Consider the following 56,158-nt stretch of genomic DNA (forward strand, 5'->3'; position numbering starts at 1 on the left):
CCCCCCCCCCCGCCGATGCGCTGGGCCAGGCCGAGGATGGCGAGCTCTATCTGCAATATCGCAAGTCCGAGGCGTTCGGCTTCGACGACGGCCGGCTGAAGACCGCCGCCTATGACACGCAGTCGGGCTTCGGCCTGCGCGCGGTCTCGGGCGAGACGACCGCCTTCGCGCATGCCAACGAGATCAGCGCCGCCGCGATCCGCCGCGCCGCCGAGACGATGGCGCTGATCGATCCGGCGAAGCAGGGCAAGGCGCCCCCGCCCCAGGGCAACAACCGCCACCTCTACACCGATGCCGATCCGCTCGACCTGGTGCCCTTCGCCGACAAGGTGAATCTGTGCCAGACAATCGACGCCGCCGCCCGCGCGCGCGATCCGCGCGTCAAGCAAGTGTCCGTCAGCCTCACCGGCCAGTGGAGCGTGGTCGAGGTGGTGCGCGCCGACGGCTTCGTCGCCACCGATGTGCGGCCGCTGGTGCGGCTCAACGTCTCGGTGGTGGTAGAGCAGAATGGCCGCCGCGAGACCGGCAGCTTCGGCACCGGCGGGCGCGTGGTCTATGACCGGCTCTTCCAGCCCGAGACCTGGAACCGCGCGATCGACGAGGCGCTGGCCCAGGCGCTGGTCAATCTCGACGCGGTCGCCGCGCCGGCGGGCGACATGACCGTGCTGTGCGGCCCCGGCTGGCCCGGCGTGCTGCTCCACGAGGCGGTGGGACATGGCCTGGAGGGCGACTTCAACCGCAAGGGCACCAGCGCCTTTTCCGGCCGCATCGGCGAGCGCGTCGCGGCGCCGGGCGTGACCGTGGTCGACGACGGCTCGCTCCACGATCGCCGCGGCTCGCTGTCGATCGACGACGAGGGCACGCCGACGCGCGAGACGGTGCTGATCGAGGACGGCATCCTCAAGGGCTATATGCAGGACCGCCTCAATGCCCGGCTGATGGGCGTGGAGCCGACCGGCAATGGCCGCCGCGAATCCTTCCAGCACGCGCCGATGCCGCGGATGACCAACACCTTCATGAAGGGCGGCAAGGACGATCCCGCCGAACTGCTCGCCCGCGTGAAGAAGGGCATCTACGCCAAGAGCTTCGGCGGCGGCCAGGTCGACATCGTCTCGGGCAAGTTCGTCTTCTCCTGCACCGAGGCGTATCTGATTGAGAACGGCAAGCTCGGCGCGCCGATCAAGGGCGCGACGCTGATCGGCGACGGGCCGACCGTGCTCCACCGCGTCACCGGCATCGGCAACGACTTCGCGCTCGACGAGGGTGTCGGCATGTGCGGCAAGGGCGGCCAGTCGGTCCCCGCAGGCGTGGGGCAGCCGACGCTGCTGGTGGAAGGGCTGACGGTGGGCGGGACGGCGGCGTGATCAGCCGCTGCCGGTAAGCACGTCGATCGCGCCGAGGATGCGGAACCGCTCCTCGGCGAGCGATCCGACCCGCTCGCGGAGTTCGGCGGTTCGGATCGCGGCGGCGAATTCCGTCATGAGGACCAAGGCCTCGCCGTTTACATCGAATTGCGGGTGCAGGCGCGGCGTCGTCGGGGCGCTTTCGCCAGACTTTGCAAGCGGGACGACGAAGCGCGTACCGATCGTCGCGAGATCATCGGCCTGGCAGTCGATCACCAGGCCGCCACCCGCGAGCCGATACACGTCGAACTGCGCCATCAGAACAGACGATAGCGCTCGAGCGGCAATCCGTTCTCTTCGACCCAGCGGTTATGGGCTTCCGCCCATTCGCGATTCTCTTCCTGCCAGCGCCGATCGCGCTCTGCCTTGGCGGCGGCGCGGATCGCGGCTTCGCAAACCTGGGAGAGATTCAGACCCACTTCACGCCCTGCGGCCACCACGCCCGTGTCGAGCGACAGGTTCACCGCCTTGCGCTTGCCGGACGCGATCGGATCGTGCTTCATGCGGACAAGCTATGCGCATGCCCCATGCGCGTCAATCATCGGAGGCCGGCATGGCGCTCGTCGAACTCGGCCGGTTCAACCGGCAGGAAGCCTTCATCGTCCAGGGTCGGCTGGAGGATGACGACATCCCCAGCTTCGTGTTCGACGCCGGCGCCAGCATCGCCGATGGCAGCTATCTGCTGATCCCGGTGCGGGTGATGGTGGACGACGAGGACCTCGCCGCCGCCCGCACCATCCTCGACGCAGCGGGTGCTCTCAAGCCGTAACGCCCTGGAGCAGCTTGGGTACGTCGCCGCTCTCGCCGCGCGCCTCGCCCATGAACCAGTTCTTGAGCGGCGGGAGCTTGTCCACGGCCGCAAGGCCGAAGCGCCGCACCGCGTTGGGCAGCGCGCCGGGGATGCCGAACAGCCGGGTCAGCCCGTCGGTCGCCAGCGCCACCATGAAGGTGTCGAGCCCGCGCCAGCGCTGGTAGCGGGCGAGCAGTTCGGGATCGCCCATGTCGAGCCCGAGGCGCTTCCCGTCGACCAGCACCTCGACCAGCGTCGCCACGTCGCGGAAGCCGACATTGACGCCCTGCCCAGCGATCGGATGGATGCCGTGCGCCGCATCGCCGACCAGCGCCAGCCGCTCGGCGGTGATCCAGGCGGCGTGGTGGAAGCCGAGCGGATAGGAAGAACGCGACGACAGCGGCCCCAGCTTGCCCAGGAACCCGCCCATCTTCTTCTCGGCCTCGGCCAGATAGGCGCGATCCGAAATCTTGTGCATCGCCGCCGCGTCGCGCGCATGCACCGTCCACACCACCGCCGAGCGATGACCGCGCTCGTCGTCGAGCAGCGGCAGGATCGCGAACGGGCCCTGCGGGTAGAAGATCTCGTAGGCGATGTTCTCGTGGCTCCGCTCATGGTTGAGCGTCGCGATCATCGCGGCATGGTCATAGGTCCAGCGCGCGACCTTGAAGCCGGCCGAATCGCGGGTGGGCGAATTGCGCCCCTCCGCCGCGATCAGCAGCTGCGCGCGCACCGTCGCGCCCGAATCGAGCGTCGCGACCACGCCGTGCGGCCCGCGCTCGACCGACACGGCGCGGGTCTGCATCCGCACGTCCGCCAGCGGGGCGGCCTGCGCCGCCTCGTACAGCGCGGTGCGCAGCACGCGGTTCTCGAACATATGGCCGAGCGCCCCGTCATCGGCCTCCGGCGCGAAGTCGAGCTTGCCCGGCGCCAGCCCGTCGGAAACGCGGATGCCCTCGATCGGGCATCCCTTCCCCGCCAGCCGCCCGGCGACGCCGATCGCCTCGAACATCCGCATCGGCGCGCTCGCGATCGCCGAGGCGCGGCCGTCGAAGGTCGCGGCGAGGATGGTTTCCGGGTCCGCCGGATCGATCACGATCGAGCTGATGCCATGCGCGTCGAGCGCAGCCGCCAGCGCGCTGCCGACCAGCCCGCCGCCGAGGATGAGAATGTCCGCCTGGTCCATGGCCCTGCCCTAGCAGGTTCGCACGCGCCTGCCAGCCGTCAACAGGTGCAGGGCGGCGAAGCGAACACCCGCGCCTTGACGGCGGAGTCCGCAGGGGCGATGATTCCGCTACCTTTTCCTTGCAGATCCGGAGGCTGGACGATGGCGTCCCGCGCAGAGGCGCCGCACTGGCGCGACACGATGAAGGCGGGCGTCCGCCGCGGCGGGGTCGTTCTCGCCGGCACGGCACTGTTCGTGCTGACCGTCGCGCTGGTGCTGGCGATGGTCAGCTACCACGCCTCCGATCCGGCGCTGAACACTGCGGCGGGCGGGCCGGTGCGCAACTGGCTGGGCCCGGTGGGCGCCTGGATCTCGGACATTCTCTACACGCTGGTGGGCCTGCCGGTGCTGCTGCTTGCCCCCGTCGGCCTGCTCGCGGCACACCGGATGATGATCGACCGGCCGATCGAGCGCCCGCGCCGGATGATCGGCAGCGCGACCATCGCCACCGCGCTCGCCGCGATCGGGCTGGGGCTGCTCCATTTCGACTGGTCGCTGCCGCTCGACTGGCGGCTGCCCGCCGGCATGGGCGGGCTGGTCGGGCTGTCGGTCGCCGGCGGCATCGACTGGCTGATCGGGCTCGCGGGCGATCCCGCGGTATCCTTCTGGGTCGGCCGGGGCATCGGGCTGCTGCTGCTGCTCGGCGGGCTGTGGCTGTGGTGGATGCGGCTGGAGTTCACCTCGCCGCTGCGCCTGTTCCGCATGCCGCGCTTCACCCGCAGCACCGGCGAGGAGCGAATCGTCCCCGCCGAGGGCCCGCGCTTCCGGCCCAAGCCGCAGGCCGCTGCCGCCTTCGACGAGGGGGTGGAGGACGACCTTCCCTTCGATCGCGACACCCCCGTCACCGCCGAGCCGCGCCGCGTCGTGGTGCCGGACAATCGCCCCGGCCCGGTGATCGCCGATCGCACCGTTTCGACCGCGCCCGCCCGCACCAAGCCGCCGGTGCAGGCCGCGCTCGACTTCAAGGACAGCTACCAGCTGCCCCCGCTCGACCTGCTGACCCCGCCGCCGGCCAACCGCACCTCGACGGTCGACAAGGCCGCGCTCGAGCGCAACGCCCGGCTGCTCGAAAGCGTGCTCGAGGACTTTCATGTAAAGGGCGAGATCGTCGAGGTCCGCCCCGGACCCGTCGTCACCATGTACGAGCTGGAGCCGGCGAGCGGCATCAAGGCGAGCCGCGTCATCCAGCTGGCCGACGACATCGCCCGCAACATGAGCGCGATCTCGGCCCGCGTCGCCACCATCCCCGGCCGAACGGTGATGGGCATCGAACTGCCCAATGCGACTCGCGAAGGGGTGAGCCTGCACGAGCTGATCGGCAGCCAGCAGTTCGAGGAACAGGGCGCGACGCTGCCCGTCGTGCTCGGCAAGAACATCGCCGGCGAACCGGTGATCGCCGACCTGGCGCCGATGCCGCACCTGCTCGTCGCGGGCACCACCGGCTCGGGCAAGTCGGTGGGGCTCAACTGCATGATCCTGTCGCTGCTCTACCGGCTCACGCCCGAGCAGTGCCGGCTGATCATGATCGATCCGAAGATGCTGGAACTCAGCATGTACAAGGATATCCCCCACCTTCTCGCCGATGTGGTGACCGAGCCGGCCAAGGCGGTGCGTGCGCTCAAATGGGCGGTGGAGCAGATGGAGGATCGCTACCGGATGATGGCCTCGGTCAACGTCCGCAGCCTGGCGAGCTACAACGACAAGGTGCGGACCGCGAAGGCCAAGGGACAGACGCTCGGCCGCAAGGTGCAGGTCGGCTACGATCCCGAAACCGGCAAGCCCATCTACGAGGAAGAGACGCTCGACCTGCAGGTGCTGCCGCTGATCGTCGTCATCGTCGACGAGCTGGCCGACCTGATGATGACCGCGGGCAAGGAAGTCGAATTCCTGATCCAGCGGCTCGCGCAGAAGGCGCGCGCGGCGGGCATCCACCTGATCATGGCGACGCAGCGCCCCTCGGTCGACGTCATCACCGGCGTGATCAAGGCGAACCTGCCGACCCGGATCAGCTTCCACGTCACCTCGAAGATCGATTCGCGCACCATCCTGGGCGAACAGGGCGCCGAACAGCTGCTGGGCAAGGGCGACATGCTCTACATGTCCGGCGGCAAGGGCATCACCCGCGTCCACGGCCCCTTCGTCAGCGACGAGGAGGTCCAGGCGATCACCGATTTCTGGCGGGCACAGGGCGCGCCGGACTATATCTCCGCGGTCACCGAGGAGCCCGAGGATGGCGGCTTCACCCTGGAAGGCGCGCCCGACGGAGAGGACAGTCCCGAGGAGCAGACCTATCGCCGCGCGGTGCAGCTAGTGGCGGAAAGCCAGAAGGCCTCCACCTCGTGGCTGCAGCGGCAGCTGCGCGTCGGCTACAACTCCGCCGCGCGGCTGATCGAGCGGATGGAGCGCGAGAATCTCGTCTCCAAGCCCGACCATGTCGGTCGCCGCGAAGTGCTGATGGATACCGAGGGGCGGCCATTGTAACGGGATCGAATCGGGCGGGATACGGGTTCACGACGCGTTCAAGCCCCGCCCGCTATCCGGGCGACCAGCAATTCGGAGACAGACTCCCGTGTTTTCCCGTTCCTTCGCCCTGTCGGCGCTCGCCGCACCGCTGCTCGTCGCTGCCGCACCCGCGCCGGCCCCGGAGCTCGCGCAGGTGCAGGCGCATCTGAAGGCGGTCACCACCATGGTCGCGGACTTCAGCCAGGAGGACCGCAACGGCCGCGTCCTCACCGGCACGATGACGCTGAAGCGCCCCGGCAAAATCCGCTTCCAATATGAGAAGGGCGTCCCCCAGTTGATCGTGGCGGACGGCAGCAGCCTCTATTTCATCGATTATCAGGTGCGGCAGGTGCAGCGCTGGCCGGTCGGAAACTCGCCGCTGCGCGTCCTGCTCGATCCCAATCGCGACATCAGCGGCTATGCGACGATCAAGCCCACCGCCGATACGCGGATCGTCTCGGTGGAAGTCCACGACCCGAAGCGGCCGGAGTTCGGCCGGATCACGCTCGTGTTCCAGAAGGATGCGGCTGCCCCCGGCGGGCTGAAGCTGCAGGGCTGGGTTGCGCTGGACGCGCAGAGCAACCGGACCACCATCCGCCTCAGCAATCAGCGCTTCAACGGCGCGGTTGCCGATTCCGCCTTCCGCTGGACCGATCCGCGCCCGCAAGGCCGCACGCATTAATTTCCTTTCAGTGCAATCGTTCATCCAAGCGACAGGTTCGTTCAGCTACCAAGATAGGGCGGATGGGGTGTTGCCCGGGATTTTTCCCCCTGTTGCCTGGGCTTGTTTCCCCTCCCCGCCTGCGTGACGAACGCTAGGTCGGCCCTCGCTCCATTGCCCCCGGAGCGGGGGCCTTTCCTTTTCCGTACCCCGTCGATGATACACTGGCACTTCGCCGCGGAGTTGCTACATCGGCGCGCGTGAAGATCGCCTCCTGGAATATCAACTCCGTCCGCTTCCGCCTGCCCATCGTCGAGCAGTTCCTGCGCGAGGAAGCCCCCGACATCCTGTGTCTCCAGGAGACCAAGGTGATCGACGGCGATTTCCCCGAGGCGCCGTTCCGCGAGATGGGCTACACCCACATCATCAAGCACGGCCAGCGGATGCACCACGGCGTGGCGATCCTGAGCCGTGTGCCGGTAACCGAAGATGACCGCCTCGACTGGCAGGCGAATCAGGAGGCGCGCCATGTCGGCGTGCGGCTGCCGAACGGCGTGCGGCTCGAGAATGTCTATGTTCCCGCCGGCGGCGACGTGCCTGATCGGGAGCTGAACCCCAAGTTCGGCCAGAAGCTCGATTTCATCCAGCGGATGACCGAATGGTCGACGACGCTCGACGTGCCGACGATCCTTACCGGCGACTTCAACATCGCCCCGCTCGAATCGGATGTGTGGAGCCACAAGCAGCTGCTCGACGTCGTCAGCCACACGCCGATCGAAGTGGAAGCGCTGGGCCGGCTGCAGGCCGCGCATGGCTGGGTCGATCTGGGCCGCACGTTCATCCCCGCGCCGGCGCGCTGCTACACCTGGTGGAGCTACCGCGCCAAGGACTGGGCCGCCTCCGATCGCGGGCGGCGACTCGACCATATGTGGGCCAGCCCCGAGGTTGCGGCAAAGGCGACGGCGCACAAGGTGTGCGAGCCGTGCCGTTCCTGGCTCAAGCCATCGGACCATGTACCAATCGTTACGGAGTTCGACTTTTGAGCGATGCGCGCGCCGCCGCCCGGGCCGTCGATGCACTGCGTCGCGGCTGGCCGATCGCCATTCGCGGGGCGACCGGCACCCTGCGGCTGCTCGCGATCGAAACGGGCGATGCCGCACGACTCGCCGCGTTCGATTCCGCCGGCACCGCGCCCGTGCTGCTCTCGGCCGGGCGCGCGGCGACGCTCAAGCTCGCCAACCAGCGCGATGCGGCGACGCCCGATGCGCCGGTGCTGGTCGAGCGCGTCGAATGGCTCGATTTCGATGCGGCAACGGCGCTGGCCGATCCGCAGTTCGATCTCGCGACGCCGCTGAAAGGTCCCTTCCGTGCGATCCCAGTGGTGCAGGCCGATGCCGCCGCCGCTGCGCTGCGGCTGGCGCGGATCGCGGGGCTGCTGCCGGCCTTTTTCGTGGCCGAAGGCGATGCCGAGGGCGCGATCACCCTTGCCGATATCGAGGCGCACGAGGATGCCGATCGCCTGCGCATCGTCGGCCGCGCTCGGCTGCCGGTGGAAGCGGCCGAAGATGCCGAGATCGTCGCCTTCCGCACCGACGAGATGCCCGGCGAGCATGTCGCGCTGCTGATAGGGCAGCCGAACGGCGAGGCGCCGCTGGTGCGGCTGCACAGCGAATGCCTGACCGGCGACATGCTGGGCAGCCTCAAATGCGATTGCGGGCCGCAATTGAAGGCGGCGATCGCGGAGATTTCCAAGAGCGGCTGGGGCATCCTGCTTTATCTGCGCCAGGAGGGCCGCGGCATCGGCCTGATCAACAAACTGCGCGCCTATGCGCTGCAGGATCAGGGCTTCGACACCGTCGATGCCAACACCCGGCTCGGCTTCGCGATCGACGCGCGCAACTTCCGGGTGGCGGCGCGGATGCTGACCCTGCTCGGCCAGCCGCGCATCCGGCTGCTCACCAACAACCCGCAAAAGGTGGAGACGCTGCGCGCCGCGGGCGTCGACGTGCTGGAACGCGTGCCGCACGTGCTGCCGGCGAACCCGCACAATGCGCGGTACCTGGCGACCAAGCGCGACCGGACCGGGCACGAGTTTTAGCCAGTAGGCGTTGTACAAGCGGCCGCGCGCGTGCGAGCATTCGACAATGGAACAACTGCCAATCGCCTGGCTTGGAGCGCTATTGATCGTCTTCAGCGCGCCTCCGCTTCTTTGGGCGTTGGCGACGAAAAAGTTGCTCGTCGGCATCTTTCCGTCGCCGGAAACCTTCGCGCCCGCACTGATACGCCGAGACGATAATCCGCGCGCATATCGGTGGCATCTGGTCGGCGAATGCACCTGCCTCGCAGCAGGCGTTGTGTTTCTCTTCTTGTAGGACCCCACCTGTGCTCCTGCGAAAGCAGGAACCCAGGATAGCGAAGTACTGAACAACCCTGGGCGCCTGCTTTCGCAGGAGTTCCGTCAGGCAATCAGCCGCGCGACCTCGTCGAAATCGTGGGCGATGTGTTGCACGCCCAGCGCCTTGAGCCGCTCGCCATGGTCCGCCGCGCAGTGCGCGCCGGCGCATAGCCCGATCACCGTTGCGCCCGAGGCAACTGCGCCCTTTACGCCCACCGGCGAGTCCTCGAGGATCACGCAAGCCTCGATCGGCACGCCCAGCGCCGCAGCGGCATGGAGGTAGAGATCCGGCGCCGGCTTGCCGTTGACGACATGTTCGCGGCCGCTGAACAGCTTGTCACCGAACAGATCGCGCACCCCGAGATGGCGGAGATGGGTGTCGAGCCAGCGCGTCGGGCTCGACGAGGCGATCGCCTTGGGCAGATCGGCGGGCAGGCTTTCGAGGAAGCGCAGCGCCCCCGCCACCGCGGGCAAGCCTTCTTCCAGCACCCGCGCATCCTCCTCGGCACGGGCGGCGTGGAAGTCCTCGGGCACCGGTCGGCCGATCCAGCGCTCGATTGCGGCGAGGAAGTCTTGCCCCGCCAGCCCCATGAAATGCGCCATCGAATGCTCGGGCGTGGTCGGGTGGCCGATGGCGGTCAGATAATCGGCGACATGCTTGTTGCCGGCATACTCGCTCTCCAGCAGCACGCCGTCGAAATCGAAGAGGATACCGTCGAACCGCACCGACAGCGTCTTCGGCGCCGAGGAAAAAGCGTTCACGCGCGTTCTCCGAACAGCGCCGTGCCGACGCGGATATGGGTGGCGCCGAGCGTCACCGCGGTCTCGTAGTCGCTCGACATCCCCATGCTGAGCCCATCCAGCCCGTGGTCCCGCGCCAGCTTGGCGAGCAGCGCGAAATAGGGCGCGGCTTCGAGACCCGCAGGCGGCACGCACATCAGGCCAGAGATCGGCAGCGCCGCAGACTGCGCCTCGGCGAGCAGCGCCGGCAGCTCGACCACCGGACAGCCGCCCTTTTGCGGCTCGTCGCTGATATTTACCTGGAGGAAGCAGGCCGGGCGGCGCCCTGCCTTGTCCATCGCCTTGGCGAGCGCGGTAACCAGCGACAGCCGGTCCACCCCGTGGATCGCATCAAACAGCGCCACGGCCTCGTCCGCCTTGTTCGACTGGAGCTGGCCGACCAGATGCAGTTCGATACCGGAAGTTGTCTCGCGCAACTGCGGCCACTTGCCCTGCGCTTCCTGCACACGGTTCTCGCCGAACACGCGCTGGCCGGCATCGATCAGCGGCTGGATCGTCGCGGCATCGTGCGTCTTGGAGACGGCGATCAGGGTGATGGCGTCGGGCTTGCGGCCGGCGATCTTGGCGGCGCGGGCGATCGCGGTCTGCACCGCGGCGAGCCGCTGGCTGGCATCGTCTTGAAGCATGCGCCGGGCTATAGGCACCCGGATGCCGACCCGCCACCCCCCAATCCCGCGCCTGTGGCTGATGACCGATCCTCGGCTGGGCGACCGGCTATGGCCGGCACTGGAGCGGCTGCCGCGCGGCAGCGGCGTGATCTTCCGCCACTACCTGCTGCCGCTGCCGGAGCGGCGCGCGCTGTTCGCACGGATCGTCAAGATCGCACGGCGGCGGGGGCTGGTGCTGCTGCGCGCGGGTGGCGCGCCGATGCCCGGCGAAATGGGAACCCATGGCCAACGCGGCCGCGGCCTCATCACCTGGCCGGTCCATTCCCGCCGCGAGGCGATGGAGGCGATCCGGGCAGGCGCCGACGCGCTGCTCGTCTCGCCGGTCTTCCCGACGCGGTCCCATCCGGGCGCGCCGGTGCTGGGACCCGTGCGTCTCGGGCTGCTGGTTGGTGGCTTGAGCATACCGATCATCGCGCTTGGGGGCATGAACCCGCACAGCGCGCGACGGCTACAGTCTTTGGGGATTCACGGATGGGCGGCGATCGACGCCTGGAACCGGTAGATCAGAAGCGGAAGGCGGTGCCGATATAGATCGACTGGCTGTCTCGCCGCATATCCTGATTGAACTGGACCAGGCGATCGCGCTCGCTCTTGTAGCGCACGCCGGCAGTGAGGTTCAGGTTACGCGACACCGCATAAGAGCCTCCCAGGTCGACCGAATAGCTGGGCTTGTCGCCGATCAGCACCGGCGTACCCGCCAACGGGCGATCCTCGCTCGCCGCGATCCGGCCGCTCAGGCGCTTGCCGGAATAGCTGAGCGCGACTTCCGACCGATCCCGACTGCCCGGCTGCGTACCCGCCATATCGACATGGGTCACGTCGCCAGAGACGGCGAAGCGACGCCAGCCCACCGCCACGCCCAGATTATAGGCGATCGGCGCAAGGCTGACCGAGGCGGGCTTTGCAGCCGGTACGCGGCTGGCCGTGTCGACAGCGCGATTCGAGGCGGCTCGGACCGCGACGGTCACGCCACGGGTCGAGCCGGTCCGCGCTTCGGCCGGGGTGAAGCGGAAGCCCGCGCCGTTCATCCCACTGCGCGCCAGTACGGCTGCGAGCTTGGGATCAGCTGCTGCGGGGGTGAACCCACCGGCGCTCTGCAGCGCCAGGGGTGCGGGGCGAACGGCCGCCTTGAGCGTGCGGTCTCGTTCCTGGGCCTGGAGCGCTGGCGAGACGATGAGCCCGGCGGCGCAGAGCGCCCCCAGCCCAAGTCCCGACATCCAACGAACCAAGCGCATTTGCATACCTCTCTAATGGGAGCCCCTACCACGGAATCAAAGCGACGTTCCATCGGCGAACACGATTTTCCCGGAGTGTTGCACCAGACCCACAGAATCGTACCATCGGCAACCAATTGGAGACCAGCGCGTCGGCCTTGCTCCCGCCACATCCCGGCCTATAGATGCAGGCACTCATCCCTTGCCCGCTAGGAAGTACGACGTCCATGAACCGCCTGTTGCGCTTTGCGATCCTGGGGTCGCTCGCTGTTTCCGTCGCCGCCTGCAGCCATTCGAAGAAGGGCGCGAACGCGGACCTGGCGGCATCGAAGGTGACGACGATCGGCGTCAACGCCTATCTGTGGCGCGCCACGCTGGACACGCTGAGCTTCATGCCGCTGCTCCAGACCGATTCGAACGGCGGCGTGATCGTGACCGACTGGTATGTGAACCCCAACGTCCCCACCGAGCGGATGAAGGTGACGGTGACCGTGCTCGACCAGGATCTGCGCGCCGATGCGCTGCGGGTCGCGGCGCTGCGCGAAGTGAACCGGAGCGGCGCCTGGGTCTCCGCCCCCGTGCAGGCCGCCACCGTCCAGAAGCTCGAGGACATCATCCTGACCCGTGCACGCGACCTGCGCCGCGCGGCCGTCGCGACCAACTAATCGGAATCCCAATATGGCGTCTCGCTTCAATCCCTTGAAGGCGGACGCGGCGTGGCAGAAGGCGTGGGAGGAAAACCGCACCTTCGCCGCCCGCGACGATTCGCCCAAGCCGAAGTCCTATGTGCTCGAGATGTTCCCCTATCCCTCGGGGCGCATCCATATGGGCCATGTGCGCAACTACACGATGGGCGACGTGCTGGCGCGCTTCCGCCGGATGAAGGGCATGGAAGTGCTCCATCCGATGGGCTGGGACGCCTTCGGCATGCCGGCCGAAAATGCCGCGATGGAAAAGAAGGTCCATCCGGGCGCCTGGACCCGTCAGAACATCGCGACGATGAAGGCGCAGCTCAAGCGCCTCGGCTTCGCGCTCGACTGGACGCGCGAGATCGCCACCTGCGAGCCGGACTATTACGGCCAGGAACAGGCGCTGTTCCTCGACCTGTACGAAGCCGGCCTGGTCTATCGCAAGGAAAGCGCGGTCAACTGGGACCCGGTCGACATGACCGTGCTCGCCAACGAGCAGGTAATCGACGGGCGCGGCTGGCGCTCGGGCGCGCTGGTCGAGCGGCGCAAGCTCAACCAGTGGTTCCTCAAGATCACCGATTTCGCCGACGACCTGCTCGAAGGGCTGAAGGGCCTCGAGCATTGGCCGGACAAGGTGAAGCTGATGCAGGAAAACTGGATCGGCAAGTCGCAAGGGCTGACGTTCCGCTTCGCGCCGCTGGTGCCGCTCATGGAGTCGATCGAAGTCTATTCGACTCGTCCCGACACCATTTTCGGCGCGAGCTTCCTTGCCATTTCCGCGGATCATCCGATTGCGCGTGAAGTCGCTTCGCGTGATGCTGAAGCCGCCGCATTCATCGAGCGCTGCAAGCAGGGCGGCACGACCGCCGCGGAATTGGATACGCAGGAAAAGCTCGGCTACGACACCGGCTACGAAGTCCTGCATCCCTTCGACAGCGGCTGGACCCTGCCCGTCTTCATCGCGAACTTCGTCCTGATGGATTACGGGACGGGCGCCGTCATGGGCGTGCCGGCGCATGACCAGCGCGACTTCGAGTTTGCGACCAAATACGGTCTCGAAATTCGTCGGGTTGTGTCGGATGGCGACAAGACCGACGCCAAGTTCCAAGAGAGTGAGGCCTATACCGGCCCCGGCACGCTGGTGAACTCGCACTTCCTCGACGGCCTCGACGTCGTCGATGCCAAGCGCGAAGTGATCCGCCGCGCCGAGGAAGGCGGCTGGGGCACCGGCAGCACCGTGTGGCGCCTGCGCGACTGGGGCGTCAGCCGCCAGCGTTATTGGGGCACCCCGATCCCGATCATCCATTGTGAGGATTGCGGGCCCGTCGGCGTGCCGAAGGAGCAGCTGCCGGTGGTGCTGCCCGAGGACGTCTCGTTCGATGTCCCCGGCAACCCGCTGGATCGCCACGCGACGTGGAAGCATGTCGACTGCCCCAAGTGCGGCAAGCCCGCGCGGCGCGAGACCGACACGCTCGATACCTTCGTCGATTCGAGCTGGTATTTCCTGCGCTTCGCCAGCCAGCCGAGCGACCAGCCTTTCGATAAGGCGGTGGCCGAGCAGTGGCTGCCGGTCGGCCAGTATATCGGCGGCGTCGAGCATGCGATCCTGCATCTTCTCTACGCCCGCTTCTTCACCCGCGCGCTGCGCCATATCGGCCGAATCGACGTGGCCGAGCCGTTCGCCGGCCTGTTCACCCAGGGCATGGTCACCCACGCCAGCTACTATCAGCTGGAAGAGCAGGACGGGCTGGAGCGGAAGGTCTATTTCGAGCCGACCCAGGTCTCGTTCCGCGCCGACGGATCGGCCTATCTGACCGACACCGGCGCCGAGGTGACCGTCGGCCGCGTCGAGAAGATGTCGAAGTCGAAGAAGAACACCGTCGACCCGACCGAGATCGTCGACCAGTATGGCGCCGACGCGACCCGCTGGTTCGTGCTGTCGGACAGCCCGCCCGAGCGCGATCTGGAGTGGAGCGAGAGCGGCATCGAAGGCGCGTGGCGCTTCGTCAACCGGCTGTGGCGCTTGTTCGACGGCCTGGAGGCAGCGGAAGGCGAGGACAAGGACCTCGACCGCAAGCTCCACCGCACCATCGCCGGCGTCGCCGAGGACATCGAGGCGCTGACCTTCAACAAGGCCGTCGCCAAGCTCTACGAGCTGACCGCGGCGATCGAGAAGGCCAAGCCCTCCGCCTCGCGCACCGCGGCGATCCGCGCGCTGGTCCGCGTGGTGGCGCCGATGGTGCCGCACATCGCCGAGGAAGCCTGGGCCGCGATGGGCGAGACCGGCATGATCGCCGATGCCACATGGCCGGCGGTCGATCCGGCACTGCTGGTCGACGACGAGGTCACCATCGCGGTGCAGGTCAACGGCAAGCTGCGCGATACGCTGGTGATGCCCAAGGGCGCCGCCAAGGATATCGTCGAGGCCGCGGCACTTGCTTCGGACAAGATCGTTCGGTCGCTCGAAGGCAAGGCGCCGCGCAAGATCATCGTGGTGCCCGATCGATTGGTGAACATCGTCGCATGAACAAGTCCGTCGCCCTGCTCGCCCCCCTCGCCCTCGCGCTTTCGGCGTGCGGGCTGCATCCGATGTACCAGGGGGGCAGCGGCGGCGCGGTCGCGACGACGCTGTCGGCGGTCGAGGTCGCGCCGATCCAGGGCCAGTCGGGCTGGCTCGTCTCGAACGCGCTCAAGGACCGGCTGGCGAACAATGGCGGCGCGGCGGCCTATCGGCTCGAAGTGAAGCTCGACGACCAGATCATCGGCCTGGGCGTGCGGCGCGACGATTCGGTCTCGCGCGAGCGGCGGACACTGCGCGCGCGCTACCAGCTGATCGACCTCCGCAACGGCCAGGTGGTGCTCGACGCCACCGCCGGATCGGACGCGGGCATCGACGTGGTCGGCTCCGAATATGCGACCATCGCGGCGGAAAAGTCAGCGCTGGAGCGGCTCTCGGGCATCGTCGCCGACCAGATCGTGGCAAGGCTGGCGCGCACGGTCCGCGAAGGCGGCGCGCGGCCCAAGTGAAGGCCAATGCGGGCCAGATCCGCGCGGCGGTAGAATCACCCCGGCCCGATACCCGGCTCTATCTGCTCCACGGCCCCGACGAGGCGGGCGCCGCCGATCTCGCCCAGCGGCTCGGCAAGGCGCTGGGACCGGAGGTCGAGCGCATTGATATCGACATGAAGATGCTGCGCGACCAGCCCGGGCTGCTGGCGGACGAGGCGGCATCGCTGTCGCTGTTTGGGGGCACACGGTACATCCGGGTTTCCAATATCGAGGAAGGTGCTGCCGAGGCGATCGCGCTGCTGCTCGGCGCCGAGCGCGCGGGCAATCCGGTGGTGGCGATCGGCCCCAACCTCAAGGCGAGCGGCAAGCTGGTCAAGGCGGCGATCGCCGCGCCGACCGCGATGGCCTTTGCCTGCTATGTGCCGGAGGGCGCAGGCGCGGCGCAGCTCGCCGGCACGATCGCGCGCGAGCATGGGCTTCGGCTCACCGGCGACGTGCCGCACCGGCTGGCGCTCGCCTCGGCCGGCGACCGCGCGGTGCTGACGCGCGAGATCGAGAAGCTCGCCCTGTTCCTCGACGCCGATCCCGAGCATCCCCGCGATGCCGACGGCGCCGCGCTCGACGCGATCGGCGCGGACCTGGGCGAAGGCGAGCTGTTCGGCGCGATCGAGGCGATTCTCGACGGCCGTGTGGCGGAAGTCGGCGAGGAGCTGGCCAAGCTCGGCGAAGGCGGCGGATCGGCGATTCCGCTGATGCGCCAACTGGTCCGCCGGCTGATGACCCTCGCCGAACTGCGCGCCGAGATGGACCAGGGCGCCAGCGTCGACGACGCGATGGAGCGCCACCGCGTATTCTTCAAAGAACGCCCCGCCACCGGCCGCGCGCTCCGCCGCTGGTCCGCGCCGCAGATCGCGCGGGCGATCGAGCGGGTGCGCCAGGCCGAGCGGGCGATGATGCGCTCGGGCAGCGCGGGGGAATTGCTGGCCGAGGTGGAATGCGTAGCGATCGCCCGGGCCGCGGCGCGCGCGAAAGGCTGACAAGATCCTCCCCGTTCCGGGGAGGATCTGGGGATTCCCTTCCGCCGCTGCCCATGCTTCAAGCGGCGCATGCGTTATTTCGCCCTGCCCGCCCTGCTCGCCCTTCCCGTCGCCGCGCATGCCCAGCAGGCGGTGCTATTCGACGGGCGCACCACCGCACCGATTCTGCACGACGACGCCACGTCGGCGAAGCTCGCCGGCGAACTGCTCGCCCGCGACATCGGAAAGCGCGCGGGCAAGGCACCGGTCGTGGCGAGCGACCTCGCCGCCTGCGGCAAGCTCTGCGTCGTTATCGGCCAGAAGGATTCGGCATTGGTCCGGCAGGTCGCTGCCGATGCGAAGGTCGATCTCGCCGCGCTGGACGGCCAGTGGGAACGCTATGTCCGCGTCCTCGCGCCCTCGAGGCAACATCCCGGCCGCTCGTACCTGCTGATCGCCGGCTCCGACCAACGCGGCGCGATCTGGGGCACGGTGGATCTCAGCCGCGCGATCGGTATCTCGGCCTGGGAATGGTGGGCGGACGTGACGCCGCGCCATGCCGACCGGCTGGTGGTCGACGGCCGCCGGCTGCTCTCGGACGCACCCTCGGTCCAGTATCGCGGCATCTTCCTCAACGACGAGGATTGGGGCCTCCAGCCCTGGGCCGCCAGGACCTACGAGCCCGAGACCGGCGACATCGGCCCCAAGACCTATGCGCGCGTCTTCGAGCTGATGTGGCGGCTCAAGGCCAACATGATCTGGCCGGCGATGCACGAAAGCACCAAGCCCTTCTACCAGATCCCCGGCAATGCCGAGATGGCGAAGGCGTACGGCATCGTCGTCGGCACCTCGCATGCCGAACCGATGATGCGCAACAACGTCCGCGAGTGGGACGAGAAGGCGGAGGGGCCGTTCAACTTCTTCACCAACCGCGACCACATGGTCGACTATTGGCGCCGCCGGGTGGACGAAGTGAAGGGCTTCGAAAACGTCTATACGATCGGCCTGCGCGGCAAGCATGATTCGGCGCTGGAAGGCGCGAAGAGCCCCGAACAGGCGCTCGCCGCCACCACCCAGGCGATCGACCTGCAGCGCGGCCTGCTCGCCACCGCGCAGGGCAAGCCGGCGGACCAGGTGCCCCAGGTGCTCACCCTCTACAAGGAAGTGCTCGACGTCTATCGCAGCGGGCTGAAGGTGCCCGAGGACGTGACGCTCGTCTGGCCCGAGGACAATTATGGCTATCTCGGCCAGCTGCCGACCGCCGCCGAGCGGGCGCGCAAGGGCGGCTCGGGCCTCTATTATCACATCAGCTATTGGGGCCGGCCGCACGACTATCTGTGGCTGGCGACGACCCACCCCGCGCTGATCCGCGAGCAGCTCGACCGCGCCTGGGCGACCGGTACCCGGAAGCTGTGGGTCGTGAACGTGGGCGACATCAAGCCGGGCGAAGTGCTGACGAGCTATTTCCTCGACGTCGCCTTCGACGCGAAACTGCTGAACAAGCCGGTGCGCGCGCAGCTGTACGACTGGGCGACCGCGCAATTCGGCGATCAGGGGCCCGCCGTCGCCGACGTGCTGATGGACTATTACGACCTCGCCTGGGAACGGAAGCCCGAATTCATGGGCTTCAGCACCGTCGAGCCCGAGACGCCGATCCGCCTCTCCGACTATGTCCGCTCGGGCGGCGACGAGGCCCAGGCGCGGATCGCCCGCTATCAGGGGCTGCTGGAAAAGGCCCAGGCGCTGGCCGCGACCATGCCCGCCGATCGCCGCGATGCCTTCTTCCAACTGGTGCTGTACCCGGTGCGCGGCGCCGCCAAGCTCAACGAACGCAACCTCAAGCTCGATCTCGCCGCGCTCTATGCGCGCCAGGGCCGCGCCAGCGCCAATGCGCTCGCGGAGCAAGCCCGCGCCGCGCACCAGACGATCGTCGCCGACACCGCCGCCTACAATGCCCAGAACGGCGGCAAATGGCGCGGCATCATGGACATGGCGCCGCGCCAGCTCGCGGTGTTTGCCGAGCCGACCTATCCGAAGATCGACCTCCCGCCGGTCGCCCCGTGCGGCACCGATGCGCGCGCGCTCGCCTTCGCCCCCGGCAAGCCCGAAACGCGGACCATGACCGTCTACGGAAAGGGTGCGGTGAGCGACTGGACCGTCGAGGGGCTGGAAGGCGTCGACCTCTCCGCACGTTCCGGCCGGCTCGATGCGAGCAACGGCTATGAGATGCGCGTCGCCGTGAAATATGATGGCAAGGGCGCGATCGCCGCGGGCAAGATCCGCTGCAACGGCGCGATGGTCTATCTCGAGCCGGTGCTCCAGCCCTTCCCTGCCGGCGACGCCACGCCCGAGGTGAACCACATCATTTCGCTGACCCCCGCCGAACTGAAGTTGGCCGAGGCGCCGTGGGAGCGCATTGCAGAATTAGGCTCGCGCGGCGCCGTGCTGCGCAGCAGGCTGGACCTTCCCTCCAGCGACCGAGCGGATGCCACCGCCCCGCTCGTCCTGCCCTTCCAACTCGGCAACAAGGGCGATGCCGAGCTCAGGATCGTCGCGCTGCCGGTCCATGCCCTTACCTCCGCCAACAAGCTTCGGATCGGCGTGCGGGTCGATGGCGGTGCGATCACCGTGCTCGATTACGAGACCCATGGCCGCAGCGACGAATGGAAGGCCAATGTCCTTTCCAACACCGCCGTGCGCACGCTCAAGCTAGGCCTGCTCGCGGCCGGTGCCCACAAGATCGAAGTCTTCGCGATGGACCCGGGCTTCCTGCTCGACCGGATCGACGTGCGCCTCGACGGCGCGCCCGACTATTACGGCGCGCCGCCGATCCGCTGAGCCGCCAGCTCGGCGGCGGCAACGTCGCGCAGCCGCCGGGCGACCTCGGGATTGATCCCCAGATCCTCGGCGGCGCGCTCGCGGGCCCCCAGGGTGCGCGGATCGCGGCCGGTGATCGCGCCGAATTCGACCAGCGCCTCCAGATAATAGCCCTCGGCGCTGGCGTGATACTGGTCCCAGGTCCACAGGCTCACCTGGCCGAATGCCACGCCGTCATAGGGATTGGGATCGGCATAGCCGTCACGGATCGCGCGATTCCAGGCGGTACCGACCGGCAACACGGCATGGATTCCGTAGCCCGGGGCGAGCCCCAACCGGTTCGCCGCCAGCAGGTCCTCGGCCATCCGCGCGATCGGTAGGCCGAACCAGTGGCCCGAGGGTCGATAGGTCTGGTCCGCGCGGGACCAGGTAGCGACAAGATTCACCTGTGCCGCCGGGTTGCGCGCATGAACCAGCGCCGCCAGCGCCCGCGCCGCGGCCAGATGGCGGGTCGGGTCGCCCGGCCGCTCGGCATCGAGCGTGCTGAATCCCTGCAGCACCACCACGTCCCAGCGCCGATCGATCAGGGCGCGGCGATTGGCGAGGTGCCAGGCGAGGTCCTTGCCGGGCGACGTCTCGAGGCTGACCTGCCAGTCGAGCCCGGCCTGGATCGCAAAGGTGCGGAACAGTGCCGGCACGCCGCCGATTCCCTCGCGGTTGAGGTCGGTCACGCGATCGGGCCGGTAGCGCATCACCGGCGAGTTGGCGCCGAAGGTGAAGCTGTTCCCGACGAACAGGATCGTCTTGGCAGCGGCGGGCACGGTCGAGAAGAGGCAGGCGATCAGCAGGGCGAGGCGGCGGAAGAGACTAGGCATGGTCCTTCCCTAGCCGCCTAAGGCGCTGCTCCACAATGATTTGCACGGGAATCGGTGTTCCCCATTCGTTCGATCGGCAGTATAGCCCGGCCATGGCAGCGCCGCCCGTCCGCAAGATCCTGCACATCGACATGGATGCGTTCTACGCGTCGGTCGAACAGCGCGACGATCCGAGCTTGCGCGGCAAGCCGGTGGCGGTTGGATCGGCAGCAGCGCGCGGCGTGGTGGCCGCCGCCAGCTATGAGGCGCGGGCCTTCGGGGTCCGCTCCGCCCTGCCCTCGGTCACCGCGCTCAGGCGCTGCCCGGACCTGATCTTCGTCCGCCCGCGCTTCGACGTGTACAAGGCCGTGTCGCAAGCGATCCACGCGATCTTCGCCGACTATACCGATCTCATCCAGCCGCTGTCGCTCGACGAGGCCTATCTGGACGTGACCGAGGATCGCCGCCGGCTGGGCACGGCCTGGGCGACGGCGAAGGAAATCCGCGCGCGCATCCTGGCGGAAACCGGCCTCACCGCCTCGGCGGGCATTTCGTACAACAAGTTCCTCGCCAAGCTCGCCTCGGACCATCGCAAGCCCAACGGTCAGTTCGCGGTGACGCCGGAGATGGGCGCGGCCTGGGTGGAGACGCTGCCGGTCTCGCGCTTCCACGGCGTCGGGCCGGTAACGGCGGCGAAGATGCGCCGGCTGGGAATCGAGACGGGGGCCGACCTGCGCGCCAAGTCGATGGATTTCCTCGCCCGGCATTTCGGCAGCAACGCCGAATGGTATCACCAGATCGTGCGCGGGGTGGACGAGCGGCCGGTGAACCCGAACCGCGAACGCAAGTCCTCGGGCTCGGAAACCACCTTCAGCCGCGACCTGACCGACGATGCCGAGATCGAAGCAGCCGTGCTAGGCCAGGCCGACGACGTGTGGGAATGGTGCGAGCGCACCCAAGGCTTCGGCCGCACCGCGACCGTGAAGATCAAATATGCCGACTTCCAGATCATCACCCGCAGCCGCAGCCAGCCCGCGCCGATGACCAGCCGCGAACAGCTCCACGCCGCCAGCCTCGCGCTGCTCCGATTGGTGCTGCCGACCCCCAAAGGGATACGGCTGGTGGGCGTGACCGTCTCCAATTTCGAGCGGCCCGATGCGACCCCGCTGCCGCTGTTCGGAGGCGCGGCGCCTTCCTAGATCCCGTCGCGGAAATGGCCTGCCGGGCGCGGTGGCCCCGGCAGCTTCTTGCTCGCGCAATGCCGTTCCGGGCCCCCGAGGCAGATCTGGCAACCGCGGCTCGTGGCGACACCGTTGGAAAGCTGCGCGAACATCTGCAGCGCCTGCGGGCTGGTCAGCGCCTCGTGCAGCGTGGCGAAGTCCGACAGGGAACCGAATGTCGCAGTACTGTTGAGATCGATGCAGCACACGCCCAGCCGGCCCGTGGCGAAGATCGCCAGCGACGGCGCTTTGGTGAACCCGCAGGTATAGGGGCTCACCAGCTTGCGCTCTACCGCCCAGCGCGGATCATATTCGAGCAGCAGGTTGGCATAGGTACCGACCGGCCGGGGCGACATGAAGGCATATTGGGTGGCGCCGTCCTGATCGACCCAGCTGAGGATCGGCAGATGGTGGGAATCGGCATGCCGCGCTTTCGCAAACGCATCGAAGACATGCGCTTCATCATTGGTATAGGCTCGCGCGCCGGTGGCCGGATCCAGCGCTTCCACGATCCGCGCGGCGATCGCCTCCCATTTGCGGAGATGGGCAAGCATGCGTTCGGGCGTATCGGGAAAGGCGTTTCGGGTCACCTCGTCGACGCGCAGGTCCACCGCCTGGTTCGATACCATCTGGTACAGCCGCAGGTGCGACGGCGCCCGCTCGCGGGCCATCTGGCGCAGCAGCGCGGTCACGCGGGCGACCAGTGTCTCGTAATCGCCGATCTTGTGGCTGCGCGTCGCCTCGTAGGATTCCTGGCTGTCGTTGTGCAGCGAGATGGCGATGCCGGACGGATAATTGCCGGAAAGCTGCTTCAGCTTCTTGTCGACCAGCGTCATGCCATGGGAGGTAAAGAAGGTGGGAAACGGCAGCCGGCGCTCGCGGATATAGGCGAGGATCTCGGCAATGTTCGGGTGCAGCAGCGGCTCGCCATAGGCGTTCAGCTGCATCGAGCCGACGCTGAGCGTGTCGGCAAGTTGGTCGATCAGGTTTTTGACCTGCTCCAGCGGCAGCCAGGCGCGAGCATCCTCGCGGAACATGTCCGGGCAGAAGGTGCACTTCTGATTGCAGTGGTTGGTGATTTCCAGCCAGACGATGTCGACATGCGGCTTGCCGTCTCGCATCGGATAGCCGGTGACCGCCGGCGTGGCCGCGGGTGCGACAAAGCCCCGCAACAGCGCCACCGCGGAGTCCGCTTCGGCCGGATCGAGGAACGGGATGGTGCCGTCCGCCGATTGCTGCGCAAGCAGATCGGCAGCGGCAGCGGTGATCGTCGGCGCAGTGGCGAAGGCCCAGCGCAGGCGATCCCTACTCAATGCCGAAAGCTCGCCGGTTGCGGCCAGTCGTGCCGCAAACAGCGCTAGTTCAGGCACCAGCGGACTCTTCTCGCCATCGCCCAGAGGGAGCGAAAGCGCGACGCCCACCGCTTCGCCAGCCGCCCCCAGATCGTCGGCAGCGAGTGCAAAGCGCAGGCGGGCACGGTGTGCTGCAATGTCCAGCCCGGCGGCGTCGATTCGCGCGCGTGCGGCCGACATGTCCGGGAAACCGAGCTCGGCAGGGGCAAGGTGGGCAGCGAGCTCGTGGGGACACCCGGCCCAGCGACAACGCGCGATCCAGGCTGCGCGCAGCAGCCCGGGGCTGCTGCCATGCTCCCGCGCCTGCGCGATCAGTGTTGCTGCCTGTTCATGCGCGCCCGCCGACGACAACAGGCCGACCAGGGTGAGCAGCCCCACCTCGTTCAGCGTGGTCACATCCCGGGGACCGTCACCGAAGATGCCGTCCAGGGCCAGGTCGAACATCAGCGCGGCCAGGCCGGGCGGGACCGCTTCAATCGCAGCGTAGGTGGCGGTCGAGCGGGTATCGGCGCGGAAACCCTCGATCAGCAGCGCAATCGCCCGCGCAAACAGGCCCGACAGCGCCGGCAGCTCTGCCGGGGTCAAGCCATCGAATGGCGCCAAGGCGGCGCCGAGACCGCCCAGACCTTCGCCCTCCAACCGTTGCCGCGCATGATCCACGGCATCTGCTGCCGAAGCAGACGAAAGAATCGAGGACTCGAACATGGCGGCATTCTCCCGTTTTTCCGTCGCGGATGACCGGCGACGCCCGCGCGCGGGCAGGCTCCCCCCCATTATAGACATGTCCCAAGGCTGGACGATCGAACCACGCGATTCAGCCGATCGGTCAATTGCTGGCAGACCGGAACCGCCCCCCGGGCCCGCGCGCTTGATTGCTGCGGCAGGCGAACGGGGGAGGATAGGATGGACCGGAAGGGGCGCGATGCGCAGAGCCCGTGGGCAATGCCCTGGGCGGGCTGGAAATCGGTGCTGTGGCGAAGCTGGACCGAGGCGGGCGACGACAATGTCGGGCTGATCGCCGCCGGCGTCGCCTTTTATGGCTTCCTCGCCCTGGTGCCGCTGCTCGGCGCAATCGTGCTGTGCTATGGCCTCATCGCCGATGCCGCGACCGTGCTGCACGACGTGCGGGCGCTTTCCGCCGTCCTCCCGCGCGACATTGCCGGCGTCATCGGCAACCAGCTGCTGGCCCTCGTCCACAGCCCCGACGACGAGAAGGGGCTCGGCATTCTGATCGCCCTCGCTGTCGCGCTGTTCGGCGCGCGCAACGGCGCCGGTGCGATCATTTCGGCACTCAACATCGCCTATGAGGAGAAGGAGAAACGCAGCTTCCTCTGGGTGAACCTGACCGCGCTGGGCATTACCGTCGGCGCGGTGATCGCCGCCATTCTGGCTGCGCTGGCGATGACGGCGCTTGGCGCGCTCGACCGGCTGCTGCCCTTCGCGCCCGATGCGCTGCTGGTGGTGGGCAAGATCGTCAGCCATGTGCTGCTGACGCTTGCAGGCGCGGCGGGGGCGGCGGCGCTCTACCGGTTTGGACCGTCGCGGGCACGTCCCCGCTGGACCTGGATCACGCCCGGGTCGCTGTTCGCCGCCCTCGCCTGGCTGGCGCTGACGCTCGGCTTCGGCGCCTATGTCCGGTATGTCGGACGCTTCGATGCGACCTATGGCGCGCTGGGCACCATCGTCGCGCTGCTTACCTGGCTGTATCTCTCCGCCTATATCCTGCTGCTTGGGGCCGAGCTGAACTCCGAACTGGAGCACCAGACCGAGCAGGATACCACCACCGGCACGCCCCAGCCGCTCGGCCAGCGGCGCGCCTGGGTGGCGGACAACGTCGCCGAGTGACGGCACAACGGCTCGTCGCTTGGCCGGTGGCCCTGCCCTGCCCGCTTCCCCTATAGCGGCGCCCATGCTTCGCATGCCCTTGATCCCGCTGTTGCTGGCGCTGCTCGCCATCGCCCTCCCCGCCCGTGCCCAGCAGAACGCCTTCGACCTGGTCGGCCCGGACCTGAAGCTAAGCGTCACCCGCGGCGACGCGACGCTGCCGATCGGGGCCGTTCCCTCGCTGCTGCCGGGCGACAAGCTGACGGCGGAGGCGGTGCTGCCACCGGACCAGTCTGCCCGCTATCTGTTGATCATCGCCTTCCTGCGCGGCGCGACCAACCCGCCACCCAAGGACTGGTTCTTCGTCGCAGAAACCTGGCACAAGAAGAAGAACCGACTCGAAATCGAGGTGCCGAAGGGCGCCGAGCAGGCGGTGCTGTTGCTCGCGCCGGACACGGGCGGCGGCTTCGATGCCGTGCGCGACACCGTCCGCGGACGGCCGGGCGTGTTCGTCCGCGCGGCGCAGGACATGTTCCAGGCTTCGCTTGATCGCGCCCGCCTGGATGCCTTTGTGGCGGCGATCGCACGGATCGGCGAGAGCGCGCCCGAGCGGCTGGCGACCGATGCGCCAGTGCTCGCCAATGCGCTGCGCATCAAGCTCAATGCCGAATGCCTCACCCGACCGCGCGGGCTGCAGGCCGCCTGCCTCACCCAGAATCGCGACTCGCTGGTGCTCCAGGCGCAGCGCGGCACGACGCTGGCAGAAACACTGACGGGGGCACCGGTGGACCTCGCCTACAGCCTTGCCGCGACGCCCCAGGGCGGCGGCGGCTTCTACAGCCCCTATATCGGTCTGGCGCGCGACGTGGCGAAACTGTTCGGCGCGTTCCGCAGCCCGCAATATCAGTACCTCCCGGCCATCGCGATCGGGCGCGGCGACACGCTGAAGCTGCTGCTCAACAGCGCGCCTTCGTTCCAGAACCCGCGTTCGGTGCTGGTCGCGCCGCTGCCGCCGCTCGGTGCCGCCTCTCCGCCCATCTGGCAGGCCGGCGGGCCGACGCCGGTGTGCCTCGCCAAACCCGGGCTGACGCTGCCGCTGGAGGACGCGCCATTGCTCTACGCCACCGATTTCGGCCGCAACATGTCCGTGCGGGTTACCGGCACGGACGGCAAGAGCCGCGACCTGGCCGTGACCCCCGATGTCGAAAAGGGCGGCGTACGGCTGGACGGCGGCCTGCCGGCGGATATCGGTACCGTCGCAAACGCCGTGCTGCAGGGTCGCTGGGGCTTCGACGGCTTTTCGGGCCCGCGCCTGCCGGTACAGCTCGACGCGATGGGCGCCTGGCGCGCGACGCCGGACAGCAATGTCGTCGTCGGCCGCGACCATCCGCTGCTGCTGCACGGCGGTGCCGCCTTTTGCGTCAGCCAGATCGCGCTGAGCGACGCCAGCGGCACCCGTACGCCTGTTCCATTCAAGGTAACCGGTCAGGACGAGCTGACCATGACCCTGCCGCTCAAGGACGTGAAGCCAGGGTCTCTGACGCTCAACGTCGTCCGCTTCGGCACCGCCCCGCCGGACACCATCCCCCTCACCGCCCGGCTGGAGGCGAGCCGCCTGGATCGCTTCGTCGTCCATGAAGGCGATCAGGGCGGCATGCTGGAAGGCGCCCGGCTGGATCAGGTGACGGGGCTCGACTGGAAAGGCCTACACTTCGCCGCGGGCGCGCTGTCCCGCGGCAGCAAGGGCGACCGGCTGGCGATGACGGCGGAGTCCGCCATTCCTGCCGGCGACGGCGAGGCCGTGGTGCGGCTGCGCGATGGACGGAGCGTCAAGCTTGCCGTGCGTTCGGCAGGCCCGCGTCCGCTGGCGACGGTCCTGAGCCGGGCCGCCGTGTCCCAACAGGCGAAGGAAGGCCTTGCGATCACCTTGCCGGATGGCGTCCTGCCGGCCGACACCGCAATCGACTTTTCCTTGCGCGTGACGCGGGGAACGCTCGGCGACAGCGGTGTGGTGGAGATCACCGGCAGCGACGGGCGCGTCGCGCAGCTGCACCTTGGCGATGGCGGCCTGCAGCGCATCGGCAAGGATGTCGTGGTGGCGCATTTTGCGCCGCGCGCGCTGTTCGGGCCGGGGGTTGCGGGGCCGCTGCGCTTCCGGCTGGTGCAGGATGGCGCGGTTGGCGACTGGCAGCCGCTGGTGGCCGTCGCACGACTACCGGTGCTGAGCGGGCTGACCTGCCCGGCCGAAGGCACCCATTGCACGCTCGCCGGACGCGACCTGTTCGTCGTGGCGGCTGTCAGCGGCAGCGCGGATTTCGCCCAAGCGACGCAGGTGCCGCTCGGCTTCGTGGGGTCCAGCCTCTCCCTGCCGAAGCCGGCGGGCAAATCCCTCTACCTGCGACTCCACGATGCACCGGACAGTATTGCAAGCGTGACGCTGCCCGGCTGATCGGCCTTTCGAACACAACAAGAGCATTGGCGAGGCAGCAATGACCGATACGCTGCACCACCCGAAGCTCGACGAGCATCCGGGTTCGAACACCGAGAAGGACCCGGACAACTGGGTTTCGGGCGACGATCCGATGACGGGCGCCCAGGCCTCCTACCTCACCACGCTGCTGGAGGAAGCGGGCGAGCCGCCGATCGAGGGCGATCTTTCCAAGGCAGAGGCGTCAAAGCGGATCGATACGCTGCAGGATCGGCTCAGCCGCTGAGCATAGGCAGGCTCAGACCTGTTTGGAGAGGGTGTCGAACGCCTTCAACCGGGTGAGCAGGGCCCGCATCTGATCGAGCGGCACCATGTTGGGGCCGTCGCTGGGGGCGGTGTCGGGGGCCTGGTGTGTCTCGATGAACACCGCCGCCACGCCCACGGCCACGGCCGCGCGGGCGAGGGTGGGAACGAATTCGCGCTGCCCACCCGAACTCGTGCCCTGCCCGCCCGGCTGCTGTACGGAGTGGGTGGCATCGAACATCACCGGATAGCCGGTCTCCGCCATGATCGGCAGCGACCGCATGTCGCTCACCAGCGTGTTGTAGCCGAAGCTGGCGCCGCGTTCGCACAGGATCACGTTTTCGTTGCCGGAGGACGCGATCTTCTTGGCGACGTTCTTCATGTCCCAGGGCGCGAGGAACTGGCCCTTCTTCACGTTGATCGCGCGTCCGGTATGGGCGGCTGCGACCAGCAGATCGGTCTGGCGGCAGAGAAAGGCCGGGATCTGCAGGACGTCGACCACCTCGGCCACCGGCGCGCACTGGCCGGCATCATGCACGTCCGTGAGCACCGGGCAGCCGAACTGCGCCTTCAGGTCCGCGAACACCTGCAGCGCCGCATCCATCCCGATGCCGCGCGGCGCGTCGATCGAGGTGCGGTTCCCCTTGTCGAACGAGCTCTTGTAGATGAACCCGATGCCGAGAGCGGCGCAGAGCGTGGTCAGCGCCTCGGCCATGAAGAAGGCATGGTCGCGGCTCTCCATCGCGCAGGGCCCCGCGATAAGCACGAACGGCTTGTCATTGGCGATTTCGAGGGCACCGACCTTGACCGTCTTCATCTTCAAATCCTTCAAAACGCACCGCATTCGGCGAGGATCGCGTCCACGTCGCGGCCGCGCGCCGCAGCCATGCGGATGCGTGCCTCGTTGGAGAGCACGTTCCAGGCGGCTTCCTCGATCTCGGGCCACAGCGCCCGCGGGATGGCCACTATCCCATCTGCATCGGCAAATACCACATCGCCGTTGGCGATCGTGACCTCGCCCATCGTGATCGGGCGGTTCATCGCTTTGAGTGTGCCTTCATACTTGATGTCGTCGCAGGTCTGGCCGCGGGCATAGACCGGCAGACCCAGCGCGCGCACATCGGCGGTGTCGCGCGTCGCGCCGTCGATCACCGCACCCACCGCGCCCGATCGGATCGCGAGATTGGCGTTGAGATCGCCGAAATAGGCATATTCGGGGACGTCGGTCGCCACCATGATCACGTCGCCCGGACGCACGAAGCGATAGGATTGCAGCGCGCCGTAGATGCCGTGCCACGGCCCGTCGGGCGAGCGATCGGGCCGCTGGGCGAGCGCCGCCAGTTCGATCGTCTTGGCACGGCCGAGAAACTTGCCGCCGCTCGTCGGGCGCAGCGCCTTGGGCAGCACCACGCGGTGGCCGCGCTCCTTGAGGATATCCGACAGCACCGGCGAGGAAAGGTGCGGCAGCATTGCCCGGAATCGCGTCACCTCGGCCTGGCGGAATCCGGCGGCTACGGTTTCGGCGATCACCAGATCGTGATGGTGGGTGATGTCGATCTGCTCGATCGGATCGAGGTCGAACAGGATCGGTCGCGTACCGAAGCGGCGGGTGGCAGGCCCCTCCCCGGTACGGCGGACGATGTACAGGCTCATCGCCTCGACGATCGTCTCCGGCAGCTCGACGCTGTTGGGAACGCGGCCGGTGCCATAGACGGGCCCCTGCCCCGTCCAGCAATATTGCTTGGCGCGGGTGACCGCGACGAGGCTGTCCGCTTCAGGATCAGCAAGCAGGCGATCGATCGCCCGGCCGATCGTCTCGGCGGTGACGAAGGGCGCGGTACAGAGCATCTGGATCCAGATATCGGCATCCGGCCGCTGCGAACATTCCCAGGCGAACATGCCGTGCCCGTCGGTGGCGTTGGTGGCGAGCCCGGCCGGGCGCTGCAGCCAGGTGACCGGCAGGTCGCTCGCCATGTCGGCCATCGCCTTGCTCTCGGTATCGAGGCAGACCTCGGTGATCGCCGGGCAGTCGAGCGCCTGAAGCAGCTTGCGCTTGAACAGATGCTCGCCGTCCAGGATCCGCGTATTCTTGTCCGAGACGCGCTCGCTATTGCCCTTGGCGGGGACGAAGGCGACGATCTTCAGGGGCTTAGCCATTCATCATATCCTTGGCATGCAACATGCCGTGCAGACGTCCCTCCCCGTCGACCACGGGCAGAACCAGAAATCCCCCTGCATGCTCGCGAAGCAGCAGCAGCGCGTCGCCCAGCGTCGCGGTGACGTCGATCACTTGCGGGTGGGGCTGCATCAACGTGGCCGCGGGGGTGTCGTAAACGTCGCGGCGCGACTGGAAGTGGCGGCGCACATCGCCGTCGACCACCAGCCCGAGCAGGTGCTGGTCGGCATCGACCACACAGGCCGCGCCCATCCGCCCGGCGGACATCGCGGCGAGCAGGTCCGCGACCGGCGCATCGGGACCGACCTTGGGCAGCTCATCGCCGGTGCGCATCAGCGTTCGCAGCGGAATCGACTGGCGGCCGAGCAGGCCTGCCGGGTGGTGACGCAGGAAGTCCGTCCGGGTGAAACCGCGCGACCGGCTGACCGCCACCGCCAGTGCATCGCCGATCGCGAGCTGGAGCGTGGTGCTGCAAGTCGGCGCCATGCCGATATGGTCGGCCTCGCCGGCGGTGATGGCGGGAATGAGGATGTCGACCGCGCGACCGAGCGGCGAATCCGGTCGGCCGACCACCCCGATCAGCAGGCAGGCACGCGCCTTGAGCAGCGGCAGGATGCGCGCGATCTCGTCGGTGGTGCCGCTGTTGGAGAAGAGCAGCACGACATTGCCGTCCTGCACCGCCCCCAGGTCGCCATGTGCCGCCTCGCCCGCGTTGAGCGCGAAGGCCGGCGTGCCGAGGCTGGAGAAGGTGGCGGCAACCTTGGCGGCGATCAGCCCGGACTTGCCCATGCCGAGGCAGGTGAGCGGGCTCGCCTGCCCGGCGATCGCGGCGACGGCATCGGCCAGCGAGGGCGGTAGCACCGCCTCGAACGCCTGCAATGCGCGGCGTTCGGCAGCGATCACCTCACCGGCCCAGGCGAGCGCGGCCGCCGGGGGCGCATCTGGCGCGCGGACGATGGCACCGAGCTTCATGCCGCCAGCTCCTCGCGCGCGGCATAGCGTTCCAGCAGGCCCAGCCCCGCTTCCCAGCGGGCGGGATCGAACGGCTTGCACGCACGCTGGACCACCATCGCGCCGGTCAGCGCCGGATCGGTCGGGTGGAAGGCCTCGTTGGCATAATGATAGCCGAACCAGCGGCGCGCGGCCGCGATGTCGGGCCTGGCGGCCGTGCCGTCGGCAATGGCGGTGAAGAAGCGGGGCAGATCGGTTTCCATGTGGAGCCAGGATGCGCTTTCGAACCGCGACGTCCGATGCATCGGTGTGCCGAAGGCCGCGGCGGTGGCAAATGTCTTGGAATCATGGAGCAGCACGCCGTCGACATGGGCAAGCAGCGCCGTGGTCGGCGCCAGGTCGAGCGCCGCCGGATCGACGAGGATCGGCGTGCCGAGTGCCACGATCGCGGCGTGGAGCGGCTCGCGATCGACATAGAGCGTGTTGAGCGGGTGATCGGTCACCACCAGCGTCGCGCCGACCGCCTCCGCGGCAGCAGCGGCACGGCCGACCAGCGCCGCGTCGGTCAGTCCGGCCGGGCGATGAGCGAGGTAGAAATTCTCTTCATGGGCATATTCGAGCGGCAGCAGGACCGCCGGACGGTCCATCGGCAAGCCCAGCGCACCGAATACCGTCGCGCGATCCGGGACGGTGGCGCGCCAATGCGCCAGCATGTCCTCCCAATGCGGAGCAATCAGCGCATCGATGCGTGCAGCCTCGACGTCCGACAGTGCGGGCATCACCCCATTGGCGAACAGCGTGTCGGTGAAATAGATGGTATTCGGCCGCGCGCCCAGATCGAACGGCGTGATCACCGCCTCCATCATGTGGCGGACGATGCCGGGGAAATGGCGCGGCGTCTCGATATCAGCACTGCGACAAAGCACCAAATCCGGCGCCAGGCCTCGGACATAGGCGATCAGTTCGTCGCGATCGACGGGTGCGGTGCGCAGGCTCGGATGCGCAGGATCGTCGATGATCGACCATTGCACGCCGTCCAGATCGGCGCAGCGCCGCAGCTGGTCGGGCCCGATGCCGGTATTCTGCCAGGGCGCGGGGGCAAGGACGTGGACCTCCGCGACGCTCGCCGTGCGGCGGATCAGCGGCTCGAACACCTGCTCGAACCACCAGGGCGTCGCCACCGGAAGATAGAAGAGGATCTTCACCGACGCATGCTCCCGGAACGCATCGGCCGGGCGCCGTTCGATCGAAGGATGCGGTCTGCCAAGGCCTGCTCCACTGCACGTCGGGAGACACCAACACGTTCCCGTCCGTCTCTTATAGGAACAGCGGCACCTGCATCGGGCGGAGACGCTAGGAAAAACTTGCCTAGTTGCCTGGACCCCACGTGCGGCCGAACGCGAAGCCGCACCTGTCGGCAGAGCGTCCCATCTCGTTACACCCTAGCTATTGATCCAGGATATAGGTTTGACAATCCTAGTGAAATACATGCCAACTCCCTAATTGGGCAGGATCAGCCCGTGTAGGGGGGACAGGTCTAGTGCGACGTTCGCTGATCCTCATGGGTCTGACCGGTCTGCTACCCATCGTCGTGCTGGGTGCGGCCTATGGTGCGGTGACCTTGCGCGAGCAGCGAGCAGCGCTGGATCGCCAGGCGGCGCTCGCCAGCCGTTCCACCGCGCGGCTCGTCGGCCGCGAGATCGCGGCGACACTGGATGCGGTGAAGATGATCAGCCGCTCGCCGTCGCTCGATTCCGGCATCAACCGCCCGATCTTCACCCGCCTCGGCCTGCGGCTGATGGAGGATCATCCCGACTGGGCGGCATTGAGCATCGCCGACCTGGACGGCAATCGCGTTCTCGACCTGCCCAAGCCGATCGGCGGCGCCCTGGGCAAGGTGGTCGAACCCGGCAGCCTGGCCGCGGCGATCCGCACGCGACAACCGCAGGTGGGCCTTGTCGTGCCCGGCCCCGACCGGATGACCGCCTTCGCCGTGCGCGCGCCGGTGATCCAGGACGGGGCGCCGCGCTATGTCGTCTCCGCGGTGGTGCCGGTCCGCGCGATGCAGCACCTGCTCTATACGGAGTCGGTCCCTGCGGACTGGCGCCTCCGGCTGATCGACGCGCGCGGCACCGTGGTCGCCCAATCCGGCACGGTCGGCGACGAGGAAATGGCGGCGATCGTCACCTCCGTGCCGGAGAGCGGCTGGCGCGTCGAAGTGGCGGTGCCGCGGGGGAGTTTCGCAGCGCTCACCCGACAGACGCGATGGGTGCTGGTCGGCGGCGGGGTGCTGGCCCTGGCGGTGTTCGCCGCGCTCGCCTTCGCCCTTGCGGTCGAACTGCGACGATACCGCCAGCGTCAGGCGGCAACGGTGCAGGCACAGCGACTGGAAGCCCTTGGCCGGCTGACCGGCGGCGTGGCGCACGACCTCAACAACCTGCTGACCCCGATCCTGGGCGGGCTGGACCTGCTGCGCGGACGGACCGGCGACGATCCCAAGGCACAACGCTATATCGACAGCGCGACGCACAGTGCCGAACGCGCCCGCAGCCTGGTCGCGCGGCTGCTCGCTTATGCCAAGCGCCAGGCGCTGACGCCCGAGGCAATCGATGTGCCGACGATGCTGGCCGACCTGCACGAACTGCTGCAGCGCTCGGTCGGGCCGACGATCGGCTGCACGATCCACAGCGCCCAAGACCTGCCGCCCGTCCGCGCCGATCGGAACCAGCTGGAACTGGCGGTGCTCAACCTCGTCATCAACGCGCGCGACGCGATCAAGACCGGCGGGCGGCTCAGCGGCACCATCGTGATCGCCGCCCGTCCGCCCCGCCGCGAGGATCTGCGCGGGCTGGCCCGGGGTGACTATCTCGCACTGGCGGTGCACGACGATGGCTGCGGCATGGATGCGGCGACGCTGCGCCGGGCGATGGAGCCGTTCTTCACCACCAAGGCGGGCGATCGCGGCACCGGCCTCGGCCTGTCGATGGTGCATGGCTTCGCCGAGCAATCCGCCGGCCGGCTGGTGCTGGAAAGCGCGCCCGGCCAGGGCACCAGTGCGACGCTGATCCTGCCGGTGACCGACGCGCCACCCGCCGTCGCCGATGATGCGCGCGACCGCCCAACCCGCACCGCCGAGATCCTGCTGGTCGACGACGATCCCGCGGTGCGCGAAGCGGCGGCCGAAGTGCTGCGCGCCCATGGCCATCAGGTGGCCGAGGCGGAATCGCTCAGCCAGGGCATGGCCGCCCTGGCCGACGCGCCGGGCACGGCCTTGATCATCACCGACTATATGATGCCCGGCGGCACCGGCGGCGAGTTCATCGCCCGCGCCCGCGACGCCGGCATGCCCCAGCCCTTCCTGCTGCTGACCGGCTATACCGACGCCGCCGAGGATCTGCCCGGCGACGTCCCCCAGCTCCGCAAGCCGTTCCGCGAGCGCGAATTGCTCGACGCGGTGGACGCGCTGCTCGGCTGAGCCCGGCTTACATCTCGCCGGGAACGGGCAGCCAGACCGGGTCGAAGCGGACCTTGCGGGGCGGCACCGGCGAAATCTTGTGCAGCCTCTCGATATCGACGAGCGCGATCCGCTGGCCGTGGCGTGCGATAAGCCCTTCGCGCTCGAGGAGCCGCATCGTGCGGTTGACATGCACCGCCGTCAATCCGAGCACATCGCCGAGCAGCTCCTGGGTCAGCGGCAGGTCGAAGCAGGCATTCTCCACCGCACCGATCTTGGCGAGGCGATCATGCAGGTCGAGCAGCAGCCGCACCATCCGCTCGCGTGCCGAGGACTTGCCCAGCGCCGCGACGATATCCATCAGCGCCAGCCGCTCGATCTGCACCATCATGAAGAACAGGGCAGCGATGCGGGGATGCCGGGCCAGGACCTCGCGCAGGCGGGTGAGCGGTACCGCGGCGACCCGGCACTCGGTAATCGCTGTCAGCGTATCGGCGGCGGTATCGAGCACCATGCTGGGCGTGCCCATCATGTCCCCCGTTATGTGGACCTTGACGATCTGGCGCTGCCCGCTCGGCAGGCGGATCGCGGAACTCGCCCAGCCTTCGAGCAGCAGATAGAAGGCATCGACTGGCTCGCGCTCGCGGCGGATCACGCTTTGGCGACGGAACATAATCTCGGCATCGCCCAACCCGGACAGCAGCTCCGCCTCGGCCGCACTCAGCGTTGCCTGTCCGTAGAATCGCGTCAACGGGTAGTTCGGCACCCCAGAGTCCCCCCATACTGGATGTGTCGCCCGCCGACCGAAATCGGCGATCGGGAACGGCGCCCAACCCGCTAGGCCGACGCATCGCTCGCGAAACGATGCCTAGCTGACAGCGCGACGGCTGGCAATCGTAGCCAGCCCGGCATTTCGCCTTAACCTACTATAAGGTTTGATCTTTTCTTAGGGGATCTAGACGGGGGAGCTCAGGCGTCCGGCAGGTCTTCGAGCAGCTTGTCCGGGGTGATCGGGAAGCTGCGGACCCGCACGCCGCAAGCGTGGTGCACGGCGTTCGCGATCGCCCCCGCCGCGCCGCAGATGCCCAGCTCGCCCACGCCCTTGGCTTGGAGCGGGCTCCCGGCAGCATCGCGCTCGTCTACCAGCACCACCTCTAGGGCCGGTACATCCAGATTGACCGGTACATGGTACTCGGCCAGATCATGATTTACGAGGTGGCCGTCGCGGGGATCGAACACCAGCTCCTCGGTCAGGGCGCTGCCGATACCCCACACCATGCCGCCCAGGCACTGCGAGGTGGCAGTCTTCTCGTTGAGCGCGCGGCCCAGTCCGAAGGCGCCGGTCATCCGCCGCACCCGCGTTTCGCCGGTATAGGCATTGACGCCGACCTCGACGAAGAAGGCGCCGTACATCGCGATGGCGAACTTCTCGTCGATGCCACCATTCTTGAAATGGCCGGTCTCGCTGATGTCAGCAGTCAGGAGTTGGGTGAAGGGGATGCGGCGGTTGCCGGCGATCGCCTCGCCATCCTTCAGCGTGAGATCCGTTTCCTCAATGCCGAGCTGCTCGGCCAGCTGCTCGCGGATCGCCTCGCAGGCGACGAACACCGCCGAACCGGTCGAGGCCGCGCCCCAGCTGCCGCCCGAGCCCGAGCCCGGCGGGTAGCGGGTGTCCCCCAGCTGGACGAGCACCTTCTCCGGCGGCAGGCCCAGCATCTCGCCGGCGATCTGGCCGAGAATGGCATAGGTGCCGGTGCCGATATCGGTCATGTCGCTTTCGACCACCGCCGTGCCGTCGCTCGACAGCGTGACCTTGGCCTGCGCTTCGTTCAGATTGTGGACGCGGCAGGCGGTCGCCATGCCGGTGCCGATCCACCATTCGCCTTCACGACGCTGGCAGGGCCGGCGATCGGTGCCGTCCCAGCCGAACCGATCGGCGCCGACCTTGAGGCACTCCGCCAGCCGCCGCGAGCTATAGGGAAGCCCCTGGCTCGGATGCTCCTCGGGGATATTGCGCAACCGCAGCGCGACAGGATCGATGCCGCTGGTGATCGCCAGTTCGTCCATCGCCGCTTCGAGGCACTGCATGCCCACCGCCTCGCCCGGCGCGCGGACCGATCCCGCCGTCATCCGGTGAATACGGGCGAGATCGATGCGCAGCGTGCGGTGCTCGCCGCGATACAGGAACTCGCTCGCCTGGGTGACGGGCTCCGCGAATTTCTCGCCGGGAAGATTGGAGACCCATGCCTCATGCCCGAAGCCGCTCAGCCGCCCCTCGGCATCCGCGGCGAGGCGGATACGCTGGCGCGTCTCGGACCGGCGCATCACGCACTGGAAGACCTGTTGGCGACTCATCACCACCTGAACCGGTCGCGCCAGCTCGATCGCCGCCACCGCCGCCGCAGCCAGTTCCGCACTGATGCCGAGCTTCGATCCGAAGCCGCCGCCGACATAGGGCGCGATCAGCCGCACCTGCTCGGGCTTGAGGCCCAGCGCATCGGCCAGTTCCTTCTGGTTGTATTTGAGCATCTGCAGGCTCGAATGGGCAGTCAGTGTATTGCCGTCCCACTCGGCGATGCTGGCATGCGGCTCCATCGCCGCGCTGGCATGGCCTTCGGTGGTGTAGGTGACATCCACCGCGTGCGCGGCGTCGCGCATCGCGGCGTCGAGATTGCCCCGCTGCACGGGCTCGCCATAGGATTCGTGGCTGGCATGGCCGTCCTCCTGCGCCAGCGGGACACGAGCGGGATCGTCGGCGCGGTAGGCGATGCGGAGCCGGGTGGCGGCGTCGCGCGCCTGCTCGAAGGTCTCGGCGACGACAAGCGCTACCGGCTGGCCGTAATAGTCGACCTTCTGGATCTCGCGCACTGGCGACTTGCCCGCGCCGCCCTGCGCCGAGCGCGTGATCATCCTTGGATCGGCGATCACCGCCAGCACGCCGGGCATGGCGAGCACGGGCGCTGATTCGATCTCCACCACTTCGCCACGACTGATCGTTGAAAGGACGAGCACGCCCTCCGCGCAGTCGGGAACGACATATTCGGCGGCATAGGGGGCGACGCCGCTGGTCTTGGCGCTGCCGTCGGGCCGATCGAGCGGGCGGCCGATGATGCCCTGCGCCATCGCATCGAGCCGGTTGCGTTCGTCCGGCTTGTCCATCGTGTACAGGCGAGTCACAGCGTACCTCCCGTCGCTTCGCGCAGCACCGCTTTCAGCGTGCGGCGGGTGAGCGGAATCTTGAAATCGTTGCTGCCCTGCCCGCGGGCCTGATCGAGCAGCAGGATGGCGGCTTCGTCGAACAACGCATCCGAGGGCGCCTGACCTTCGAGCAACTGCTCGACGCGGGGATCGTGCCAAGGCTTGTGCGCCAGCCCACCGAAGGCGAGCCGCGCCCGGGCGATCACACCGTCCTCCAGATGCACCACCGCCGCCACCGAGACGAGCGCGAAGGCATAGGAGGCCCGGTCGCGCACCTTGCGGTAGAGCTGCGTGCCGCCCACCGGCGCCGGCAGCACCACGCCGGTGATCACGTCCCCGGGCTCCAGCACATTGTCACGCTCGGGCGTGTCGCCGGGCAGGCGGTGGAAGTCGCGCACCGGCACGTGTCGCTTGTCACCCTTGGCATCAAGGATCTCCACCGCCGCGTCGAGCGCCGACAGCGCCACCGCCATGTCGCCCGGATAGGTGGCGATGCAGGCGTCGCTGGCGCCGAGGATCGCGTGGATGCGGTTGAACCCGCCGACCGCCGCGCAGCCGGTGCCGGGCGCGCGTTTGTTGCACGCTTGGGCAAGGTCATAGAAATAGTAACAGCGGGTCCGCTGGCACAGATTGCCGCCGGTCGTCGCCTTGTTGCGCAGCTGGAAGGTCGCGCCCGCCAGGATCGCGCGGGCTAGCACCGGATACTGGCTACGGATACGCGGATCGGCGGCGCAGGCGCTGTTCGAGACGAGCGCGCCGATATGGAGCCCCTCCCCGCGCGGTTCGATCCCGCCCAGCGGCAGGCGGTTGAGGTCTACCAGTGCGCTGGGCGTTTCCACTTCGAGCTTCATCAGGTCGAGCAGGTTGGTGCCACCGGCGATCGGCCTGGCACGGTCCGCGACGAGCAACTGGTGCGCTTCGCCAAGGCCATGCGCGCGCTGATAGTCGAAGGGCTTCATGCCTGGGCCCCCGCCACTTCGGCAATCGCCGCGACGATGTTGGAATAGGCCCCGCAGCGGCAGACATTGCCGCTCATCCGCTCGCGGATTTCCTCCCCGGTGAGGACCGGGGTGCCTGCGACGTCGTCGCTGACATAGCTGGTCCAGCCGGCTGCGATCTCATCGAGCATCGCCTTGGCCGAGCAGATCTGGCCCGGCGTGCAATAGCCACACTGATAGCCGTCATGCCGCACGAACGCGGCCTGTAGCGGGTGCGGCGCATCGGGCGTGCCGAGCCCCTCGATGGTCGTCACGCTGTCGCCGTCGTGCATCACGGCGAGCGTCAGGCAGCTGTTGATGCGCTGGCCGTTGAGCAGCACCGTGCACGCGCCGCACTGGCCATGGTCGCACCCTTTCTTGGTGCCGGTAAGGCCGGCATCGCGGCGGAGGAAATCGAGCAGGCTGGTGCGGGGATCGACATCGAGCGCGTGGTCGACGCCGTTGATGGTGATGGGCATGCGGGGTCTCCCTGGTCAGAGGGGCGAACGCGCAGAGGCCGGGATCGGTCCCGATGCAGCTTGGCGAGAATGGGAGTCGATCAGTGCCCCTTGCGGGGAATCAGGTGCAGCAGCCCGGCGATGACGCCGCCGACGATCAGCCCGGCCACCGCCGAGCCCGCGGCATAGACCAGCCATTCGACCACACCGCCCAGCGCGCCGGTCGCCGCACCTGCCGCTTCGGACCAGTGATGCAGCAGGTGCGGCACCGTACCCAGCCCGAATTCCTCCAGCCCGTGCAGCAGGATGCCGCCACCGACCCAGGCCATCGCGCCGACGCCGATATGCGACAGCGCGGTGAGCAGAACCGGCATCGCCTGGACCAGTCCGCGCCCGAAGCCGGCGACCGCACCGCTGGCGCCGCCGCGACTGAGATGCAGGCCGATATCGTCCATCTTCACGATCAGCGCGACGACGCCGTACACGCCGATGGTGATGGCGAACGCCACCAGCACCAGCGCCCCCGCCCGCGTGACGAACGACATGCCGGCCGGCAGCTGCGACAGCGCGATCACCATGATCTCGGCCGAGAGGATCAGATCGGTGCGGATCGCGCCCAGCACCTGGCGCTTCTCCAGCGCCTTGGCGTCGGTGATCGCGGCGACCTCGTCGGCATGGTGCTCGCCCTTCAGCGCCTCGAGAACCTTCTCCGCCGCCTCGAAGCAGAGATAGGCCCCGCCCAGCATCAGGATCGGAGTCAGCGCCCAGGGCGCGAAGGCACTGAGCAGCAGAGCCAGCGGCAGGATCAGCAGCAGCTTGTTGGCGATCGAGCCCAGCGCGATCTTGCCGATGATCGGCAGCTCGCGATCGGGCGACAGGCCGACGACGTAGCGCGGGGTGACCGCGGTATCGTCGATCACCACGCCCGCCGCCTTGGCCCCCGCACGGCCGGCGGCGGCGCCCACGTCGTCCAGCGATGCCGCCGCCAGCTTCGCCAGCGCCGCGATGTCGTCGAGCAATGCGACCAGGCCACCCGCCATCAATTCCCCCTCATGTTTCGCCCCGACTAGCCGAGATGAAACGGAAATGCACGCGAGGGGCGGCAGGCTCCCGCGCGGCGGCGCGAGACATGCTTTGTCACCGCCGCCCGCCCCCGCCTGCTCACTTCGGCAGATCGACGGGCTTGGCAATCTTGAAGGCGACGGAGGCGCCCGGTGCACCGGTGCCAGGCTGGCCCCCGCCCACCGTCACCCGATAGTCGCCGGCCAGCACCCGGTGCCGCCCCTCCACGGTCACCGTGCTGAGATCGCGTGGCGCAAGGGTGAAGCGGATCTTCCGCGCCTCGCCCGGCTGGAGCGACACGCGCTGGAAGCCGCGCAGCGCGATGCGGGGGGCGCCCGGGTCCTCGGGGAAGTCGAGATAGAGCTGCGCCACCTCGTCGCCCGCGCGGCTGCCGGTGTTGCGCACCTCGGCGGTGACGGTCAGCCCGGTCGCCGGCCCGCCATCCGCCTTGTCCACCACCGGCGCGGCGTAGGTGAAGCTGGTGTAGCTGAGCCCGTGGCCGAACGGATAGACCGGGGTACCGGTGAAGTAGCGATAGGTTCGCCCCTTCATGCCATAGTCGCCGAACGGCGGCAGATCGTCGACGCTGCGGTAGAAGGTCAGCGGCAGCCGGCCCGAGGGGCTGGTCTTGCCGGACAGCACATTGGCAATCGCGGTGCCGCCCAGCTCGCCCGGATACCACGCCTCCAGGATCGCCGCGGCATGGTCCTTGGCCCAGCTCAGGTTGATCGGGCTGCCGTTCATCGCCACTACCACCAAGGGCTTGCCGGTAGCGCGTGCTGCCTCCAGCAACGCCTGCTGGTCCGGCAGCAGATCGAGGCTGGTCTTGTCGCCGCCCTTGAAGCCGGGGATCTGCACCGGCGATTCTTCGGCCTCGAGGTCCGAGGTGAGGCCCACCACCGCGACCAGCACGTCGGCACCAGCCGCCGCCGCCTTCATCTCGGCGACCGGATCGGCACTGATCCGCTTCCAGACGAGATCGATGCCGGACAGCACATGCTCGTCGGTGCGCACCTCGATCGGGTAGCGCTTGCCCTTGGTGAGCTTCACCTCGCGCATCGTCGGCAGGCTGCCCCAGCCCGCCTTGCTGAGGTCCACGAACGGCTTGCCCTCGAAGAGCATCGCGCCGCCGAAGCCGGTCAGGCCCAGCCGGTAGGTGCCGGTCTCGGGCGGCACCAGAAAGCCGGTCCAGACCGTCCGATGATGGTCGGAAACGGTCGGCAGATCGAGGCTGCGGGCGGAGACATCGGCCTCGACGCGGGTGACCACCGGCGTGTCGGCGAACTGCATCCTGGCGGTAGCGTCGCGGAAGGTGCCGGGCGCGAACTCGGCCGGTGCGGGCGTAACCGGATTGAAGTAGCGGGCGAGCAGGCCGGGCTTGCCGTCCGGCGTGCGCAGCGCGGACGCAGGCACCGGATCGCCGTCGGTCACCGAGGCGCCGAACGGCGCATAGCGGACGTTGGCGGCCGGGAAGGCGCGTCGCAACCCCTCGACCACCGAGATCGGCTCGCCCGATTGCGACGAGGAATAGTTGCCGCGCAGCACCCGGGTCGCGTCGCCCAGTGGGCCGATCACCGCGATGCGGCTGCCCGGCTTCAACGGCAGGAGCCCGTCATTCTTGAGCAGCACCAGGCTCTTCTCCGCCGCGGCCAGCGCAAGCGCCCGGTGCGCCGGCGCGCCGATATCGCTGCGCTTGCCGCCCGTCGTGCGGATGCCGGGCAGGTCGCCGTTGCGCAGCCGGGCGGAGAACAGCCGCACCAGGGTGCGATCGATCTCTCCTTGCGTGATCAGCCCCTTGGCCAGCGCCTCGCGATACCGATCGGTCAGCCCGCCGGTGTCGGTCAGCGTCTGGGTGTGGCACTCATTGTCCACGCCCGCGCGGATCGCCGCCGCCACCGCGGTCGCGCCGTCGGGCGCATAGTGATGGTTGTCGCTGATGTCCTTCACCGCATCGCAGTCGGAGACGACATAGCCCTTGAAACCCCAGGCGCCGCGCAGATGGTCCTTCAGCAGTTCGTCGCTGGCGCAGGCCGGCCGGCCGTCGATGCGGTTATAGGCGCACATGACCGATCCCGCCTTGCCCTCGACGACCGCGGCACGGAACGCCGGGAGATAGGTGTCCTCCAGATCGTGGCGCGAGACGAACACGTTCGCTTCGTGGCGGGTCGATTCCGGTCCACTGTGGACGGCGAAATGCTTGGGCGTGGCGATCACGTCGGGCAGGTCCGGGTTCGGCCCCTGCATGCCGGTCACGAAGGCAACTCCCATTCGCGCGGTCAGGAACGGGTCCTCGCCATAGGTCTCCTGCCCCCGGCCCCAGCGCGGATCGCGGAAGATGTTGATGTTGGGTGACCAGGTATCCAGCCCGGTGCCGATCCGGCCCATGCGGCCGGTCTGCCTGGCGAGCGCGTGCAGCCCCTGCACCTCGCTGCTGATCGCGGCGGCAACGTCGTGGACCAGCGGCACATCGAAGCTGGCGGCAAGGCCGATCGGCTCGGGGAAATTGGTGGTCGGCACCGTGCCGAGCGCGCCGTGGAGCGATTCCGTCCACCAGTTGTAGCGCGGGATGTTGAGGCGCGGGATCGCCGGTGCGACGTTGAGCAGTTGGCCGAGCTTCTCCTCGGGCGTCAGCTGGGCGACGATGGCGGCCGCCTTGGCATCGGCCTCGGCTCGCGGATCGACAGCGGTCTGGGCGAGCGCGGGCAGCGGCGTGAGCACGGCGGCGAGCAGCGCGGCGCGGATCGTGCGGTTCATTGATATTCCCCTTTGCGGCTCTTCAGACCGGTTGCAGCCCGTGTTCGTGGATCTTGCGGATCAGGTCGCGGTGGCGATGCAGCCGAAGCCGCTATTGCCGAAGGTGTTCGCGCTGCGGAAGCTGAACTGGTCGTCTGTACTCCGACATAGCCGGTGACGTTAGCTCTATCGCTGCCGATCGTCCGAGTCGCGGGGACGATCGAGGACCTTTGCGGCTATCTGCGCGGCTTTGGCGCCGGTGTCATCGCCCAGGCTTTCGTCGGCGCGCCGGCGATCCGAGGCCGCGGTGCCCATGGCGACCAGTCGGGTGGACTCGATTTCGCCCGCGAAACGCTCGGGCTTGGCGGGGCGCTGGATCGCATCGCCCTTGCCGCTTCCGACCCGCAGGCGTGTTTCCGCGGCTCTGGAACGGCAATGCTTCCACCATCGCCTGTCACTATGACCAGTTCGACAATCTTGCCTGCCTGATCGCCGGAAAGCGCCGCTTCACCCACTACCTGCCCGACACGCGATCGGGGATCTCTATGTCGGCCCGATCGACCATAGCATGGCGGGGCAGCCGGTAAGCCTTGCCACCAGTGCGGCGCGACATCCTGGTCGACATCCGAGAAAATCGCGGCGGGATCCGTGCCTTGCTGATGCAGTTGCTGCGCGAGGCTGATCGACTCAGGTGTGGAGGGTGCCGAAGGCGCGGTCGCCGGCGTCGCCCAGACCCGGCACGATATAGCCGTGCGCATTGAGTTCGGGATCGAGTGCGGCTGTCCAGATCGCCACGTCGGGATGCGCCTGGCGCACCGCCTCCACCCCGGGCCGTGCGGCGAGCAGGCACAGGAAGCGCAGGTCCCGCGCGCCCGCCGCCTTCAACCGATCGAGCGCCGCGATCGCGCTGTGCCCGGTAGCAAGCATCGGATCAGCCAGCAGCACCGGCCGACGACCGAGATCGGCGGGGGGGTTGAAGTAGTATTCCACGGCTTCCAGCGTTCCCGGATCCCGATACAGCCCGACATGCGCGACGGAAGCCTCCGGCAGCAGATCGAGCAGCCCCTCCGCCATGGCGAGCCCCGCGCGCAGGATCGGCACCACCACCGGCCCGGGGGACGAGAGCACGGGTGCTTCCATGGGCGCTACCGGCGTCTCGATCCGGACGCTGGCGAGCGACAGGTCCGCCATGGCGGCCGTGCCCAACAGCTGCGAGACGGCGCGGAGCTCCGCCCGAAAGCGTTCCGGCGGCGTGGTGCGATCCCGGAGCCGGGTAAGACGATGCTGGACCAGTGGGTGATCGACGATCGTCAGTCCGGCGATGGAAGCATGCGATTGGGCCATGCCGGCGTTGGTGCGCGATGCACCGCCAGCATGCAAGCCGACGGTCACCCGCTCCCCCTCTTTCCATCACCTCGGCGCTATTGTACCGAGTAGGAGATGTTAACGCTATCGCACATCGCGCAAGCGTGACATTTGCTTGGGTTTGCAGGCGCTCGCCGGCCCGGTCCGGCGACGGGTGAACGCGTGCCTTGCATTGCCCCGACAAAGAACGGCGCCGATCTGGCCGCCGACAAGGGAGAGTGTGCATGGGCAAACGGATGATCCTTGCCGGCGCGGTTCTGACGTCAGTGTTCTCGAGCACCCTGGCGACCGCGCAGGTGCAGACCAAGGTACCACCGGTTGTCGCCGGTGCGCGCGCGGTGACGGTCCAGCGGATCAAGGTCCATGCGCCCTCGATCGAAGGCAATCTGGAGGGAGAGAGCGCCGACCGCGACGTCATCGTCGTCCTGCCGCCCGACTATGCCACCGCCCGAAAAAAGCGCTACCCCGTGATCTATGCCCTGCACGGCTACTCGATCGGTGCCGAACAGTGGATCAACGAGATCCACGTGCCCCAGGTCGTCGAAGGGGCCTTCGCGCTCGGCACCCAGCCGATGATCCTCGTGCTGCCGGACAGCAAGACGCTGCACAATGGATCGATGTATTCGAGCTCACCCACCACGGGCGATTTCGAACGGTTTGTGGCGCAGGATCTCGTCGCCTATGTCGACACGCATTACCGCACGCTGGCACGACAGGAGAGCCGCGGGCTGGTTGGCCATTCGATGGGCGGCTATGGGGCCAGCCGGATCGGGATGAAGCATGCCGATGTGTTCGGCGCCGTCTACATGATGAGCCCCTGCTGCCTCTCGGCGCGCGACACCAGCCTCCTCGATGCCGGGGCGGTCGCCCAGATCGAGAGGCTGAAGACGCGGGAGGCGGCGACGACGCTGCCTTGGGGCCTTCGTGCAACGCTCGCCGCGGCCGCAGCCTGGTCGCCCAACCCAAAGGCGCCGCCCTTCTATCTCGACCTGCCGATCAAGGACGGAAAGCCGCGCCAGGATGTGCTGGCAAAATGGGCGGCCAATGCTCCTCTCGCCTTTATCGACCAGTATATCGGCAATCTGCGCCGCTATCGCGCGATCGCGATCGATGTCGGGGACAAGGACGGCTTGCGCGTCGACGCGCAGGCGCTCCACGAGGTGCTGGATCGCTACGGCCTCGCCAACAGCTTTACCATCTATCCCGGCGACCATACCAGCGCCGTGGCGGACCGCTTCCAGAACTACGTCCTGCCGTTTTTCAGCAAGAACCTTATGTTCACGGGCAAGCGCTGATCGGGGCGGTCGTGCGACGCGGTTGGGTGCCCCGACGTCGCGCGCTATCGATTATCGGCGTAGGGCCGCAGCGAAGACAATGGAGCGAGACGATCGCCGCTCAAGGCACCTAGGATCGTTGTGTCCTTCTTGGCGCGTTTACGTGTTCTTAAGTATGTTTTGGTAACAGGGGCTATCGATCGCCGATCCCTGCGGCCGCCAATAGCGTGGGGATCGCCTTGGCCAAGGCGAAGAAGCCCTTCGTGCAGTGTGGCCATGCCCGCTCGTCCCAAGCACGGCGCACTTCTGCAACACGGATCCCCGCAGGTGGCACAAGGCCTCGGAGCGCATCGGCGATCGGTCCCACCGGCGCATAGCCCGTCACCAGCTGGGTGCAGCCGCGGGCCTCCGCAGTGGCTGCCGCCGCGTTGAGATCGTCGACCCAGGCAACCGACGCGTCACCCCAGTGCATAGCGGCCCGCTGCAGCCCGTCCGCCACCGCCGCGATATCGGCTGCGTTGCGACAATGATCTCTACAGGCGACAATGCCGCGTACGTCCATGGTCGCCAGATACGGATCGGTCTCCAGCGAAAGATCCTCGGGGGTGAGGAGGAGAAGGCTGGGTACCGTCATCGCCGGGGGGTGCGGCACGCGGGGTGGAACACGTCCGGCGGAAGATGTTTCACGTGGAACGTCGGCACGCTTGGCTAGCCCCTTGGGATGAAATCGGCCCCCGGTGCGCTCCCGAATACGATCTGCGTCCGCCAGATAGGTCTTCCCGCGCGTTTGCAATCCCGCCACCCAGCGCCACGACAGCGTATTCGATGCGGGATCCGCATCGACGAACTGGTCGAACGTGAAAGCGGCGCCGAGCTCCCAAGGCAAGCCCAAGCTGAAAACCCAGATCGACGCAAACTGCATGCGAGCCCAATTGTGGAGATAACCGGTTTCGCGCAACTCGCGCGCCCACGCGTCGAAGGCGTCGATGCCCGTCTCGCCCGCGACTGCCTCCGCATGGCCATCGGGCATGCCGGCCTTGCCCCACGCCGCACAGGCGTCGCGCCAGTCCTGCCACACCGCCGGATGCTGCTCCAGCCAGCCCTTCCAGTAGGTTCGCCAAAACAGCTCTGCGAGGAACTTGGACGCGTTTTCCACGCCCTGTGCATCCACCACCGCGCGAGCAACTTCCTCCTCGCTGATCAACCGCCGTCGCAGCGCCGCGGAAAGACGGGAGACGGCATCATGGCGTCCAGGACCCCGCTCCTCGTTGCGACGTGCCGCATAAGCCCGGCCTGCTTCCGGAAGAAACGCCTCCAGCCGCGCGAGCGCAGCGCTGCGCGACAAGGGGAAATCGAAGGACAGGATGGGGCTACGGCCCGATGCGGAGAGCAGCATAGGTTAATCGTGCCATGCTGATCCCAAAGGTCAAACCTGCCACTAAGGGCAAGAACCGCCGATCAGATTCGCTCACCGCTCAGGCGCTGACACACCATGTCGAGCTGGTCGAGCGTCGAATAGCTCACCGTCAGCGCCCCGCCTTTCTCGGCATGCGCGATGCGGACGTTGAGGCCCAGCACGTCGCCGAGGTGCCGCTCCAGGGCCGCGATATCGGGATCTCGCTCGCTGCTCGATTCGGCGGGCTTGCGCTTCGGTGCCGGCTTGGCCGTGCGGGCCAACTTCTCGGTGTCGCGCACCGAGAGCCCCCTTTCGACAACTTCACGCGCCAGCTTCTCCGGGTCCGGGGCACCGATCAATGCACGGGCATGGCCCATTTCCAGCGAGCGATCGACCACCATCTCGCGCACCGCTGCCGGCAGGTCGAGCAACCGCAGCAGATTGGCGATGTGGCTGCGGGACTTGTGGACGATCTTGCCCAGCGCTTCCTGGGTATGGCCGAACTCGCGGATCAGTCGGGCATAACCCTCCGCCTCTTCGATCGCATTCAGGTCCTGGCGCTGGATGTTCTCGATCAGCGCGATCTCGAGCGTCTCCGCGTCGTTCAGCTCGCGGACGATCACCGGCACTTCGTGCAGGCGCGCCCGTTGGGCCGCGCGCCAGCGTCGCTCGCCGGCGACGATCTGGAAGCTCTGCCCATGCGGACGCACGAAGATCGGCTGGATCAGCCCGCGGGTACGGATAGACTCCGCCAGCGTATCCAGCGCCTCCTCATCGAAGTGCCGGCGCGGCTGGTTCGGATCGGCGACCAGCGAGCTGATCGGCAACATGCGTACGCCGGAGCTGCTGGTGGGGTTGCCCTTGATCGGTTCCTCGGGAAGGCTTTCGCCCAGCAAGGCAGAAAGCCCGCGGCCGAGACCGGGGCGGGGCTTGCGGGCGGCGGCGGGAGAGTCGGTCATGCGGCTTTCTGCAACTTGGGAAGTCGATCGATCACTTCGCGGGCGAGCGCGATATAGGCTTCGGAGCCGGCGCAACGATGATCGTAGATCAACGCGGGTACGCCGTGGCTCGGCGCTTCGGAAAGGCGTACATTGCGCGGGATGACCGTGTCGAACACAACCCGCCCCAGCACCGCGCGGACATCGTCGGAAACCTGATCGGTCAGGCGATTACGGCGATCATACATGGTCAGCGCCACGCCCAGAATCGAAAGCCCCGGGTTGAAGCGGGTCCGGATCCGCTCGACCGTGTTGAGCAGCTGGCTGAGCCCTTCCAACGCGAAGAACTCGCACTGAAGCGGTACGAGCAGCGCATGCGCGGCTACCATCGCGTTGACGGTGAGCAGGCCGAGCGATGGCGGGCAGTCTACCAGGATCACGTCCCAGCGGCCCGCACTGTGCCGACGAATCGCCGCATCGAGCCGGTGGGTGCGTGCGTCGAATTCGATCAGCTCGATTTCGGCGCCGGACAGATCCTGCGTCGCCGGCACCACGTCCAGCCCCGGCACATTGGTCGGCACTGCCACGTCTTCGAGGTTGGCGTCGGTAACGAGCAGGTCGTAGCTCGAACGCTCGCGCGCGCCATGGCTGATGCCGAGCCCCGTCGAGGCGTTACCCTGCGGGTCAAAGTCGATCAGCAACACCCGTTTGCCGGTCGCTGCGAGCGCTGTGCCGACATTGATGGCGGTCGTGGTCTTGCCCACCCCGCCCTTCTGATTGGCGATCGTGATGGTGATCATCTGGCGCCTATCTGTGTTGCGACCACGATGCCCGATTCCGGCTGCGTGATGCTGGGTTCCACGTGAAACCGACCTTGCCATTTCGCGCGCGCGGCATCCACCTCCGATTGCGCGCTTCGTCCCTTGGGCAGCAACCAGACTGTGGACGAATCGGTGCAGTGCGCTGTGGATACCATCAATGCGGAAAGCTCGGCAACCGCTCGCGCCGATACGATCGCTACCGGCGTCGTCGGCCGGTAGGACTCGATCTTGCTCCCGACGACCGTCACGCGATCGGCGATGCCCAGTGCCTGCGCGGCATCACGGAGAAACGCAACGCGTTTCGTGCGTGGCTCGACCAGGACGATCGGGCGATCGGTAAGCAACGCGACGACGATACCGGGAAGCCCCGCGCCACTGCCCACATCGAGCCAGATACCGTCCGGTGCCGCTGCCGCCAACGGCACTAGCTGCGCGGAGTCGGTCAGGTGACGCGACCAGATCGTATCAAGCGTCGATCGCGCGATCAGGTTCTGGTTCTCTGCCTCCGCTGCAAGAATGCCGCCGAAGCGCTCGACCGCTGTTTCACGTGAAACACCGAAACGGTCCCGCACCCAAGCGCGTGCTTCTTCTTCGATCATGCCACCGCCTTTCGCGCATGCAGCAGAATAGCCGAAAGCGCGGCTGGCGTGATGCCTCGAATGCGCGCTGCCGCGCCAAGCGTCTCCGGTGCCGCCGCCGTCAGCCGTTCGACCATTTCGTTGGAGAGTCCTGGAATCGCCGCATAGTTCATGTCGGCACGCAGCCGCACAGCATCGTTCGCGCGGAGCTGCGCCACTTCGGATTCCTGCCGCTCCAGATACGGCGCATAGCGGGCATCCTCGACATATTCGGCGAGCACGTCCCCATCGACCTCCGGCGGCATGTCTAGCACCTGGCCGAGGGTTACGCCGGGAAAGCGCAGCCATTCCCGCGCCGGGCGCCGGGCGCCATCCTGCGCAACCGGTGCGCCGCGGGCGGCAAGCTGGTGTGCCGTCCGCTCCACGGCGAAAAGGGCGTCCAGTGCCGCACGCCCATCCTGACGCGCCTGCAGCCAGGCTCTACGCTCCACCCCCAGCAGGCCAAGCCCCTCGGCGATCGGCCCGAGACGGGTCCCCGCATTGTCGGCGCGCAGGCGCAGGCGGAACTCGGCGCGGGCGGTAAGCATCCGATAGGGCTCGGTCACGCCCTGAAGGACCAGGTCGTCGATCATCACGCCCAGATAGGATGTGGCACGATCCAGCACCAAGGGCGCGATCCCGAGCGCGTGCGCAGCCGCGTTGGCGCCGGCGGCAAGCCCCTGTCCGCCCGCTTCCTCATAGCCGGTCGTGCCGTTGATCTGACCCGCACAGAAAACCCCCGGGATGGGCGGCAGCGCCAGTGTCGAATCCAGTGCACGCGGATCGATATAGTCATATTCCACGGCATAGCCTGGAACCGTGATCACCGCCGCTTCCAGCCCCGGGATGGACGCGATCATCGCCGTCTGGACGTCGATCGGCAGCGACGTCGACAGACCGTTCGGGTAGATCCAGTGCTGGTCCAGCGCCTCGGGCTCGAGGAATATCTGGTGACCGTCACGGTCGCCGAACCGATGGACCTTGTCCTCGATCGACGGGCAATAGCGCGGCCCCTGCGCCTCGATCGCACCCGTGAAGAGCGGCGACCGATCGAGCCCGCCACGGATCGCATCATGCGTCGCCTGGGTGGTCCGCGTGACGGCACAGTGCAGCTGGGGCAGCGGCCGACGGGGCGTCAGTGCGGACATGGTCCACGGCTCGATATCGGATGCCTGCTCTTCGGTGCGCGCCCAGTCGATCGTTCGCCCGTCGAGCCGCGGCGGGGTACCCGTCTTCAGTCGTCCCATGGGAAGGGCCAGTTCGCGCAGCTGCGCGGCAAGTCGAAGCGCCGAGGCTTCCCCTACCCGCCCGCCTTCAAACCGCTCCTCGCCGCGAAACAGCCGCCCCCCCAGGAAGGTGCCGGTCGCGAGCACCACGGCAGGCGCTTCGAGCATGCTGCCATCCCGCAGCTGTACGCCCGCGACGCGACCGCCCTGCACAAGCAGGGCCTCGGCCTCGCCTTCTACCAGTGCAAGGCCCGGCTGCGCCTTGAGCATTGCCTGGATTGCAGCCGCATACCGGATGCGATCGGCCTGCACCCGCGGCCCCTGCACCGCCGTGCCCTTGGAGCGATTGAGCATCCGATAATGGATGCCCGCCGCATCGGCGGCACGCGCCATCAGCCCGTCCAGCGCATCGATCTCCCGGACAAGATGCCCCTTGCCCAAGCCACCGATGGCCGGGTTGCACGACATGGCACCCAGCTTGTCCAGATCGAAGCTGAGCAGTGCCGTACGGGCGCCACGGCGCGCAGCCGCGGCAGCGGCCTCCGTGCCGGCATGGCCGCCGCCGATCACGATCACATCGAATTGCATGATCTCGCTAAACGCCTTCGCGTTGCGCTTGTCCAGTGGCGACGCGACGGAACGGTGCGGCGGCGTGTTCCACGTGAAACACTTTATTTACCGATGCAGAATTTCCCGAACAGCGCATCCAGCACATCTTCCACCCCCGCCCGACCGGTGATGGCATCCAGCGCCCGCCGCGCCGCCCGTAGTTCCTCCGCGAACAGCAGAGGATCGTCAAGCGTCGCGCTGCGCAGCAGCGCCTCTGCCGCCGCCGTGCACCAGCCCCGCTGCCGCGCGTTGAGCGCGACCAGATCGGGCGGCGGCAGCAACGTCGCCGCCATTTCGGCCATGCGCGCCCATAATGCATCGATGCCCTCGCCTCGCTGCACGGAAATGACAAGCTGACCTGCCTGGGGCGCGCTCCGGCCAGGTGCGTCCGCGCGCGCATGGACCCACAGGCTGGCTCCCTCCACCGCCGGAGGATCGTCGCCCAGCCAGAGCAGCAGATCCGCCTCGGCCAGTGCGACACGCGCGCGCGCAACGCCGATCGCCTCGATGGGATCGTCGGTATCGTCCGCCAGTCCCGCGGTATCGACGAGCAGCCAGGCGACGCCCTCGCGCACCACGGGAACTTCGATCCGGTCGCGGGTGGTGCCGGCGATGGGCGAGACGATCGCTGCCTCCCGTTCGGCCAGCGCATTGAACAGCGTCGACTTGCCCGCATTGGGTGGCCCACCCAGAACGACCCGTAGCCCGTCCCGCAGGCGCTCCACCGGCGGGCGTGCCGCGACACCCGCGATGTCCTCTCCGAGTGCCGCCGCGGCCTCGCGCAGCGCGGGCAGCGGATCGTCGCCCGCGACATCGTCCTCGTCGCCATGGTCGAGCTCGGCTTCAATCCGGGCAGCGAGAACGAGCAGGCGCGAAGTCCAGTCTTCCGCGTGACGGCGCACGGCACCGCCTGCGCTCCGGATGGCGGCGCGGCGTTGCGCCTCGGTCTCGGCCATCAGCAGATCGCCCAGGCCCTCCGCTTCACTCAGATCGAGCCGGCCGTTGAGCAAGGCGCGGCGCGTGAATTCTCCCGCTTCTGCCGGGCGCAGACCCGGCAGTGCCGCCAGTGCAGCCTCCACCGCCCGCGCCACGGCGCGGCCGCCGTGCAGATGCAGTTCGGCCAAATCCTCGCCCGTCGCGGATCGCGGCCCCGGGAAGCAGAGGACGAGCGCCTGATCGAGCGGCTCGCCCTGCCCATCGCACAGCGTTCGCAGTGCAGCACGCCGCGCTGCGGGTACATCACCGGCGAGCTGCTGCACCGCAGCAAATGCCGCGGAACCGCTGATGCGCAGAACAGCGATCGCCGCCGGCGGGGCGCCGCTGGAAACCGCGAAGATCGTCTCCATGGGGTATCAGCTGCCGGGCTTCTTCGTCGCTGCGTCGAACATGCCCCGCCAGAAATTCATCCCCGCCTCGCCCATCGGCGCCCAGCTGCGCATCATCTGCTCGAAGCCTTCGGGTGTGCCGTGGTTCTCGATCGCCTTCACCATCAGCTGCACATAGCGGTCATGAACCGGGGTGAGGTCCGGCAAGCCCATGGCGCGGCGCGCTTCTTCCGGCGTGCACTCGACTTCGACGTTGATCTTCATGAGCTTCCTTCCGCGCTTGAGCGCATGCCCGGCCCCCTGCTAGGCCATGCCCATGTATGCGCGCGACCATGCCCTGATCGCAACGCCCATCGGCCCGATCCGGATCGAAGGCGACGATTGGCAACTCGAGCGGATCACGATCGGAAGCGAAGGGACGAAAACGCCCGGCGGCACTGCGGCCGTACGGGCGGCAGCCGAGCAGATCGAACAATGGTTTGCCGGCGAGCGTCGGACCTTCGCCCTATCGCTCGCTGCCGCATCGACGCCCCGCGGCACGACCCTTCGGGATGGCCTGATCGCGATCCCGTTCGGCCAGACGATCAGCTATGGTGCGCTGTCGACGCTGTTGGGATCGAGCGCGCGAGCGATCGGGCAACTATGTGCGCGCAACCCCTTCCCGCTCGTGGTTCCCTGCCACCGCGTGCTGAACACGGGCGGCAGGCTCGGCGCCTATTCCGCCGGGCAAGGCCCGATGACGAAATCCTGGCTGCTCGATCACGAGCGGCGGTTAACCGGAGAGTATCTGCTATGAGTACCCTGACGATCGACGCGCTGGACGAGAGCGGCAGCTTCTCCGCCTATATCGCGCGTCCCGAAGGCACCCCGCGCGCCGCGATCCTCGTGATCCAGGAGATCTTCGGCGTGAACGAGGGTATCCGCAAGAAGTGCGACGGCTGGGCCGCCAAGGGCTATCTGGCGATCGCGCCGGACCTGTTCTGGCGGCTGCAGCCCGGGATCGAACTCGACGCCGACGTGCCGGAGGAGATGCAGCAGGCGCTCGACTGGATGGGCAAGTTCGATCAGGACAAGGGCGTCGCCGACATCGAGTCGACCATCCAGGTCGCCCGCGCCGAACTGGGCGGCGGCAAGGTGGGCGCGGTCGGCTTCTGCCTCGGTGGGCGCCTGGCCTATATGACGGCGGCGCGGACCGACATCGATGCGAGCGTCGGCTATTATGCGGTGGGCATCGACGGGCTGCTCGGCGAGAAGCACGCCATCGCCAAGCCGCTGCTGCTGCACATCCCGGAGGCCGACCATTTCGTGTCGCCCGAGGTCCAGGCCAAGATGCACGCGGGGCTGGACGACCATCCGAAGGTCACGCTGTACGACTATCCGGGCGAGGACCATGGCTTTGCCGCCGAGATGGGCAAGCGCCGCTCGGAATCCGCCGCGCAGATGGCGGACAAGCGCACGGAAGAATTCTTCGCCGAGCATCTCGGCTGAAACGTATCTTGCCCCCTCCTTGTCGCCCAGGGAGGGGGCCAGAGCTCAGAACAGGCTGGTGATGCCCGCCGTGCCCGGCGTGCCGACCCAGCCCTCGTAGATCATCTTGAGCGCCACGAAGACGATTACCGCCAGGCCGATATAGGCGATCCAGCGATGGCGATCGATCAGCTTGGCGATCAGATTGGCCGCCAGCCCCATCAGCGCCACCGACAGCAGCAGCCCGACGACGAGGATGCCGGGATGCTCGCGCGCCGCGCCCGCGACCGCCAGCACATTGTCGAGGCTCATCGAAACGTCCGCGATGGCCACCGCCCAGGCGGCGCCTGCGAAGCTGCGGGCGGACCGGATGCCGGAATGCTCGTCGCCCTCGATCTCGTCGGACCCGGCGCTCTCGCCGCCATGGCGGATCTCGCGCCAGAACTTCCAGCTCACCCAGAGCAGCAGCAGGCCGCCGGCGAAGATCAGCCCCACAATGCCCATCAGCCAGCTGACGATCAGCGCGAAGGCGATGCGCAGCACCAGGGCCGCGCCGATGCCAATGAGAATGACCCTTTTGCGCTGGTCCGCAGGCAATCCTGCCGCCAGCGCGCCGACGACGATGGCGTTGTCGCCGGCGAGCACCAGGTCGATCATCAGCACCGAGCCGAAGGCGGCCAGCGCGGCGGGATCGCCGAGATTGGAGAAATCGGCGACGATGTGCTGCCAGATGTCGAGCGGCGAGCCGATGCCGCCCGCCGCAGCGGTAAGAAGAAGATCGATCATGCCAAAACCCTAGCGCCATGATCGGCGCACGCAACGCCTACGCTTGCACGGCATTCCCCGTTCCGCGCACCCTCACGCAAAAAGGCCGGGCACCAAGGCCCGGCCTGTTCGAAATCACGAAGGCAGGCGCCCGCGTTACTGGTTCATGCTGTCGAAGAAGTCTTCGTTGGTCTTCGAATCCTTCATCTTGTCGAGCAGGAATTCCATCGCGTCGACGGTGCCCATCTGCATCAGGATACGGCGCAGCACCCACATCTTGGTGAGCTTGGCCTTCTCGACCAGCAGCTCTTCCTTGCGGGTGCCCGACTTGCCGACGTCGAGCGCCGGGAAGATGCGCTTGTCCGCCACCTTGCGGTCGAGGACGATTTCCGAATTGCCGGTGCCCTTGAACTCTTCGAAGATCACTTCGTCCATGCGGCTGCCGGTGTCGATCAGCGCGGTGGCGATGATCGAGAGCGAACCGCCCTCCTCGATGTTGCGCGCGGCACCGAAGAAGCGCTTCGGGCGCTGCAGGGCATTGGCGTCGACACCGCCGGTCAGCACCTTGCCCGAGCTCGGCACCACGGTGTTGTAGGCGCGGCCGAGACGGGTGATCGAGTCGAGCAGGATCACCACGTCCTTCTTGTGCTCGACCAGGCGCTTGGCCTTTTCGATCACCATTTCCGCGACCTGCACGTGGCGCGTCGCCGGCTCGTCGAAGGTCGAGCTGATCACTTCACCCTTCACCGAACGCTGCATGTCGGTGACTTCTTCCGGGCGCTCGTCGATAAGCAGCACGATCAGGAAGACTTCCGGATGGTTGTCGGTGATCGCCTTGGCGATGTTCTGCAGCAGCACCGTCTTACCAACGCGCGGCGGCGCCACGATCAGCGCGCGCTGGCCCTTGCCCTGCGGGGCGACGATATCGATCACGCGGGCGGACTTGTCCTTGACCGTCGGGTCGAGCGTATCGAGGCGCAGCTTCTGCTCAGGGTAAAGCGGGGTCAGGTTGTCGAAGTTGACGCGGTGGCGCACCGCATCGGGATCGTCGAAATTGACCTTCACCAGCTTGGTGAGCGCGAAATAGCGTTCACCGTCCTTCGGTCCGCGGATCTCGCCCTCGACCGTGTCGCCGGTGCGCAGGCCGAACTTCCGGACCTGGTTGGGGCTGACATAGATGTCGTCGGGGCCGGCGAGATAGTTGGCTTCGGGCGAGCGCAGGAAACCGAAGCCGTCGGGCAGCACTTCGATCGTGCCTTCGCCCATGATCTGGTCACCCTGCTCGGCCTGGGCCTTGAGGATGGCGAAGAGCAGGTCCTGCTTGCGCAGCGTCGACGCGCTCTCGACGCCCAGTGCCTCGGCCATGGTGACCAGCTCGGCGGGGGCGGTTTTCTTGAGGTCCTTGAGATGCATGGAAGGTCCGGAATTTCGTAGGGGGAGAGCGTCGATCGGCGATGTCTACGCGCAGGATTCGATGCTTGGAGGAAGGATGCACCGGGATTCGGTACACGCTCGCAAAATTAGGTAGCGGCCCTGCCCAAGTCAACTGCGATTCGGCGCAGATTCACCCCGCCGAATCGCAGTGAATGTCAGAAGGGCTTCACCTCGGCGAGGATAATGATGAAGACCAGCGCCAGCGCGGGTACTTCGTTGAGGAAGCGCAGGGTGCGGGTGGCGATCGGTGCCTCGCCGCGGCCGAGCTTTTTGCCATAGCCCACCGCCCAGCCATGATAGCCGCTGAGCAGCACCACCAGCAGCAGCTTGGCATGGAGCCAGCCGATGCCCGCCTGCCCGTCGAACAGCCCGATGTTCGCGGAGAGAGCCAGCCCCAGCACCCAAACGATGAGCATCGAGGGCGTGAGGATCATCCGCTTCAGCATCCTCTCGCGCCTCGCCCAGGCGGCCGCCTCGGGGGTGCCCAGCGCCTCCTGGTGGTGGATCAGGTAGCGCGGGAACAGGAACAGCCCCGCCATCCAGAACACCACGAAGATGACGTGGAAGGCCTTCACCCACAGATAGGCACTGCCCAGCCAGCCGATCATGAAGCGGTCCCCCGCACGCGGGCCAGCAGCTGCTCGACATGCGCGATCGGCGTGTCGGGCAGGATGCCGTGCCCCAGATTGAACACGTGCGGCCGCTCCGGGAAGGCCGCGAGGATCCGGTCGATCGCGCTCT

Annotated in this window: 51 protein-coding genes (1 of these 51 cut by a window edge); 21 read left to right on the forward strand and 30 right to left on the reverse strand. The window is 67.8% G+C overall.

Features of this window, described 5'->3' with window-relative positions; all coding sequences use genetic code 11:
* Positions 1-1,364 (forward strand): metalloprotease TldD (tldD, locus tag KK7_RS0100375; RefSeq protein ID WP_010542663.1); only part of this gene is annotated, 1,364 nt, incomplete at its 5' end.
* On the opposite strand, the gene KK7_RS0100380 is transcribed toward tldD, so the two are convergent.
* Together KK7_RS0100380 and KK7_RS0100385 are read right to left on the reverse strand one after the other, a co-directional pair.
* The gene (locus KK7_RS0100380; protein WP_010542664.1) at positions 1,365-1,661 is read right to left on the reverse strand and encodes a CcdB family protein; all 297 of its coding nucleotides are present in this window, start codon (positions 1,659-1,661) and stop codon (positions 1,365-1,367) included. It abuts the gene before it with no gap.
* On the reverse strand, positions 1,661-1,906 hold the full coding sequence (locus tag KK7_RS0100385) for a type II toxin-antitoxin system CcdA family antitoxin (protein ID WP_010542665.1): 246 nt from the start codon (positions 1,904-1,906) through the stop codon (positions 1,661-1,663). The genes KK7_RS0100380 and KK7_RS0100385 overlap by 1 nt, the downstream gene beginning before the upstream one ends.
* 50 nt (positions 1,907-1,956) lie before the next feature.
* Between KK7_RS0100385 and KK7_RS0100390 the strand changes: the two genes are divergently transcribed.
* Complete coding sequence (locus KK7_RS0100390) at positions 1,957-2,172, forward strand: putative signal transducing protein (protein WP_010542666.1); 216 nt, start codon at positions 1,957-1,959, stop codon at positions 2,170-2,172.
* Here KK7_RS0100390 and KK7_RS0100395 read toward each other — a convergent pair.
* On the reverse strand, positions 2,162-3,379 hold the full coding sequence (locus tag KK7_RS0100395; protein WP_010542667.1) for a UbiH/UbiF/VisC/COQ6 family ubiquinone biosynthesis hydroxylase: 1,218 nt from the start codon (positions 3,377-3,379) through the stop codon (positions 2,162-2,164). The genes KK7_RS0100390 and KK7_RS0100395 overlap by 11 nt on opposite strands.
* Positions 3,380-3,520: 141 nt before the next feature.
* Between KK7_RS0100395 and KK7_RS0100400 the strand changes: the two genes are divergently transcribed.
* The 4 genes from KK7_RS0100400 (at position 3,521) to ribA (ending at position 8,679) form a co-directional block, all read left to right on the forward strand.
* Positions 3,521-5,899, forward strand: coding sequence for a DNA translocase FtsK (locus KK7_RS0100400; RefSeq protein ID WP_010542668.1), 2,379 nt, complete (start codon positions 3,521-3,523; stop codon positions 5,897-5,899).
* Positions 5,900-5,987: 88 nt separating this feature from the next.
* Entirely contained in the window at positions 5,988-6,602 is a 615-nt protein-coding gene (locus tag KK7_RS0100405; RefSeq protein ID WP_010542669.1) for a LolA family protein, read from the forward strand.
* A gap of 239 nt (positions 6,603-6,841) precedes the next feature.
* On the forward strand, positions 6,842-7,624 hold the full coding sequence (locus tag KK7_RS0100410; RefSeq protein WP_010542670.1) for an exodeoxyribonuclease III: 783 nt from the start codon (positions 6,842-6,844) through the stop codon (positions 7,622-7,624).
* Entirely contained in the window at positions 7,621-8,679 is a 1,059-nt protein-coding gene (gene ribA / locus KK7_RS0100415; protein ID WP_010542671.1) for a GTP cyclohydrolase II, read from the forward strand. Before KK7_RS0100410 ends, ribA begins: the two co-directional genes overlap by 4 nt.
* Before the next feature lie 360 nt (positions 8,680-9,039).
* On the opposite strand, the gene KK7_RS0100425 is transcribed toward ribA, so the two are convergent.
* Positions 9,040-9,738, reverse strand: a complete 699-nt coding sequence (locus KK7_RS0100425; RefSeq protein WP_010542673.1) for an HAD family hydrolase — start codon at positions 9,736-9,738, stop codon at positions 9,040-9,042.
* The gene (locus KK7_RS0100430; RefSeq protein ID WP_010542674.1) at positions 9,735-10,403 is read right to left on the reverse strand and encodes a YggS family pyridoxal phosphate-dependent enzyme; all 669 of its coding nucleotides are present in this window, start codon (positions 10,401-10,403) and stop codon (positions 9,735-9,737) included. Before KK7_RS0100430 ends, KK7_RS0100425 begins: the two co-directional genes overlap by 4 nt.
* 22 nt (positions 10,404-10,425) lie before the next feature.
* Here KK7_RS0100430 and KK7_RS0100435 point away from each other — a divergent pair, with 22 nt between their 5' ends.
* Positions 10,426-10,947, forward strand: a complete 522-nt coding sequence (locus KK7_RS0100435; protein ID WP_010542675.1) for a thiamine phosphate synthase — start codon at positions 10,426-10,428, stop codon at positions 10,945-10,947.
* A gap of 1 nt (position 10,948) precedes the next feature.
* On the opposite strand, the gene KK7_RS0100440 is transcribed toward KK7_RS0100435, so the two are convergent.
* Positions 10,949-11,680: a hypothetical protein gene (locus KK7_RS0100440; protein ID WP_337459569.1), complete on the reverse strand. Its 732-nt coding sequence runs from the start codon at positions 11,678-11,680 to the stop codon at positions 10,949-10,951.
* Between the two features lie 206 nt (positions 11,681-11,886).
* On the opposite strand from KK7_RS0100440, the gene KK7_RS0100445 reads away from it, so the two are divergent.
* From KK7_RS0100445 to KK7_RS0100465, 5 genes are all read left to right on the forward strand, one after another.
* Entirely contained in the window at positions 11,887-12,324 is a 438-nt protein-coding gene (locus KK7_RS0100445) for a DUF3576 domain-containing protein (RefSeq protein WP_010542677.1), read from the forward strand.
* A 13-nt stretch (positions 12,325-12,337) separates the two neighbouring features.
* A complete protein-coding gene (leuS, locus tag KK7_RS0100450) occupies positions 12,338-14,875 on the forward strand; it encodes a leucine--tRNA ligase (RefSeq protein WP_010542678.1) in 2,538 nt (845 codons plus the stop codon).
* Positions 14,872-15,375 carry an LPS assembly lipoprotein LptE gene (gene lptE, locus KK7_RS0100455; RefSeq protein ID WP_010542679.1) on the forward strand — a complete coding sequence of 168 codons (504 nt, stop codon included), beginning with the start codon at positions 14,872-14,874 and terminating at the stop codon, positions 15,373-15,375. Before leuS ends, lptE begins: the two co-directional genes overlap by 4 nt.
* Positions 15,372-16,394, forward strand: coding sequence for a DNA polymerase III subunit delta (gene holA / locus KK7_RS0100460; RefSeq protein WP_010542680.1), 1,023 nt, complete (start codon positions 15,372-15,374; stop codon positions 16,392-16,394). The genes lptE and holA overlap by 4 nt, the downstream gene beginning before the upstream one ends.
* 69 nt (positions 16,395-16,463) lie before the next feature.
* A complete protein-coding gene (locus KK7_RS0100465) occupies positions 16,464-19,211 on the forward strand; it encodes a glycosyl hydrolase 115 family protein (protein ID WP_010542681.1) in 2,748 nt (915 codons plus the stop codon).
* On the opposite strand, the gene KK7_RS0100470 is transcribed toward KK7_RS0100465, so the two are convergent.
* Positions 19,187-20,065 (reverse strand): glycosyl transferase family 1, encoded by an 879-nt coding sequence (locus tag KK7_RS0100470; protein WP_010542682.1) that lies wholly within the window; start codon positions 20,063-20,065, stop codon positions 19,187-19,189. The genes KK7_RS0100465 and KK7_RS0100470 overlap by 25 nt on opposite strands.
* Positions 20,066-20,157: 92 nt before the next feature.
* Between KK7_RS0100470 and dinB the strand changes: the two genes are divergently transcribed.
* Positions 20,158-21,243 (forward strand): DNA polymerase IV, encoded by a 1,086-nt coding sequence (dinB, locus tag KK7_RS0100475; protein WP_010542683.1) that lies wholly within the window; start codon positions 20,158-20,160, stop codon positions 21,241-21,243.
* Here the strand turns inward: dinB and KK7_RS0100480 are convergent.
* Positions 21,240-23,219, reverse strand: coding sequence for a radical SAM/SPASM domain-containing protein (locus KK7_RS0100480; protein ID WP_157999969.1), 1,980 nt, complete (start codon positions 23,217-23,219; stop codon positions 21,240-21,242). The two genes, dinB and KK7_RS0100480, sit on opposite strands and share 4 nt — an antisense overlap.
* A gap of 300 nt (positions 23,220-23,519) precedes the next feature.
* Between KK7_RS0100480 and KK7_RS0100485 the strand changes: the two genes are divergently transcribed.
* The 3 genes from KK7_RS0100485 to KK7_RS0100495 all read left to right on the forward strand — a co-directional run bounded on the left by KK7_RS0100485 (position 23,520) and on the right by KK7_RS0100495 (position 27,154).
* On the forward strand, positions 23,520-24,461 hold the full coding sequence (locus KK7_RS0100485; RefSeq protein ID WP_010542685.1) for a YihY/virulence factor BrkB family protein: 942 nt from the start codon (positions 23,520-23,522) through the stop codon (positions 24,459-24,461).
* 64 nt (positions 24,462-24,525) lie between these two features.
* Positions 24,526-26,889, forward strand: coding sequence for a hypothetical protein (locus KK7_RS0100490; RefSeq protein WP_010542686.1), 2,364 nt, complete (start codon positions 24,526-24,528; stop codon positions 26,887-26,889).
* A gap of 40 nt (positions 26,890-26,929) precedes the next feature.
* Entirely contained in the window at positions 26,930-27,154 is a 225-nt protein-coding gene (locus KK7_RS0100495) for a DUF3072 domain-containing protein (RefSeq protein WP_010542687.1), read from the forward strand.
* A 12-nt stretch (positions 27,155-27,166) separates the two neighbouring features.
* Here the strand turns inward: KK7_RS0100495 and kdsA are convergent, their stop codons facing one another.
* From kdsA to KK7_RS0100515, 4 genes are read right to left on the reverse strand one after another with little or no spacing between them, the layout of a single operon-like run.
* Complete coding sequence (gene kdsA, locus KK7_RS0100500; RefSeq protein ID WP_010542688.1) at positions 27,167-27,988, reverse strand: 3-deoxy-8-phosphooctulonate synthase; 822 nt, start codon at positions 27,986-27,988, stop codon at positions 27,167-27,169.
* 11 nt (positions 27,989-27,999) lie between these two features.
* Positions 28,000-29,328: an RraA family protein gene (locus tag KK7_RS0100505; RefSeq protein ID WP_010542689.1), complete on the reverse strand. Its 1,329-nt coding sequence runs from the start codon at positions 29,326-29,328 to the stop codon at positions 28,000-28,002.
* The gene (locus KK7_RS0100510; protein ID WP_010542690.1) at positions 29,321-30,319 is read right to left on the reverse strand and encodes a KpsF/GutQ family sugar-phosphate isomerase; all 999 of its coding nucleotides are present in this window, start codon (positions 30,317-30,319) and stop codon (positions 29,321-29,323) included. Before KK7_RS0100510 ends, KK7_RS0100505 begins: the two co-directional genes overlap by 8 nt.
* The gene (locus KK7_RS0100515; protein ID WP_010542691.1) at positions 30,316-31,503 is read right to left on the reverse strand and encodes a hypothetical protein; all 1,188 of its coding nucleotides are present in this window, start codon (positions 31,501-31,503) and stop codon (positions 30,316-30,318) included. The genes KK7_RS0100510 and KK7_RS0100515 overlap by 4 nt, the downstream gene beginning before the upstream one ends.
* Before the next feature lie 335 nt (positions 31,504-31,838).
* Here KK7_RS0100515 and KK7_RS0100520 point away from each other — a divergent pair, with 335 nt between their 5' ends.
* On the forward strand, positions 31,839-33,773 hold the full coding sequence (locus KK7_RS0100520; protein ID WP_010542692.1) for a hybrid sensor histidine kinase/response regulator: 1,935 nt from the start codon (positions 31,839-31,841) through the stop codon (positions 33,771-33,773).
* 7 nt (positions 33,774-33,780) lie between these two features.
* Here KK7_RS0100520 and KK7_RS0100525 read toward each other — a convergent pair whose 3' ends face one another.
* The 6 genes from KK7_RS0100525 to KK7_RS0100550 form a co-directional block, all read right to left on the reverse strand.
* A complete protein-coding gene (locus KK7_RS0100525; RefSeq protein WP_029622554.1) occupies positions 33,781-34,503 on the reverse strand; it encodes a Crp/Fnr family transcriptional regulator in 723 nt (240 codons plus the stop codon).
* A 218-nt stretch (positions 34,504-34,721) separates the two neighbouring features.
* Positions 34,722-36,911, reverse strand: coding sequence for a xanthine dehydrogenase family protein molybdopterin-binding subunit (locus KK7_RS0100530; RefSeq protein WP_010542694.1), 2,190 nt, complete (start codon positions 36,909-36,911; stop codon positions 34,722-34,724).
* Between the two features lie 14 nt (positions 36,912-36,925).
* Positions 36,926-37,909: an FAD binding domain-containing protein gene (locus KK7_RS0100535; protein ID WP_010542695.1), complete on the reverse strand. Its 984-nt coding sequence runs from the start codon at positions 37,907-37,909 to the stop codon at positions 36,926-36,928.
* The gene (locus tag KK7_RS19835) at positions 37,906-38,406 is read right to left on the reverse strand and encodes a 2Fe-2S iron-sulfur cluster-binding protein (RefSeq protein WP_010542696.1); all 501 of its coding nucleotides are present in this window, start codon (positions 38,404-38,406) and stop codon (positions 37,906-37,908) included. Before KK7_RS19835 ends, KK7_RS0100535 begins: the two co-directional genes overlap by 4 nt.
* Positions 38,407-38,486: 80 nt before the next feature.
* Positions 38,487-39,425: a DUF808 domain-containing protein gene (locus KK7_RS0100545; RefSeq protein WP_010542697.1), complete on the reverse strand. Its 939-nt coding sequence runs from the start codon at positions 39,423-39,425 to the stop codon at positions 38,487-38,489.
* Positions 39,426-39,546: 121 nt separating this feature from the next.
* A complete protein-coding gene (locus KK7_RS0100550) occupies positions 39,547-42,201 on the reverse strand; it encodes a glycoside hydrolase family 3 C-terminal domain-containing protein (protein ID WP_010542698.1) in 2,655 nt (884 codons plus the stop codon).
* Positions 42,202-42,590: 389 nt separating this feature from the next.
* Between KK7_RS0100550 and KK7_RS23285 the strand changes: the two genes are divergently transcribed.
* A complete protein-coding gene (locus KK7_RS23285) occupies positions 42,591-42,767 on the forward strand; it encodes a cupin-like domain-containing protein (protein ID WP_237709103.1) in 177 nt (58 codons plus the stop codon).
* Positions 42,768-42,867: 100 nt separating this feature from the next.
* Here the strand turns inward: KK7_RS23285 and upp are convergent, their stop codons facing one another.
* On the reverse strand, positions 42,868-43,524 hold the full coding sequence (gene upp / locus KK7_RS0100565) for a uracil phosphoribosyltransferase (RefSeq protein ID WP_237709104.1): 657 nt from the start codon (positions 43,522-43,524) through the stop codon (positions 42,868-42,870).
* Between the two features lie 245 nt (positions 43,525-43,769).
* Between upp and KK7_RS0100570 the strand changes: the two genes are divergently transcribed.
* Positions 43,770-44,840, forward strand: a complete 1,071-nt coding sequence (locus KK7_RS0100570; protein WP_010542700.1) for an alpha/beta hydrolase — start codon at positions 43,770-43,772, stop codon at positions 44,838-44,840.
* Between the two features lie 172 nt (positions 44,841-45,012).
* Here KK7_RS0100570 and KK7_RS0100575 read toward each other — a convergent pair whose 3' ends face one another.
* The 7 genes from KK7_RS0100575 to KK7_RS0100605 all read right to left on the reverse strand — a co-directional run bounded on the left by KK7_RS0100575 (position 45,013) and on the right by KK7_RS0100605 (position 52,015).
* On the reverse strand, positions 45,013-46,215 hold the full coding sequence (locus KK7_RS0100575; RefSeq protein WP_051121180.1) for an FAD-binding domain-containing protein: 1,203 nt from the start codon (positions 46,213-46,215) through the stop codon (positions 45,013-45,015).
* A gap of 62 nt (positions 46,216-46,277) precedes the next feature.
* Positions 46,278-47,174: a ParB/RepB/Spo0J family partition protein gene (locus KK7_RS0100580; protein ID WP_010542702.1), complete on the reverse strand. Its 897-nt coding sequence runs from the start codon at positions 47,172-47,174 to the stop codon at positions 46,278-46,280.
* Complete coding sequence (locus KK7_RS0100585; protein WP_010542703.1) at positions 47,171-47,953, reverse strand: ParA family protein; 783 nt, start codon at positions 47,951-47,953, stop codon at positions 47,171-47,173. The genes KK7_RS0100580 and KK7_RS0100585 overlap by 4 nt, the downstream gene beginning before the upstream one ends.
* Positions 47,950-48,573: a 16S rRNA (guanine(527)-N(7))-methyltransferase RsmG gene (gene rsmG / locus KK7_RS0100590; protein ID WP_010542704.1), complete on the reverse strand. Its 624-nt coding sequence runs from the start codon at positions 48,571-48,573 to the stop codon at positions 47,950-47,952. The genes KK7_RS0100585 and rsmG overlap by 4 nt, the downstream gene beginning before the upstream one ends.
* The gene (gene mnmG, locus KK7_RS0100595) at positions 48,570-50,405 is read right to left on the reverse strand and encodes a tRNA uridine-5-carboxymethylaminomethyl(34) synthesis enzyme MnmG (RefSeq protein WP_010542705.1); all 1,836 of its coding nucleotides are present in this window, start codon (positions 50,403-50,405) and stop codon (positions 48,570-48,572) included. The genes rsmG and mnmG overlap by 4 nt, the downstream gene beginning before the upstream one ends.
* An 83-nt stretch (positions 50,406-50,488) precedes the next feature.
* A complete protein-coding gene (mnmE, locus tag KK7_RS0100600; protein WP_010542706.1) occupies positions 50,489-51,772 on the reverse strand; it encodes a tRNA uridine-5-carboxymethylaminomethyl(34) synthesis GTPase MnmE in 1,284 nt (427 codons plus the stop codon).
* 6 nt (positions 51,773-51,778) lie between these two features.
* The gene (locus KK7_RS0100605) at positions 51,779-52,015 is read right to left on the reverse strand and encodes a DUF6489 family protein (RefSeq protein ID WP_010542707.1); all 237 of its coding nucleotides are present in this window, start codon (positions 52,013-52,015) and stop codon (positions 51,779-51,781) included.
* 52 nt (positions 52,016-52,067) lie between these two features.
* Between KK7_RS0100605 and KK7_RS0100610 the strand changes: the two genes are divergently transcribed.
* Both KK7_RS0100610 and KK7_RS0100615 read left to right on the forward strand, forming a co-directional pair.
* Positions 52,068-52,547, forward strand: coding sequence for a methylated-DNA--[protein]-cysteine S-methyltransferase (locus KK7_RS0100610; protein WP_010542708.1), 480 nt, complete (start codon positions 52,068-52,070; stop codon positions 52,545-52,547).
* A complete protein-coding gene (locus KK7_RS0100615) occupies positions 52,544-53,239 on the forward strand; it encodes a dienelactone hydrolase family protein (RefSeq protein ID WP_010542709.1) in 696 nt (231 codons plus the stop codon). The genes KK7_RS0100610 and KK7_RS0100615 overlap by 4 nt, the downstream gene beginning before the upstream one ends.
* Before the next feature lie 45 nt (positions 53,240-53,284).
* On the opposite strand, the gene KK7_RS0100620 is transcribed toward KK7_RS0100615, so the two are convergent.
* From KK7_RS0100620 to hemE, 4 genes are all read right to left on the reverse strand, one after another.
* Complete coding sequence (locus tag KK7_RS0100620; RefSeq protein WP_010542710.1) at positions 53,285-54,004, reverse strand: TerC family protein; 720 nt, start codon at positions 54,002-54,004, stop codon at positions 53,285-53,287.
* A 135-nt stretch (positions 54,005-54,139) separates the two neighbouring features.
* Entirely contained in the window at positions 54,140-55,396 is a 1,257-nt protein-coding gene (rho, locus tag KK7_RS0100625) for a transcription termination factor Rho (RefSeq protein WP_010542711.1), read from the reverse strand.
* 176 nt (positions 55,397-55,572) lie between these two features.
* A complete protein-coding gene (locus KK7_RS0100630; RefSeq protein ID WP_010542712.1) occupies positions 55,573-56,025 on the reverse strand; it encodes a CopD family protein in 453 nt (150 codons plus the stop codon).
* Positions 56,022-56,158: the 3' end of a uroporphyrinogen decarboxylase gene (gene hemE / locus KK7_RS0100635; protein ID WP_010542713.1), read on the reverse strand. Its footprint extends 820 nt past the window's final position; only the last 137 of its 957 coding nucleotides appear in the window; its start codon lies beyond the right edge, outside the window — the gene reads right to left on this strand; the stop codon is at positions 56,022-56,024. The genes KK7_RS0100630 and hemE overlap by 4 nt, the downstream gene beginning before the upstream one ends.

Origin of the sequence: Sphingomonas elodea ATCC 31461, assembly GCF_000226955.1 — a bacterium.
In the GTDB taxonomy this organism is placed as follows: Bacteria; Pseudomonadota; Alphaproteobacteria; order Sphingomonadales; family Sphingomonadaceae; genus Sphingomonas; species Sphingomonas elodea.

What these genes read in the sequence shown, in the direction of transcription:
- KK7_RS0100395 (WP_010542667.1), bottom strand. Translation starts at nt 3,379, where the DNA reads ATGGACCAGGCGGACATTCTCATCCTCGGCGGCGGGCTGGTCGGCAGC.
- KK7_RS0100385 (WP_010542665.1), bottom strand. Translation starts at nt 1,906, where the DNA reads ATGAAGCACGATCCGATCGCGTCCGGCAAGCGCAAGGCGGTGAACCTG.
- mnmG (WP_010542705.1), bottom strand. Translation starts at nt 50,405, where the DNA reads ATGCAATTCGATGTGATCGTGATCGGCGGCGGCCATGCCGGCACGGAG.
- rho (WP_010542711.1), bottom strand. Translation starts at nt 55,396, where the DNA reads ATGCATCTCAAGGACCTCAAGAAAACCGCCCCCGCCGAGCTGGTCACC.
- KK7_RS0100545 (WP_010542697.1), bottom strand. Translation starts at nt 39,425, where the DNA reads ATGGCGGGTGGCCTGGTCGCATTGCTCGACGACATCGCGGCGCTGGCG.
- upp (WP_237709104.1), bottom strand. Translation starts at nt 43,524, where the DNA reads ATGGCCCAATCGCATGCTTCCATCGCCGGACTGACGATCGTCGATCAC.
- KK7_RS0100620 (WP_010542710.1), bottom strand. Translation starts at nt 54,004, where the DNA reads ATGATCGATCTTCTTCTTACCGCTGCGGCGGGCGGCATCGGCTCGCCG.
- KK7_RS0100465 (WP_010542681.1), top strand. Translation starts at nt 16,464, where the DNA reads ATGCGTTATTTCGCCCTGCCCGCCCTGCTCGCCCTTCCCGTCGCCGCG.
- KK7_RS0100610 (WP_010542708.1), top strand. Translation starts at nt 52,068, where the DNA reads ATGTATGCGCGCGACCATGCCCTGATCGCAACGCCCATCGGCCCGATC.
- rsmG (WP_010542704.1), bottom strand. Translation starts at nt 48,573, where the DNA reads ATGATCGAAGAAGAAGCACGCGCTTGGGTGCGGGACCGTTTCGGTGTT.
- lptE (WP_010542679.1), top strand. Translation starts at nt 14,872, where the DNA reads ATGAACAAGTCCGTCGCCCTGCTCGCCCCCCTCGCCCTCGCGCTTTCG.
- KK7_RS0100570 (WP_010542700.1), top strand. Translation starts at nt 43,770, where the DNA reads ATGGGCAAACGGATGATCCTTGCCGGCGCGGTTCTGACGTCAGTGTTC.
- KK7_RS0100430 (WP_010542674.1), bottom strand. Translation starts at nt 10,403, where the DNA reads ATGCTTCAAGACGATGCCAGCCAGCGGCTCGCCGCGGTGCAGACCGCG.
- kdsA (WP_010542688.1), bottom strand. Translation starts at nt 27,988, where the DNA reads ATGAAGACGGTCAAGGTCGGTGCCCTCGAAATCGCCAATGACAAGCCG.
- KK7_RS0100615 (WP_010542709.1), top strand. Translation starts at nt 52,544, where the DNA reads ATGAGTACCCTGACGATCGACGCGCTGGACGAGAGCGGCAGCTTCTCC.
- KK7_RS0100510 (WP_010542690.1), bottom strand. Translation starts at nt 30,319, where the DNA reads ATGAAGCTCGGTGCCATCGTCCGCGCGCCAGATGCGCCCCCGGCGGCC.
- KK7_RS0100390 (WP_010542666.1), top strand. Translation starts at nt 1,957, where the DNA reads ATGGCGCTCGTCGAACTCGGCCGGTTCAACCGGCAGGAAGCCTTCATC.
- KK7_RS0100505 (WP_010542689.1), bottom strand. Translation starts at nt 29,328, where the DNA reads ATGGCTAAGCCCCTGAAGATCGTCGCCTTCGTCCCCGCCAAGGGCAAT.
- KK7_RS0100585 (WP_010542703.1), bottom strand. Translation starts at nt 47,953, where the DNA reads ATGATCACCATCACGATCGCCAATCAGAAGGGCGGGGTGGGCAAGACC.
- KK7_RS0100630 (WP_010542712.1), bottom strand. Translation starts at nt 56,025, where the DNA reads ATGATCGGCTGGCTGGGCAGTGCCTATCTGTGGGTGAAGGCCTTCCAC.
- KK7_RS0100485 (WP_010542685.1), top strand. Translation starts at nt 23,520, where the DNA reads ATGGACCGGAAGGGGCGCGATGCGCAGAGCCCGTGGGCAATGCCCTGG.
- KK7_RS0100435 (WP_010542675.1), top strand. Translation starts at nt 10,426, where the DNA reads ATGCCGACCCGCCACCCCCCAATCCCGCGCCTGTGGCTGATGACCGAT.
- KK7_RS0100470 (WP_010542682.1), bottom strand. Translation starts at nt 20,065, where the DNA reads ATGCCTAGTCTCTTCCGCCGCCTCGCCCTGCTGATCGCCTGCCTCTTC.
- KK7_RS0100530 (WP_010542694.1), bottom strand. Translation starts at nt 36,911, where the DNA reads ATGGACAAGCCGGACGAACGCAACCGGCTCGATGCGATGGCGCAGGGC.
- mnmE (WP_010542706.1), bottom strand. Translation starts at nt 51,772, where the DNA reads ATGGAGACGATCTTCGCGGTTTCCAGCGGCGCCCCGCCGGCGGCGATC.
- KK7_RS0100495 (WP_010542687.1), top strand. Translation starts at nt 26,930, where the DNA reads ATGACCGATACGCTGCACCACCCGAAGCTCGACGAGCATCCGGGTTCG.
- KK7_RS0100445 (WP_010542677.1), top strand. Translation starts at nt 11,887, where the DNA reads ATGAACCGCCTGTTGCGCTTTGCGATCCTGGGGTCGCTCGCTGTTTCC.
- leuS (WP_010542678.1), top strand. Translation starts at nt 12,338, where the DNA reads ATGGCGTCTCGCTTCAATCCCTTGAAGGCGGACGCGGCGTGGCAGAAG.
- KK7_RS0100580 (WP_010542702.1), bottom strand. Translation starts at nt 47,174, where the DNA reads ATGACCGACTCTCCCGCCGCCGCCCGCAAGCCCCGCCCCGGTCTCGGC.
- KK7_RS0100440 (WP_337459569.1), bottom strand. Translation starts at nt 11,680, where the DNA reads ATGCGCTTGGTTCGTTGGATGTCGGGACTTGGGCTGGGGGCGCTCTGC.
- KK7_RS0100575 (WP_051121180.1), bottom strand. Translation starts at nt 46,215, where the DNA reads ATGCTGCTCTCCGCATCGGGCCGTAGCCCCATCCTGTCCTTCGATTTC.
- KK7_RS0100400 (WP_010542668.1), top strand. Translation starts at nt 3,521, where the DNA reads ATGGCGTCCCGCGCAGAGGCGCCGCACTGGCGCGACACGATGAAGGCG.
- KK7_RS0100605 (WP_010542707.1), bottom strand. Translation starts at nt 52,015, where the DNA reads ATGAAGATCAACGTCGAAGTCGAGTGCACGCCGGAAGAAGCGCGCCGC.
- dinB (WP_010542683.1), top strand. Translation starts at nt 20,158, where the DNA reads ATGGCAGCGCCGCCCGTCCGCAAGATCCTGCACATCGACATGGATGCG.
- KK7_RS0100380 (WP_010542664.1), bottom strand. Translation starts at nt 1,661, where the DNA reads ATGGCGCAGTTCGACGTGTATCGGCTCGCGGGTGGCGGCCTGGTGATC.
- KK7_RS19835 (WP_010542696.1), bottom strand. Translation starts at nt 38,406, where the DNA reads ATGCCCATCACCATCAACGGCGTCGACCACGCGCTCGATGTCGATCCC.
- KK7_RS0100490 (WP_010542686.1), top strand. Translation starts at nt 24,526, where the DNA reads ATGCTTCGCATGCCCTTGATCCCGCTGTTGCTGGCGCTGCTCGCCATC.
- KK7_RS0100535 (WP_010542695.1), bottom strand. Translation starts at nt 37,909, where the DNA reads ATGAAGCCCTTCGACTATCAGCGCGCGCATGGCCTTGGCGAAGCGCAC.
- KK7_RS0100550 (WP_010542698.1), bottom strand. Translation starts at nt 42,201, where the DNA reads ATGAACCGCACGATCCGCGCCGCGCTGCTCGCCGCCGTGCTCACGCCG.